General features: G+C 47.1%; 52 protein-coding genes and 1 tRNA gene (1 of these 53 running past the window's edge). 26 read left to right on the plus strand and 27 right to left on the minus strand.

Annotation, left to right across the window (positions count from 1 at the left end):
• Window positions 1-269 precede the first annotated feature (269 nt).
• The 7 genes from VNN20_03940 to VNN20_03970 form a co-directional block, all read right to left on the minus strand.
• Entirely contained in the window at window positions 270-944 is a 675-nt protein-coding gene (locus VNN20_03940) for a hypothetical protein (protein ID HWP91335.1), read from the minus strand.
• A 13-nt stretch (window positions 945-957) separates the two neighbouring features.
• Window positions 958-1,305: a hypothetical protein gene (locus tag VNN20_03945; protein ID HWP91336.1), complete on the minus strand. Its 348-nt coding sequence runs from the start codon at window positions 1,303-1,305 to the stop codon at window positions 958-960.
• A gap of 104 nt (window positions 1,306-1,409) precedes the next feature.
• Window positions 1,410-2,324, minus strand: a complete 915-nt coding sequence (locus VNN20_03950; GenBank protein HWP91337.1) for a restriction endonuclease — start codon at window positions 2,322-2,324, stop codon at window positions 1,410-1,412.
• A gap of 1,385 nt (window positions 2,325-3,709) precedes the next feature.
• Window positions 3,710-4,825 carry a winged helix DNA-binding domain-containing protein gene (locus VNN20_03955; GenBank protein HWP91338.1) on the minus strand — a complete coding sequence of 372 codons (1,116 nt, stop codon included), beginning with the start codon at window positions 4,823-4,825 and terminating at the stop codon, window positions 3,710-3,712.
• Between the two features lie 645 nt (window positions 4,826-5,470).
• Complete coding sequence (locus VNN20_03960; GenBank protein ID HWP91339.1) at window positions 5,471-5,668, minus strand: hypothetical protein; 198 nt, start codon at window positions 5,666-5,668, stop codon at window positions 5,471-5,473.
• Between the two features lie 319 nt (window positions 5,669-5,987).
• Window positions 5,988-6,266 (minus strand): pyridoxamine 5'-phosphate oxidase family protein, encoded by a 279-nt coding sequence (locus tag VNN20_03965; protein HWP91340.1) that lies wholly within the window; start codon window positions 6,264-6,266, stop codon window positions 5,988-5,990.
• A gap of 142 nt (window positions 6,267-6,408) precedes the next feature.
• Window positions 6,409-7,413 (minus strand): glycosyltransferase, encoded by a 1,005-nt coding sequence (locus VNN20_03970; GenBank protein ID HWP91341.1) that lies wholly within the window; start codon window positions 7,411-7,413, stop codon window positions 6,409-6,411.
• A gap of 581 nt (window positions 7,414-7,994) precedes the next feature.
• Here VNN20_03970 and VNN20_03975 point away from each other — a divergent pair.
• Entirely contained in the window at window positions 7,995-8,888 is an 894-nt protein-coding gene (locus VNN20_03975) for a hypothetical protein (GenBank protein HWP91342.1), read from the plus strand.
• 12 nt (window positions 8,889-8,900) lie between these two features.
• Entirely contained in the window at window positions 8,901-9,419 is a 519-nt protein-coding gene (locus tag VNN20_03980; GenBank protein ID HWP91343.1) for a hypothetical protein, read from the plus strand.
• Between the two features lie 12 nt (window positions 9,420-9,431).
• Here the strand turns inward: VNN20_03980 and VNN20_03985 are convergent, their stop codons facing one another.
• Window positions 9,432-9,851 (minus strand): GFA family protein, encoded by a 420-nt coding sequence (locus VNN20_03985; protein ID HWP91344.1) that lies wholly within the window; start codon window positions 9,849-9,851, stop codon window positions 9,432-9,434.
• Window positions 9,852-10,446: 595 nt separating this feature from the next.
• Here VNN20_03985 and VNN20_03990 point away from each other — a divergent pair.
• From VNN20_03990 to VNN20_04010, 5 genes are all read left to right on the plus strand, one after another.
• Entirely contained in the window at window positions 10,447-11,112 is a 666-nt protein-coding gene (locus VNN20_03990) for a glutathione binding-like protein (GenBank protein HWP91345.1), read from the plus strand.
• 292 nt (window positions 11,113-11,404) lie between these two features.
• Window positions 11,405-11,737 (plus strand): arsenosugar biosynthesis-associated peroxidase-like protein, encoded by a 333-nt coding sequence (locus VNN20_03995; GenBank protein ID HWP91346.1) that lies wholly within the window; start codon window positions 11,405-11,407, stop codon window positions 11,735-11,737.
• Window positions 11,738-12,141: 404 nt separating this feature from the next.
• A complete protein-coding gene (locus VNN20_04000) occupies window positions 12,142-12,357 on the plus strand; it encodes a hypothetical protein (GenBank protein HWP91347.1) in 216 nt (71 codons plus the stop codon).
• Window positions 12,354-12,704 (plus strand): isoamylase early set domain-containing protein, encoded by a 351-nt coding sequence (locus VNN20_04005; GenBank protein ID HWP91348.1) that lies wholly within the window; start codon window positions 12,354-12,356, stop codon window positions 12,702-12,704. Before VNN20_04000 ends, VNN20_04005 begins: the two co-directional genes overlap by 4 nt.
• Window positions 12,705-12,841: 137 nt before the next feature.
• Window positions 12,842-13,576 carry a lipid-binding SYLF domain-containing protein gene (locus VNN20_04010; GenBank protein HWP91349.1) on the plus strand — a complete coding sequence of 245 codons (735 nt, stop codon included), beginning with the start codon at window positions 12,842-12,844 and terminating at the stop codon, window positions 13,574-13,576.
• A gap of 172 nt (window positions 13,577-13,748) precedes the next feature.
• On the opposite strand, the gene VNN20_04015 is transcribed toward VNN20_04010, so the two are convergent.
• Entirely contained in the window at window positions 13,749-13,976 is a 228-nt protein-coding gene (locus VNN20_04015; protein ID HWP91350.1) for a hypothetical protein, read from the minus strand.
• An 835-nt stretch (window positions 13,977-14,811) separates the two neighbouring features.
• On the opposite strand from VNN20_04015, the gene VNN20_04020 reads away from it, so the two are divergent.
• Window positions 14,812-16,365: a cobalamin-dependent protein gene (locus VNN20_04020; GenBank protein ID HWP91351.1), complete on the plus strand. Its 1,554-nt coding sequence runs from the start codon at window positions 14,812-14,814 to the stop codon at window positions 16,363-16,365.
• Between the two features lie 470 nt (window positions 16,366-16,835).
• On the opposite strand, the gene VNN20_04025 is transcribed toward VNN20_04020, so the two are convergent.
• The 8 genes from VNN20_04025 to VNN20_04060 all read right to left on the minus strand — a co-directional run bounded on the left by VNN20_04025 (window position 16,836) and on the right by VNN20_04060 (window position 26,188).
• Entirely contained in the window at window positions 16,836-17,873 is a 1,038-nt protein-coding gene (locus VNN20_04025; protein HWP91352.1) for a nitronate monooxygenase, read from the minus strand.
• Window positions 17,874-18,197: 324 nt separating this feature from the next.
• On the minus strand, window positions 18,198-18,974 hold the full coding sequence (locus tag VNN20_04030) for a hypothetical protein (GenBank protein ID HWP91353.1): 777 nt from the start codon (window positions 18,972-18,974) through the stop codon (window positions 18,198-18,200).
• Between the two features lie 295 nt (window positions 18,975-19,269).
• The gene (locus VNN20_04035; protein HWP91354.1) at window positions 19,270-20,124 is read right to left on the minus strand and encodes a hypothetical protein; all 855 of its coding nucleotides are present in this window, start codon (window positions 20,122-20,124) and stop codon (window positions 19,270-19,272) included.
• A gap of 440 nt (window positions 20,125-20,564) precedes the next feature.
• The gene (locus tag VNN20_04040) at window positions 20,565-21,950 is read right to left on the minus strand and encodes a HAMP domain-containing sensor histidine kinase (GenBank protein ID HWP91355.1); all 1,386 of its coding nucleotides are present in this window, start codon (window positions 21,948-21,950) and stop codon (window positions 20,565-20,567) included.
• Window positions 21,931-22,605, minus strand: a complete 675-nt coding sequence (locus tag VNN20_04045; protein HWP91356.1) for a response regulator transcription factor — start codon at window positions 22,603-22,605, stop codon at window positions 21,931-21,933. The genes VNN20_04040 and VNN20_04045 overlap by 20 nt, the downstream gene beginning before the upstream one ends.
• A 575-nt stretch (window positions 22,606-23,180) precedes the next feature.
• The gene (locus VNN20_04050; protein HWP91357.1) at window positions 23,181-23,780 is read right to left on the minus strand and encodes an HNH endonuclease; all 600 of its coding nucleotides are present in this window, start codon (window positions 23,778-23,780) and stop codon (window positions 23,181-23,183) included.
• Window positions 23,752-24,696, minus strand: coding sequence for a DNA adenine methylase (locus VNN20_04055; GenBank protein ID HWP91358.1), 945 nt, complete (start codon window positions 24,694-24,696; stop codon window positions 23,752-23,754). Before VNN20_04055 ends, VNN20_04050 begins: the two co-directional genes overlap by 29 nt.
• A 184-nt stretch (window positions 24,697-24,880) precedes the next feature.
• The gene (locus tag VNN20_04060; protein ID HWP91359.1) at window positions 24,881-26,188 is read right to left on the minus strand and encodes an alginate export family protein; all 1,308 of its coding nucleotides are present in this window, start codon (window positions 26,186-26,188) and stop codon (window positions 24,881-24,883) included.
• Between the two features lie 363 nt (window positions 26,189-26,551).
• On the opposite strand from VNN20_04060, the gene VNN20_04065 reads away from it, so the two are divergent.
• From VNN20_04065 to VNN20_04100, 8 genes are all read left to right on the plus strand, one after another.
• Window positions 26,552-26,992 carry an Rrf2 family transcriptional regulator gene (locus VNN20_04065; protein HWP91360.1) on the plus strand — a complete coding sequence of 147 codons (441 nt, stop codon included), beginning with the start codon at window positions 26,552-26,554 and terminating at the stop codon, window positions 26,990-26,992.
• A gap of 375 nt (window positions 26,993-27,367) precedes the next feature.
• Window positions 27,368-30,772 carry a molybdopterin-dependent oxidoreductase gene (locus tag VNN20_04070; GenBank protein ID HWP91361.1) on the plus strand — a complete coding sequence of 1,135 codons (3,405 nt, stop codon included), beginning with the start codon at window positions 27,368-27,370 and terminating at the stop codon, window positions 30,770-30,772.
• A 17-nt stretch (window positions 30,773-30,789) separates the two neighbouring features.
• Window positions 30,790-31,944, plus strand: coding sequence for a 4Fe-4S dicluster domain-containing protein (locus VNN20_04075; GenBank protein ID HWP91362.1), 1,155 nt, complete (start codon window positions 30,790-30,792; stop codon window positions 31,942-31,944).
• Between the two features lie 14 nt (window positions 31,945-31,958).
• Window positions 31,959-32,858, plus strand: coding sequence for an ethylbenzene dehydrogenase-related protein (locus VNN20_04080; protein HWP91363.1), 900 nt, complete (start codon window positions 31,959-31,961; stop codon window positions 32,856-32,858).
• Between the two features lie 30 nt (window positions 32,859-32,888).
• The gene (locus tag VNN20_04085) at window positions 32,889-33,473 is read left to right on the plus strand and encodes a molecular chaperone TorD family protein (protein HWP91364.1); all 585 of its coding nucleotides are present in this window, start codon (window positions 32,889-32,891) and stop codon (window positions 33,471-33,473) included.
• Between the two features lie 81 nt (window positions 33,474-33,554).
• A complete protein-coding gene (locus VNN20_04090; protein HWP91365.1) occupies window positions 33,555-35,054 on the plus strand; it encodes an alginate export family protein in 1,500 nt (499 codons plus the stop codon).
• A 91-nt stretch (window positions 35,055-35,145) separates the two neighbouring features.
• Window positions 35,146-35,682 carry a cytochrome c nitrite reductase small subunit gene (gene nrfH, locus VNN20_04095; GenBank protein HWP91366.1) on the plus strand — a complete coding sequence of 179 codons (537 nt, stop codon included), beginning with the start codon at window positions 35,146-35,148 and terminating at the stop codon, window positions 35,680-35,682.
• A gap of 13 nt (window positions 35,683-35,695) precedes the next feature.
• Window positions 35,696-37,111: an ammonia-forming cytochrome c nitrite reductase subunit c552 gene (locus VNN20_04100; GenBank protein HWP91367.1), complete on the plus strand. Its 1,416-nt coding sequence runs from the start codon at window positions 35,696-35,698 to the stop codon at window positions 37,109-37,111.
• A 112-nt stretch (window positions 37,112-37,223) separates the two neighbouring features.
• On the opposite strand, the gene VNN20_04105 is transcribed toward VNN20_04100, so the two are convergent.
• From VNN20_04105 to VNN20_04125, 5 genes are all read right to left on the minus strand, one after another.
• The gene (locus VNN20_04105) at window positions 37,224-37,898 is read right to left on the minus strand and encodes a uracil-DNA glycosylase (protein HWP91368.1); all 675 of its coding nucleotides are present in this window, start codon (window positions 37,896-37,898) and stop codon (window positions 37,224-37,226) included.
• A 261-nt stretch (window positions 37,899-38,159) separates the two neighbouring features.
• Window positions 38,160-40,292: a DEAD/DEAH box helicase family protein gene (locus tag VNN20_04110; GenBank protein HWP91369.1), complete on the minus strand. Its 2,133-nt coding sequence runs from the start codon at window positions 40,290-40,292 to the stop codon at window positions 38,160-38,162.
• Window positions 40,293-40,418: 126 nt separating this feature from the next.
• Window positions 40,419-40,492: transfer RNA gene (locus VNN20_04115), tRNA-Arg, on the minus strand.
• Window positions 40,493-40,857: 365 nt separating this feature from the next.
• Window positions 40,858-41,139, minus strand: coding sequence for a PilZ domain-containing protein (locus tag VNN20_04120; protein HWP91370.1), 282 nt, complete (start codon window positions 41,137-41,139; stop codon window positions 40,858-40,860).
• 47 nt (window positions 41,140-41,186) lie between these two features.
• Window positions 41,187-41,630: a GAF domain-containing protein gene (locus tag VNN20_04125; GenBank protein ID HWP91371.1), complete on the minus strand. Its 444-nt coding sequence runs from the start codon at window positions 41,628-41,630 to the stop codon at window positions 41,187-41,189.
• Between the two features lie 183 nt (window positions 41,631-41,813).
• Between VNN20_04125 and VNN20_04130 the strand changes: the two genes are divergently transcribed.
• From VNN20_04130 to alaS, 7 genes are all read left to right on the plus strand, one after another.
• On the plus strand, window positions 41,814-42,302 hold the full coding sequence (locus tag VNN20_04130) for a hypothetical protein (GenBank protein ID HWP91372.1): 489 nt from the start codon (window positions 41,814-41,816) through the stop codon (window positions 42,300-42,302).
• A 169-nt stretch (window positions 42,303-42,471) separates the two neighbouring features.
• Complete coding sequence (locus VNN20_04135) at window positions 42,472-42,906, plus strand: VOC family protein (GenBank protein ID HWP91373.1); 435 nt, start codon at window positions 42,472-42,474, stop codon at window positions 42,904-42,906.
• Window positions 42,907-43,181: 275 nt separating this feature from the next.
• Entirely contained in the window at window positions 43,182-43,496 is a 315-nt protein-coding gene (gene rplU / locus VNN20_04140; GenBank protein HWP91374.1) for a 50S ribosomal protein L21, read from the plus strand.
• Window positions 43,497-43,505: 9 nt separating this feature from the next.
• Entirely contained in the window at window positions 43,506-43,769 is a 264-nt protein-coding gene (gene rpmA / locus VNN20_04145) for a 50S ribosomal protein L27 (GenBank protein ID HWP91375.1), read from the plus strand.
• A 322-nt stretch (window positions 43,770-44,091) separates the two neighbouring features.
• Window positions 44,092-45,324, plus strand: coding sequence for a hypothetical protein (locus tag VNN20_04150; protein ID HWP91376.1), 1,233 nt, complete (start codon window positions 44,092-44,094; stop codon window positions 45,322-45,324).
• 173 nt (window positions 45,325-45,497) lie between these two features.
• Entirely contained in the window at window positions 45,498-46,547 is a 1,050-nt protein-coding gene (gene rlmN, locus VNN20_04155; protein ID HWP91377.1) for a 23S rRNA (adenine(2503)-C(2))-methyltransferase RlmN, read from the plus strand.
• A 175-nt stretch (window positions 46,548-46,722) separates the two neighbouring features.
• Window positions 46,723-49,356, plus strand: a complete 2,634-nt coding sequence (alaS, locus tag VNN20_04160; protein ID HWP91378.1) for an alanine--tRNA ligase — start codon at window positions 46,723-46,725, stop codon at window positions 49,354-49,356.
• Window positions 49,357-49,378: 22 nt separating this feature from the next.
• Here the strand turns inward: alaS and rpoH are convergent, their stop codons facing one another.
• Window positions 49,379-50,269, minus strand: a complete 891-nt coding sequence (gene rpoH, locus VNN20_04165) for an RNA polymerase sigma factor RpoH (protein HWP91379.1) — start codon at window positions 50,267-50,269, stop codon at window positions 49,379-49,381.
• A 241-nt stretch (window positions 50,270-50,510) separates the two neighbouring features.
• On the opposite strand from rpoH, the gene VNN20_04170 reads away from it, so the two are divergent.
• A complete protein-coding gene (locus VNN20_04170; protein ID HWP91380.1) occupies window positions 50,511-50,933 on the plus strand; it encodes a peptidylprolyl isomerase in 423 nt (140 codons plus the stop codon).
• Between the two features lie 95 nt (window positions 50,934-51,028).
• Window positions 51,029-51,637, plus strand: a complete 609-nt coding sequence (locus VNN20_04175) for a DUF4126 domain-containing protein (GenBank protein HWP91381.1) — start codon at window positions 51,029-51,031, stop codon at window positions 51,635-51,637.
• Between the two features lie 350 nt (window positions 51,638-51,987).
• On the opposite strand, the gene hemG is transcribed toward VNN20_04175, so the two are convergent.
• The 4 genes from hemG to hemE form a co-directional block, all read right to left on the minus strand.
• Window positions 51,988-53,397: a protoporphyrinogen oxidase gene (gene hemG, locus VNN20_04180; protein ID HWP91382.1), complete on the minus strand. Its 1,410-nt coding sequence runs from the start codon at window positions 53,395-53,397 to the stop codon at window positions 51,988-51,990.
• 149 nt (window positions 53,398-53,546) lie between these two features.
• Window positions 53,547-54,503 carry a ferrochelatase gene (gene hemH, locus VNN20_04185; protein ID HWP91383.1) on the minus strand — a complete coding sequence of 319 codons (957 nt, stop codon included), beginning with the start codon at window positions 54,501-54,503 and terminating at the stop codon, window positions 53,547-53,549.
• A gap of 128 nt (window positions 54,504-54,631) precedes the next feature.
• Complete coding sequence (locus VNN20_04190) at window positions 54,632-54,856, minus strand: DUF433 domain-containing protein (GenBank protein HWP91384.1); 225 nt, start codon at window positions 54,854-54,856, stop codon at window positions 54,632-54,634.
• Window positions 54,857-54,948: 92 nt separating this feature from the next.
• Window positions 54,949-56,934, minus strand: coding sequence for a uroporphyrinogen decarboxylase (gene hemE, locus VNN20_04195; GenBank protein ID HWP91385.1), 1,986 nt, complete (start codon window positions 56,932-56,934; stop codon window positions 54,949-54,951).
• Window positions 56,935-57,314: 380 nt separating this feature from the next.
• On the opposite strand from hemE, the gene VNN20_04200 reads away from it, so the two are divergent.
• Window positions 57,315-57,671, plus strand: partial view of a PhzF family phenazine biosynthesis protein gene (locus VNN20_04200; GenBank protein HWP91386.1) — the start only. 432 nt of this gene lie beyond the right edge of the window; only the first 357 of its 789 coding nucleotides appear in the window; the start codon lies at window positions 57,315-57,317; its stop codon lies beyond the right edge, outside the window.

A 57,671-nucleotide genomic window follows, 5' to 3' on the forward strand; every position in this document is an offset into this window, starting at 1 on the left:
TATCCTCTCCTGGATACGGTGTCTCTTAAAGAATCTCCTTATAAGCCCCGTGCCCCCGAACCGGGTGAGGTTACTCCCGGTGAACTGCTCATAGACTTCCTTTATTTTTTGATTGCCTGTCCCTCTTTTTTGAGATATATTCTTTTTCACTTGTTCAGTGCCTCCTCTATAGCTCTTAAGGTTTGTGAAACACCCTTATTTTACTATAGTTGGAGGCACTTTTGTCTAGAAAAATATTCCTTTCATGCATAATTTGGGTTTAAGTGTTTTTAATACACGGTATCTTCTAGGGCCTGCACTTCGGGGTCATATCTTTGGTAGTACACTGGGATGCTGAAGCGCTCTCTGAGCCATTTCAAATAAGATTGAGCCTCCGGTGTAACAAGATTGGGTGAGACGATGATTAACTTTTTTGCCTTGTTCTCCCTTGGGAAATATGCATACTCAATCAATTGAGCTAAGGCATCCCGAATGCAGAGCCTAACAGAGTAAGATGTCTTAATTTCGTAGAAAGTATAGCCGCCATCATCCCCTCTCAAAACAACATCAATTTGCGATCCGTAGCCAGTGCTAATTTCTGTACCTACATTGGCTTTGCCGAATTTTCGCGAGAGTTGTTGATATATGGCGGTTTGGATCTTGTTTTGAACAAGATCTATATCAGACGAATGTTCTTCATATGTCGACTTAGTCAAGGCTTTTTTCTTCTTGTGACCAGCAACAAATTTAAACTCTTTGTCTATTTCAAGTAGTCGAGGTGTTTTTTTATGATTCAGAAGTATATAGTAGCTAGCTTTAACAGAAGAATCATCTCTTGAAAACTCCATTGGTGTGTCCAGAAGTTTAAGATCCTTTGGTCGAAATCGTATGACAGCGAAGTCTTCAGGTTTTATTTGACGGAAATCTTTGACTTTTGCACTGACGCTGGCAAGTTGTTCTTCCATTTCTTTTAGCCAGCTATTTTTTTTTGTATATTTCGTATGCCTTCTTAGATTCCTCCGGAGTTGTTACTATGACATTAAAAATGCGCCCAACCCACCAACGGCTTTTTGTTTCTTCATTGATTGAGTAGAGAGATATGTTCAATGTTCTTCCAACGTATTTAAAACGATGTAGCCCGACGGGTTGCAAGTAAGCGTAGTGCCAGCCGTTTATGAGTTTTGTTATATCTAACAGCCACTCCTCGTGACCAAAACCGGCACTGTGCTCGTAAGTTTTCTTGTTTTTGCTCTTGCCGGATTTGCCAGAGGGTTTACGCCAGCCCTCGGTATTCCAGCAGATTCTAGCTATCTTGTCTTCGATCATTGAGTTTGTTCTTTTATATTATTAGTTGACTCTGAAATATCCGTGATCAGCAGTAGTAAATCAATTTTACACTCCTTAGTTGAAAAATGCCCACCTCATCAAATCTACTCGCCTTCAAACCGTTGGCTAAGTGGGAAAAAGATGATCCCCTCTTGTGCTGCCTTTTGAATTTTTAAGTCAAGAGCATCGTTTAGAGACACATGTCCCTCGAGAATAAGTGCGAGGTCTTGGCCGTCCATTAGGACGATATTTGAAGAGACTCCGCGCGTAAACTCAAGTAAAACCTCAGGCCTATAGCCAGGTATTGAAACGAAAAGACCTCGTGTGCTAGTGATCTTCTTGTCTACCTTTGTTTTAAATGCCGCGAGATCGGCCTCAGTTGGAGGCCCCAGTCGCCAGCGGGCTTCAACGAGGTAGTCAAATCCCTTGAATGGAAAGTGGCCATCAATCTGCTCGGTTGCAGTGCGGTAAGGTCTGCGGTAGCTGATTTCATGAAGCTCGAACAGTTCTGCAAGTAGGTCTTCGAGCCCGTAGCCCCGGTTTTGCGGATCATCAGGAACACTAGCCCATCCGTAGAAAGTTCGTCGCAACTCATCCATCTTCTGAGCGCGCGCCGCTAGGGCAACCTGCTTGCGTCGTGCTTCTTGCACTCGATGATCTGTTGCTTTTTGCTCTTCCTCAATAACTATTTTCTGATTAATAGCAAGTTCTTTGAGCCAACGGAGTGCGTTAAGAGCGGCGTCCATATTAGGAACGCTCTCGTCAGGTACACGACGGAGCTTCACAAGTTCGGTAACAATCCGACGCTGGATTTCGAAGCCTTCTTCTCTTAGTGCGTCCAATTCCGCCAGGATATGCCTTGTAATCTTGTATTTTGACTCGTCAGAGTACCGATCGTATATCTCAGCGGGCACTCCACAAGATAGAAGAAAGCTGCGAAATGGATCCTTAAGCCAGAATGCTTTGCCGCATACGGCAACAATTGCTTCCCTGATTTCGAAAGGTAGGCGTGAACCCATTCAGGATGCCTCTTCATTTGCTTTTAAGTATGAAATTTCCTTAGTGCATTACATCTATATGACGTATCAAAAAAAATGAATTCCCTATTGTCAGTCAGTGTATAATAAGCGCTTTCCTATATCAACTGCAAGCTTAGGATATTATATTTGTAACTTGCCTCATTTACTCGTGAGGTGAAAGTGAAGGAAAACTGTCATCTCGCCTGATTTAAACGGGAATCAAATAATAACATTATTAAACAGTAACCACCGTTCAGCAACCCCAATTGGTGGTTCGAACTGTGCGTTTGCAGAGACCCAGTCGGTGACCCACTGGCTAAACTGAGCGGAACCAACCAAAAGTCTTATATGTAGTTCTACAACAAGCAGCGAGCACGCGACCAGAAGCAATAGATCATTTCGTACAACTCCGGATTGTCCGTTTCTTTCAGGTCCGTCCGTGAACATAGCTGAGTCTTCGTAGTTCGTGCGTATCCGAAGGCGGAATAGGTAATCGATAAGCGTATGAGCGCGAAGCCTGCGGTTTACGTCTTCCTTCTCTGCAATTGTTAGGCGAGGCAATCTGAATTTCGGTTCTTTGCGAGACTTCCTACCGCGGGCCAAGCGTTGCTGTTCTTCTTCCTTCCACGCACGACGCTTATTTTTTCGCTTCTCTTCCCTGACTATCCTTTCTCGCTCAGGAAGAGCGTCCTCGCGGGTAGTTCGGAGTGCCTTGTAAGCGAGACTCCACTGGCTGCGAGGGTCACATGTAGTCCAAGAATGGATTTGGTCGTTTACGTTCACGCCTGCTGGGACGTTTTGTGGCCCAGAATGACTGAAAGCCATAGTCCAAGGCTCAAGCCCAGCGCCACGACCTGCAAACATATTATGGAATTGATTCTGAGTCTTTGGGTGAGAGTCTGGGCGCGGGAAGCCCCTAGAGACGGCTAATGCCTGAGTAGCGTGATAAAATACATAATATGCTTGAACAACCGACCAGTTATTTGACAACCGTATGAGTTCTTCAGCATTGATCACTCGTTCACCAACCCCTAACAGTAGCTCAGTGCCCCATGCATTTTGTAAACTTATCTTGGCTTGATTTATATCTGCATTAAGACAGGTTGCATCGGGAAGGAATCCAGAGTTAAGTACTCGATCAAGAGTTGCATGGAGAGCATCGGCGCGAGTCCTAGTGTTAGCTGCAGCTATTGAGGCGAATGCGCGCAAGTAGTTCGCATGAGTCCTGAAAGCATTCTTAGAGTTCGTGGTTGCCATCCTTGCTAATGATCAAGTCGGAATCTTTTCCGTCTTATCATACTATACGTCGTCTCATACGGAAATTCTTTATATATAATACACAAAGCATAAAATTATCTCACGTACTTTGGCAATGTCTATCTATTTTACCTTCTAAATTTAACCTCCCACGAAGCCTCCAAGAATCTTCCAAGGCTTGCGGCTTCTTCTTCAATATAGGTATGAATGGTTTTAGAGAATTTCTGAAATGGCTCTATCTGTAAAGACGATCGCTTTCCCTGGCGGGTGTAAAACCAGATGCCGATTACCCTTCCGTTTAGCAATATCACCGGGGATATCCATCCCTGGTTGCGATAAACCTTTTTGTAGTGGTGAGAGTGCACCAAATGGTTTTTGTCGGCATGGGCAAGCATGTAGGGGTCAAAGTAAGGCAATAGACGGAGAATGTGGCCATCAACATGGCTATTTCTAAGCTCGTCATAATCTTCTTGAAGGATAAATCCATTCTCATCTTCTATATAAACTTCGACTAATTCATCTTGTAGCGACTCCCAAACCGGCCTTGCTTCTTTCGTGGACATGCCGGTCCATTTAGAAAAATCCCGGAGAGTGGCGGTACCGTATGCCTTCATGTATCGACGGTGGAGTATTTGTTTAGCCTCTTCCTCACGGATTTCTTTCTGCTTCGGAAGCCATTTATCCGTCCGGACAAAGGTCGGTTCTTTGCCTCGGTCAGGGCCGTAACAAATTAAACCCTCCACGATAGCCGGCCGGAAAATATTCCAAACATGGCTCATCCACGTCCTCAACCTCTTTCCTACTACCGGTGAAATTTGTTTGGTTAATTCGCGCTTTGTCATAGGCCCGGCATTAAGCGCATCCATTATAGCTATGTTCATCTTATCGGTTTCCCTTAAAGTGATAACAAACTTGGACATGGTTCTTTGCACGGCCTCCATGCGACTCTTTTTAAGGGCGTTTATATAAACGGAAAAATCAGCAGATGGTAACAGGTGGAGCGTTCCTCGCATACAGTATGTCTTGACTAAGTTGCGGCTTTTCCATAATGCCGAATGGATATCGGCACGGGTGAGTTTGTGCATCCTCGCCCATAAGGCCATCTCGGCGGCGGACATCACCTGGGCCTGAATGCCGCAAACATCTTGGCATACAGTGACGAGTTCAGTCCGATTGTGATCCAGGAAATGATGACGGGTTAACCGAAATGCCGAGACCTGGGGCCATTTGAATGTGCGTTTCATTACTTTGTTTTTCTATGTTTTTTAATCAAGAATCCTGTGGCAAGCTGCTGTTTATGTTAATACAATAATACCATCTGAACTGTCATTGGGAGGAGCATAGCGACGAAGCAATCTAAAAAATCTAAAAGACGAGATTGCTTCACTTCGTTCGCAATGACAAGATAATGGCAACCTAGTAAGAAGCTACAGGAAATTATTCAATTAAGCACACACTCTATCATAACAAAACACCACGCAATGAATGAAGTGTTATATAAGGCTAATAGCAAGTACATTTATCAAGTGAATATTCGCATATGCTTGATTGCTCGGTTTAAACAAGAGCGGGCATGCTAAGTAAGTGAAGAGTCATTTCCAGAAGACTGTCCTCCCTTATGCGAGGGGTGGGAGTCCAAAAAGTCTGTGGATACCCGATTAAGGTGTTCGGGTATGACAAAGATGAGGATTCCCGTTTCCACGGGAATGACAACCGGAGGGGATTCCCCATTGATCCTCCGATTTAACCGGGGGACGGAGATGACAAAAAGTGAAGCAAATGCGACCTGAAGCTAGCGACTACTTTTTTCGTAACGACTGCTTGTACAGGGCCTCTGAAGCATACTGAGAACGAGAATTGCTGTTGACCCGACAACCCCGCTTTGCACATCATGATAAGAACTCCATCAAGTCACACTTGACCTTTACAGCATCGACGCCACGGCGCCGGAAGTCGGATAATCCCTTCTCCGCCTCGTCCAGCCACTCAGCGTAACTATCGGGGAGTGTGTCCCTGTCTTCGGAGACCACTAGAAATAGGCTGTACTGCTCCGGCTTGTACCAAAAGAATCCGACTTTTACAGACACTTGGTACCTCCGCAACTTTGATGTCTAGCCTCAAAGCTCAGCCATGTCAAATAAAAGATGTTCTGCAAGTACTAAGTACCATTAAAGTTTACCTATTGTAGATACCGCTTTGAAGTAGGGTTCTCAGCCGAACGCCGCACTCAGGTTCATATATGTAGAGACGCAAAATGTTGCGTCTCTACGTTAAGAGTGATTCTACTGTGAGATTTTGTTTTTCTTCATGACAGGCTTCCCATCTTTAATAGCCGGCTCTTCGATTCCCCAGCTCCACTTCAGCTCGGGTTTGATCCGGATATATTCTCCGGCGCCGGCATATCCTTCACGAGTAACGACCTCGGCGAGTCCATGGCTCTTGATGCCTCGCGGCTTCCAGGGGATTTATGCTCTCAAGGTCATCGATAACTAATGAGACCTTCGGATTCTCAAGAGTATTCTTGTACTTTAAGGTTTTGGCCAGGTTTAATCCACCGATGTAGAAGCATGTACCGTCAAAATCGAAGCCCACTGGGGCGACATCAGGCGGTAATCCCTTTGATACGGTGGCGATTCTGGCTAGCCGTTGGGACCTCAGATAATTAACCTCTCTTTCTGAAAACATGCTCGCCTCCTTTCGGTCTTTAGGGATAATACACTTTAACCAGACGCATCCGCTTTGCATACGACAATTAACTACACGAGCCAAAATCCATTAGTACATTGCAATGTAGCTGAGATCGAAATTCAAAGAGGTGGGCTGGAGATTATGAGCTTTCGGACTGGAGAGCTTGTTTAGCTTTCTTTGACCAGGGGTCTCTTTTGGAAATGAATCTCTCCCGTTGGAGCTCGACAGGGGCTTTACGCTCTGCGGCGTCTCCTCCGCCTAATAAGTATCCGAGCATCTCACCCCAGGCACCGGCCAGAAGCGCAAAGGATATAGGAACGAGAATCTTTGGCAGAAGCTGGCCTTCACGGCCGGTCCGTCTGATATCGGCCAGAATTCGTCGAAGTCTGATAAGAGGTATTAGGGGCGCTGCCCCGGCATACAATATACGTTTCCACCGGGGCCAGTTTCCTACCTTTGCCCGAGTTGAAGCAAAACTTCGTTGTCCAAGGTAGTCCATAGCCATATAGGTTTTGAGGCTGGAGATGTTAGCATGCCAGGAGACGGCGTCTCCAGCTATAAACATTCTTTTTCCTTTCGAACGCAAGTCAAGAAAAAGAGCAGCCTCGTCCTCCAGCATATCACCGAGCAGGTCGCCGTAATCTAGGAGTAGTTCTCGTTTATAAGAAGAATGGTGGCCCGCCAAGAAGTCGCTTTCCCCTGGTTCTACCGGGGCAACTACCGGGCCGAACTGCCCATACAGGTGCGCCCAGCTCACCAGGGTATTGGGATTGGCGTTTTCCATTGCAAACCCCACCGCATCGTATCCGCTTTCGTGGGCGGCAATTAATCTTTCAGCCCAACTCTCGTGAAGATATGAATGTTCTTCGGCGTATGTGACGTAAGGTGCTCTGGCGGCGCGTACTGCGGTCTCCATCGCCTTACCACAGGTCCGTATATCTGGAAGGATAAGCCACTGCCAGGCGCCAAACCCTTCGAAAAGCTCGTCTTCTATGCCGTCACGATTGGGGGCTACGACGATAAGCTCTATTACCTCCCTAGCTCTCTGCCGCCTTAGCTCCTCGATCACCATCCGGCATTCGGATGCTGATTCGTAGCCTATGGTGAATACCGATAGCTTGAGTGAATGTCCGTCAGATTGCATATTTACACAACCATCCTGGTGATTAAATTATCCAAAAACTTTTAGCCGGAAAGTAAAATGGTATTGTCTGTGAAGCCCTCAGCTTATATTTATGGGCGGTCAGTTTATAACAAACGCTCTCGTCTATCAAGTAAGAGGTTTGCTTATGGCACTTAATGGTTTACCGAGTGCTCAGCCACCCGGAGGAAAGCCTTCACTCTTACCGGTTATTCGCCTACTACATTTGCGTGCAAGTTTAAACGGGGTTCCCAGAAGAGTTTTGCCTATGGGGCTTGTTCTTAATCTATGCGGGATGTGGAAATCAACTTTAAAATCTGGATTCCCGTTTCCACGGGAATGACAACCAGAGAGGATTGCCGATTTACAAAATTTAGCGGGATTCCAGTATTAAACATTGTTCCTGCCTTCTACAAATCTAAAATCATGTTTTAAGCGTATATACGGTGGCTATATTAGATACAGTTGAAGGCTGGCAATGTTATTCTGAGTCGTTTGCCATGCTCAGGGTAAGCTCAGAGAGGAATTCTTAGAGTGTTAGATGCTTTGCGGAGTTTGCACTGAGTGTAACGAACGTGACCAGCATGACGGGCGTGAAGGCATTTCATGAGTCGTGCACCAATTATCCTATTTTCAATGGGTCAAGCATGAATCGAGCGGGAATAACTTGTTCAGGACTGCTAATACTTCTTACCGCATGCGGAGGGACGGAATACAGAATCCCCGACCTGGGCGGTCTTTATACCCGGGCGGCGATGTCTTCAGACCTCTACAAAAACCCGGTCATCCTCATTCCGGGCATACTGGGTTCAAAGCTGGTCGACGGAGAATCGGGGCGCATTGTGTGGGGCGCCTTCGACGGGACCTACGCCGACCCGGAGAAGCCCGACGGGGCAAGACTAATAGCGCTTCCCATGAAAAAGGGAGCACCTCTCACTGAGCTGACTGATGATGTATATCCCGACGGCGCACTGGACCGGGTGAAGGTGAGGCTGCTCGGAATTTCCTTTCTACTCGGCACCTATGTGAACATACTAAGCACCCTCGGTGTGGGCGGATATCGCGATGAGTCCCTGGGCAATGCCGGTCAGGTGGACTATGGCGACGAGCATTTTACCTGCTTCCAGTTTGCTTATGACTGGAGGCGCGATAACGCCGAGAATGCCAAACGACTACACCAGTTTATATTGGAGAAGCGTGCGTACGTTCAAGAGGAATTCAAAAAGAGATATGGTGTTGAGAATTATGATGTGAAGTTCGATATCGTGGCGCACTCTATGGGCGGTCTTGTCACCAGGTATTACCTCCGTTACGGTGGCACACAACTGGCCGATGACAGTTCCTTGCCGGAGGTTACGTGGGAGGGAGCCAAATACGTAGACAAAGCTATTCTGGTCGGTACGCCCAACTCTGGTTCTGTCCATGCTATTGAGGATATGATAAACGGGAAAGAGATTGGTCCCTTTCTGCCCAAATAGGAGGCGGCTATTTTGGGCACCATGCCGTCTGTGTATCAACTCTTCACCAGAACCAGGCACAAAACTCTACGCGATGAATCGGGAGCAGTGCTGGATATCATGGACCCGGAGCTGTGGGTAGAGATGGGGTGGGGGCTTGCTGACCCCGGACAGGATAAGGTTCTTAGTTATCTTCTTCCTGATGTGTCAAGCCCGGAAGAGAGACGGGAGATAGCACTCGACCAACTGAGAAAATCCCTAAAACGAGCGGAGCAATTCCACAGGGCAATCGATATTTTTGCCGAGTCTCCGCCGGGATTAAGGATGTATCTAATCGTTGGTGATGCCGTACCGACCGATTCGGTGCTCACGGTGAAGAACGGCACCGGGGAAATAAAAGTAAGCGAGAAGTCTCCAGGAGACGGTACGGTAACCCGCTCAAGCGCTTTGATGGATGAGAGGGTAGGGGGAAGTGAATGGACGCCTAATCTGGTGACGCCGATTATTTGGTCAAATGTAATGTTTCTTGTGGAGAAGAGTTCCACGGTTTGATTTTGTTTTCAACTACTTGAGCGACGTAGTGGGGAAAACTCCAACATCGGATGGATACACCATCCACTTATGGGCTGACCTGGTCCACACGTGCCGGTCAATGCGGATCCAATTAGGGTCGTCAAACGTTCCGCCAGAAATCGCCCGACGGCCGGGCATGAATTCGGCCGTCCAAGTTACGGTTGTGCCGCAAGTTTCACAGAACTCGGTTTGTACCCAGCGGCCGCTCTCGTCCGAGCGGAATTTGTAGGGCTTGAGCGAACCGCTTATGAATTCGATTTGATTATCTTCAAAATAGACAGCAATACCAAAGGCACTTCCAGTTTTAAGTTGACAAAGCCTACAGTGGCAGGCTGCGGCTATAGCCGGGTCACCTTTCACTCGGTACCGAACTGAGCCGCAAAGACAGCCTCCTTCATTTATTTTATCCATAGCACGGACTCCACATTGGGGTTCACACCTATGATTATACAGAAAACTTCCCCATCAAATCAACCGACTTAGAAGTCGTGTTTCCACAATCAACAAGTAATGCGATAAGCCCCCCATTCCCAATGGCGTTAAGTGACATCCCAACGGCGCTATGCCCTTAATTTAATCGCATTACCCCAATTCCCTTGTAATGAAGGGTTTAGTGCATCTTGTTTATAATTTATAAGAAGTATTCATTCATCAGAAGCGGTCTCATGGATCACCAAGTGATTATTAAGGAATGTTAAGGGTAGTCCACCGGTCCCTTCGACACCTCAGAGAGGCTCAGGACATGCTTGCTGACCCAGGTTGTAGGGGACGCATATATGCGTTCCGTACAATTCAAAATCACAAGTCTTTCTCAACAGAAGATGCTAGCAAGACTCGTAGCTTACACAGTTATGAGGTTAATTCTGAGCCAGATGAAGAGTTCGATATGATAAACATATCCACTCTCCGAGCAACAACCGGTCAAGACTCTCCGCTCGTCAAAATGTCGAAGTAACGGATGTGATATAATAAATCCTTTAGTTTTTATATAACTGGAGGGATTGAAATGATTGACTTATATACCGCAGCGACTCCGAATGGTAGAAAAATCTCCATAATGTTGGAAGAAATTGAACTTCCCTATGAGGTACACCATCTCAATCTGAATGAGATGCAGCAAAAAGAAGAATGGTATCTCAAAATTAACCCGAACGGCAGAATCCCGGCTATAGTGGATAGGGATGAGGACAATTTTGCCGTTTTTGAATCCGGTGCAATCCTCATTTATCTGGCTGAGAAAACAGGAAAGCTCCTTCCTTCCGATACGAAAGGACGCTCTACTGTGATTCAGTGGCTTATGTTTCAGATGGCCGGCATAGGCCCGATGCAGGGGCAGGCGAACGTCTTCTATCGCTATGCGCCGGAGAAAATTGATTACGCAATACAGCGTTATCAAAGAGAGACAAAACGACTCTACCAGGTACTTGATACCCGCCTGAAAGATAACGAGTACCTGGCTGGCGACTTCTACTCTATAGCCGACATCGCAACCTTTCCCTGGATTTCAGCTCACCACTGGGCTGGCGTGGGAACCGAAGACCTTCCTAACCTGAGGCGCTGGCATAAGACCGTGAGGCAGCGTCCGGCTGTAAAACGAGGTATGGAGATCCCAAAGGAAAAGGTAAAGGATGAGTCCGAGGCTGTGGAGAGGGGAAGAAAGCTTTTAGTTTAATCTCCAAAATTCATCTTATGCATTAAAACCAAAACCATTTCGACCTAGAGCTCGTCGAAGGGGAGAAATCTTACACTTTGAGAAATGATACCTTTTGTCAAATTGCTTCGTCGTGGAGTTCATCTCTTCGGCAAGCCTGTCCTGAGGAAATCGAAAGGCTCAGGGCAGGCTCTGAGTCAGCCGAAGGACTCCTCGTAATGACGTGTAATACTACCTACGCAGGTATTGATACTCTAAGGTTTGCCGCAGAGGGGTTCATTGTATTTTTTGAATTTTAAGGAGGAGGAATGAGATGGATCAATATTATAAACCGGAACATCTTGCTCATTTCAGTCAGATAAGTGAGGGTAGTCCTAGGCTGGCCGAAAAGTTTTTTGATTACTATAAATCTGTTTTTGAGGACGGAGCTTTGTCTTCTCGGGAGAAGGCATTGATTGCTTTGGCTGTTTCCCATGCCGTTCAGTGTCCTTACTGCATAGATGCATATAGTAAGGAGTCCCTTCAGCAGGGGGCTGACCTGGAGCAGATGACCGAGGCAATTCTCGTGGCCACCGCTATCCCTGGGGGTGCTTCCCTAGTTCATGGCTTGCTGATGCTCGATCATGTGACAAGGTCGGGAATGTAGATTAGTGCTTAGCAATATTCTTCCAGTAAATGGGTATGGAGGAGTTACTCAATGGAGTCTCGTATGAATGTCTAACTTAAATCAGCTCTACGAGCTCGATACTTAGATGACGTTGATTTACACAGCGGGGAATCTGGCCCGAAGTCTACTACCTCACTTCGTTCAAGACGCTCTCCCCCGGCCACTACCAAAAAACAAATTGAGGTCCTGGAAAGAATCGACCTCTCAAAGTTGCCCCAAGAAGGTAACTTTGCCAACCGACTTATTTTAGCACGAACCAATCTCTTATATTGGACAGAACCTTTTTTCACATAGAGCCAAATCTATGATTGCTGATACAGAAAAATCTTTATTCATAAAAATTTTGTTTGATTTATATATATCCTATGTTTTATATTATTAATATGAAACAGAGGAAGGAAGAGAAGAAGAAGGAAGCGATGGAAAAGGCCATTTACGTGAAAGCGCCGAAGGAGTTCGTGGAGATGCTCAGTCACTCCCAATGGTATCTGAAGATGAGACCGGCGCAAATCGTGAGGGAGGCGGTGATTGAGTACCTGGAGAGACATCTGCCCAAAGAGGCTAAAGAAAAAATATTCAAGAAGGGGGTGAAAAAATGACGGGAAGAACCTCGAAGAGACCCTCAAGGGCCTCGGAGAAAGGCGGAATAAAAAAGCAATATCTAAAATCTAAGTCTTTGTGCAAAGTGACTTTTAAGTTGCCGAAAGAGGCTGCGCCCGATGCCCAAACCGTTAACATCGTCGGAGATTTCAATAGATGGAATAAAGAAGAGACTCCGATGAAAAGGCTCAGGAACGGTGACTTTACGGTAACTCTGGAGTTGGAAACCGGAAGGGAATACAAGTTCAAATATCTTATAGACGATGTTCGATGGGAGAATGACTGGCACGCCGACCGCTATGAGCCGAATGTTTATGGAACCGACGATTCGGTGGTGGTTGTCTGAGTTTGAGAATTAATGTGGGAAGGTTGCTGTTATAGCCCAGTGCTAAAGCCATAGAACATATATACTTGAACGAGTTATGTAGTAAAGACCGGGGAAATGTGGTTTAATCAAATAAAGTCGAATTTGGAGGAGACTCAATGCTGAATAAAGCAACGAACAGGAAAAGCGGGGTTCAACAACCGAGAAAATCGGGAAATATTCTCCTGAGATTTGTCCTAGGGTTTGCTCTGTTATCATTAATTGCTACCTTACCAGACCGGGCCTGGTCGGACGACGCCCAAGATGCAAGAGATGTAGTAACGAAGGCGCGGATAACGGCTGAGAGCTTCGAAATAGACCCTTCCTGGTACCAGATGCTCAGAGAGGCAAAAGGTTTGCTTATAGTGCCGCAGATTATAAAGGGAGGGTTCATCTTTGGCGGTTCCGGAGGAACCGGTGTCCTCTTGGCCCGCGATGCCAAGACTGGGAAGTGGAACGGTCCCGCCTTTTACACGATCGGAGGCGTGAGCTTTGGGCTTCTGGCCGGAGCAGAAGTGATAGAAGCCATAATCATAGTAAGGACGGACCGGGGTCTCACCCGTTTGCTAAACACGGGCGTTAAGCTTGGTGCAGATTTGAGCATCGCTGCTGGACCAGTTGGGGCCGGTGTAGGAGCCGGTAATATAATCGCCGACCTGGTCGTGTTAGCCCGTACCAAGGGGCTTTACGGCGGCGTGTCTCTCGAGGGCTCTCTGGTTAACGTAAGGGATTCGTTGAATGGAGCCTATTACGGCAAGCCGGTCAGCACCACCGACATATTGATATTTGGCGATGTCAGGAATCCACAGGCTGATGGGCTTATCTCTGCGGTCAAGAAACTGACCGGAAGGTAGATAGCTCCTTAGAATTAAATCTTGGGTTGGCAGGAGGTCGAAATATGGCTGCTCTTTTGAGCAAAGCCTGATATGAGTGGTGCCTATTTGATTGATCCCGCTTAATAGGATCGAATTCTGCTATAATGAGGGTTGAATTTTGCCCAATCTCCGAAGGGACCGTTCGAGGTTCCTACTCGTCAGACACGTCAAACATATCTTCAATCTGCCCTTTCTTGGTAACTTGCTCATCGATGGTTATTTCATAAGAATCTGCGTCAAGTTCCTCACAGCAAAGAAAGGGAGGAATATCCAGTTCTTCAACCTTCCTAAACTCTTCCTTTGTCCCCTCGAAAGCGACTTTTTTATGGACAATTCCACACTTGGGGCAGACTTTTTTGAAAATTAATTTAAGCACCATGTATCGCTCCTTTTACCAGAATTTAGAGTTATGTACTCAAATCATCATCCTTGACCCTTCACATTCACTGCGCCGAGTCAGAGAGGGCTGTTTTTAAATCCATTTGTATGGTTAAATACATTGAGATAGCCCTTATGTAGATAAACTGCAACCAATATCGTTTCTTCACAGTTGTTATTTCTTAAAAAGCGATACCTTTTTGCCAGCTCTTGCTTTAAATTAGAAGCGGTAAATCGTCTATCCCGTAGAGCCCATGCTATTAGCCGTGTCGATTGTACTCTATATTGCCGACTATATCAAACTTCATTTTTCTTTTACCGGTTATATTCAAATCAACCTATATAGTCTTTAATGGTGTTCCTGCCACTTTTCTGGGAAATGGGAAAACGAACTCGGAAGACTCTAAGTCCGTCGGTTATTAACTAGGGGTAATGAAAGGGAGGCCTTATACCACAAATGCGGTATTAATTTTTGATAATGGCTAGGCTGCCGTATAAAAATTATGATTTATATGGTAGAATGTTCCTCCCAACTAGGTGCTGAATAGTTGTGTATACGTTCTAATCTACGTCCAGGTGGTTTGAGAATACTCTGCTCAGTCTGTGGATGTGAAAATTATTCGGAGTTCAAGTTCTGTGGAGAATGTATTACATCTAGTACAGGAGAGTTTATGTTTTCCAAACCCATCCTGGTAGAGGCCAGAACGCTGCGAATTTCCGGCGATGTGCTGTGTTAGATGGCTGACCGTACTTTTCGCATAGGTCTAAACTGAGTAAATTCGCTGCGCCAGAGTCACTCTTTCTCCCCAAATCGGGACCTCCAAGAAAGGTGAAGAATGAGAAAGCTTCGGATTGGGATCATAGATTTGATCACCAAGGCCCCCATGCGTTCATTGTGGGCGCGGGTGATGCATGCCAACTTGTCCGGCATTATGCCCCAGGTCATCGCTACCTGGTGCGAGCAGGGAGGCCACGACGTAACCTTAGTTCACTTTACCGGTCTTGAGGACCTGGCCGAAGAGGTGCCCAAAAACGTGGACATAGTTTTTATAAGCGCGTTTACACAAGCCGCACAGCAATCTTATGCCCTGAGTAATCGGTATAGAGCAGAGGGTACCATTACCGTACTGGGAGGCCCCCATGCTCGTTGTTACCCACAGGATGCACAAAAGTACTTCGACTACGTGCTGGGGTTGACGGATAAACAGTTGATCGGTGACGTGCTTGAGGACTGTTCACGATACAGGCCGTACGGTCGATATTTGTCTGCTAGCCAACAGCCGACGATGCTTCCAGGAGTACGGGAACGATGGAAGTTTATCGAGCAAGTAATTAAGAAGGCGCCGATTATCAAGGTTGTCCCCATGATCGGCAGTATGGGGTGTCCCTACACCTGTAGTTTTTGTATTGACTCCGTAGTCCCCTATCAACCCCTTGAATTCGATACAATCAAAGATGACCTAAGATTCCTCATGAAGAAGTTTAAGCGGCCGCTGGTAGCTTGGTATGACCCAAACTTTGGAGTCCGGTTTGATGACTATATGGAGGCAATTGAGGAAGCGGCACCGATAAACAGCATCGATTTCATCGCCGAGAGTAGTTTGTCCCTGCTTTCCGAGCCGCATTTAAAGCGCCTGAAACAAAATGGGTTTAAAGCCCTTCTGCCCGGTATCGAATCCTGGTATGACATGGCGGCTAAGTCGAAGACCGGCAAGAAGCAGGGCATGGAGAAGCTTATACATGTTTCAGAGCATGTAAACACAATTTTGAGATACGTACCTTACGTACAAACAAACTTCGTGATCGGGCTGGATACGGACGAGGGTTCCGAGCCATTCGAGCTGACTAAGAAATTCGTGGATATGACCCCGGCTGCCTTTCCTGCCTATCCTCTCCTAACCGCATTTGGCCAGGCCGCCCCCATCAACCTAGAGTACCAGCGTGCGGATCGGGTTCTGCCGTTCCCCTTCCACTTTCTCAACAACAACCACGCCATGAATGTCCGGCCTAAGAACTATTCCTGGACCGAATTTTATGACCACCTGATTAACCTGGCAGAGCACTCCTTTTCCTGGCGCTCGATCTTCAATCGTTTCCGGGCGACCACTTCCCGAATACCGAGGTGGATGAATTTGGTAAGGGCGATATCATCGGAGGGATTTGGGCGACTGAATTTTTATCAGAAGGTGCGTGGCCTACTCGACCAAGACCGGGCATTCCGAGACTTTTTCGAGGGGGAAACGACCAAGGTGCCGCAATTTTATTTGGATATAATCAAAAAAGACCTTGGTTCACTCTGGGAATGGCTGCCGGAGGGAGCGATATACCATGACCCAAACGCCTATCTGAAGGCGGAACTGGAGAGGGAAAAAAGTAGAGTTAGGGCTTGAGAGACTTAGCCCATTTTCTCTAATTCCCTTATTGATGGATATTGATAAAGGGGGGAGGATTTTGGTTGTAGATTTGCCCATTATATCTTGTTATACTTCAAAGGCTTTCGTTTATCCAATTCTGTACTTGAATTTTGAGGTCAAATACTATGCTTTGAGCAGATGATCCTGTAGTGGAAAATGTCCCCACGACTGAACGAGTCCTGGTACAAACTATCTTAGAATCAAGCTGCCAGCGGTTCTCTCCCAATAGTTTTATGCTTCCAATTAGAGAGTAATCGAACCGGCCTCGTCGGGCTGCTTGGCAGGCACTGGTCTTGATTATGCTCTCCAACTCGAATTGTTCATGTTTATATTTTGGGATAAACCGAGATAACAAAGTCAACGATATAATCTTTGTAATCCTCAGTGCTTAGTTTTGCCCTGATAATAAGACGCATCAACATCGATTTGAGTACAACGGCCGGCCATTAGAGTTCTTCTGCTAATTTTTTGGTGAGTTCGGCAGCCGGAGTCTCTTTGCACCCAGTGGTGTTCTGGCCAGCCCAGAGTGGGGAGAAATCGCCGGAGCCCCGGCTTTCCGCCTTGGCGCGTAAAGGAGCGATGGCGGAAGCGGCTAGAGGAAAAGGGGGTACAATTGAGCTGATTGGCCCAAGCTCTCTCATTATACGGTTCACGATTCCCCGCGCCGGTCGTCCGCTGAAAAGGTTTGTGAGTGCCGTGTGCAGAGCGGCCTCACTCTTTAGTGAAGCCCGGTGTACTACGCTTGTGGTGGCTTCCGGGCAGAGTAGATAAGCTGTACCAATCTGCACGCCGGCTGAGCCAAGCATCATAGCAGCCGCAACACCTCTCGCATCGGCGATGCCGCCGGCGGCAATGACCGGGACCTTTACTTTCCGCACGATCTGTGACACCAGAGCAAACGTGCCAACCTGGGTAGTTAAGTCGTCTGACAAGAACATTCCGCGATGTCCGCCTGCTTCGAGGCCTTGTGCAATGATGGCATCGACACCGTTTGCTTCGAGCCAGAGGGCCTCTTCAACGGTGGTCGCCGAAGAGATAACCTTCGAGCCCAGGGCCTTAACTCGTGCCAGCAATTCTGCCGATGGTAAACCGAAATGAAAGCTCACCACAGCGGGCTTGAATTCATCCAGCACGTCGGCGGCTTCTGGGCTGAACGGCGCGCGTCCCGGCCCGACGGGAATGGTTTTCGGGTCGATGCCAAGCTCATTGTAATACGGCAAAAGTGCGGCTCTCCATGCTGCTTCGAGCTCGACGCTAGGCGTAGGTGGCTGGTGGCAAAAGAAATTGACGTTGAAGGGCTTGTCAGTTTGTGCCTTGATCGCTCTTAGTTCATCGCGCGTGACTTCAAGACTTAGCATAGCGCAGGGGAGTGAGCCCAGCCCGCCAGCATTGGACACAGCGACCGCCAGAGCGCTTCCTTGCACACCGGCCATAGGTGCCTGAATTATGGGTAGCTCTATTCCCAGGAGTTGTTGCAGGGTCATCCTTTGAACCCGAATCCGTCTCATGCTCCCGGCACGATCCTTTTAGTACTGCCTTACCATGAGTCTTACCATAGCATTCCTGCGCGTTAAGCAGTTGGCTAGGGTGTAGAAATGCAGTCTAACCCTTTACGGTACTGGAATCAAATGCGGGTCACTTCTAAGGCTAGGGGTAGTCTCGCACATGTACCAATCTGTCTGTCAGATAGTACATCACACGGAACACAAGGTTCTTCTTGAAGTAAGTTAAGACATTTTGCGAATCCGGTGCCTAAAGCCTGAATTTGTCTTAATCCGTATCCGGTTCAAGAGGTAGAGTTTCTTTCGTTATTCAAAGGAGACCAATTCTGCATCCTCGTCGATCGCCAGACCTATTCCCCGCACATATACTTTTAAGTCTCTTGCACCGCCTTCGAGGGGATTGCAGTCCTCGGTCGTTAGCGTATCGTCAAAGTCTCCAGCCGGAACTTCTATAGGCCCGCCTAATGCTAGAACTTCCGCTTGGTCTTCGGCTACGCCGGGTGCGCCCTCCTGCATGAACACGTCACCAACTTGCGGGTCAGCAGGCATAACAATGCCGGGCACGTTTCCATTTTCTCCAGCGCGCCAAGCGCCTTCGTGGCTGGGCTCTTCTCCGTTACAAAGAAACTCATCCCCGACCTCCTCAAGCCCGTCGTTGCATTCATCTACGTCCTCGCCGAAGTAGCAGACAGTGCCGTCCGGTGCCTGGGCGAAAAAGTTCCGTGAAACCTCGACTAGCACACCGTCCTCAAATTCGACCTCCTCCACAACACGCGTTTCTACACCGGCAACCTCTTCCGTCTCGTCCAAAACATTTATTTCTATCCTGATCTCGGTACCTTCGTCGTCCACTCCCTCAAGCACACTCTGACTGCCCACCACCGCCGGGAAGAAGCCGTTGTCAATAATTAACGAGAACGGGCCGCCTGTCTCCGGGTCGCAAACCTCGATACTCAGGGTGGTCGCTGGGCATACTCCGCCACCGCCGTCACCGTCACACCCACCCCCCCAGAGGACAAGGAAAAGAGAAAAACATAGAGCAAATACATAGGTTAATCGTCTCATGGTTATTGTTTTTTTCATTTTCCCCTCCTTATGGCTCTATTTTTTTACTGATATTAACACAGGAGGATTACGGGAACCTTTCCTCAACATTACATCTTGGAAAGGTTTACAGTAACCCTTAACCACGAAGACACGTAGGCACGAAGAAAACAGAAAAGCATTAAAATTTTCTATTTTCTCTGTCCTCCATTACTAGATAATATCGGTTAAATCGGGAAGACGAACCTTGAGGACAAAGCCCGTCCGGTTGTTAGAGGCTTCATCGAACGGGCCAGGCATTGCCCTTTACCAATCTAGTCGGCTTGCTTAATGATCACTCCATCACGAAACAGGTCTCGACGGCTGTCTGATTTCCGCTTTCCTCTCTTACCAATACCTCTAGCTTGAGATCATCTCCCGAAGCAAAAAGTCCCTCAGGAACGACCACCATTGTCACATCAGGTGGGAGGTCGAGGGTAAACTTAAGGAGATTTGGCTCCTCCCGCTCGACGACGACCTGGTAGCCGACAATATTAATCCTTGGTGAAGATTTCGGCGTGCCTATCTCCGGGTGTGATAGTGTGACCGGATCCCACTCTATAACGATGGGCTCGCCAACTGATGGGAGTGGGTCGGCATCGCAGTCGTCGGCCGCCGCTTCTCCGGAAATCAAGATATTGTCAGGAGGGGCAGGAATGATGTGCTTGAGCCGATCCGTGCTCTCCAGCTCCTCTCCCTCGAGAGTGATGCCGGAGATTTCGTATTTTCCCTCCGGGAACCGCTGGAAGAATTTTTCGGGCGGGAGCTCGTCGAAAGGTGGCTCGGCACTCTCGAAGAAAAGTTCGGTAAGGCCTTGCCGTCCCAGACGGCCTTTGTTTTCAACCGAGAGAATCTGGCGTTCGTTCGGGTCTTCGATCTGGAGCATCCTCCAGGGTTCTCCATCGATGAGAGCGTGGATTCCCAAATCTCCATCTGTGTCGTTGAGCTCGAGGAAGATGTTCGACACGTCAAAAGGGATCTCGTCACCCTGCGCCTTGGCGGTGCTGCCAGGCAGCCCGAGCAAGATGAATGTTGCAACTATCGCTAAAAAACATGCTGCAATGTATTCGATCCACGATGCATGATTTATCCTGTATCTTGCATCCTGAATCCTATAAACAAGCGCTTCTAATCCTTTTATGCTTTTCATGTTGCACCTCCTTAACTGGTTTTATGCAGATAATATCAGGAGATAGTTGCCGGAAGATTTCCCCAACATTACATCTTGGAAAGGTTTAGAAAATATTAAGAATGGATCACAATTTTGTCCGATCAGCTGCCTGAGAGCGACTAAGCACTAAGGCAGTAAGTTATACAAATTCAGCTAACGTATACCCACTACTACTTGCTCTCGGTCGGGTTGAATTCTAGCAAAACCCGTTCGTCCTGAGCCTGGTGGTCGAAGGACGCAGTTATGTCGGAGTGAACGCTTATCATCCTTCGATGAACTCAGGATCAGCGGGTACTTATCTAGGAAGATTATTTCACTGGAGAGAATTGTTATTTCTTAGATGATATTACGCTAAGTTAAGAATATAACCCGTTTATTGGGTGATCCCAGTGTCTCAGTGGTGAATAGTTACTCAGAAGTTAGGTGGGGAAATAAACCGTGAAAACAGAGCCAGTGCCCGGCTGGCTGTAAACCTCGACATATCCTCTATGTGCCCCGACGATGGCTTTGACCAAGCTCAAGCCCAGCCCGAGTCCCTTTTGTGACCGGCTTTTATCGCCCCGGTACAGGCGATCCCAGATTTTATCAAGCTCTTCCGGTGAAATTCCGACTCCGGTGTCTTTAACGGTGATAGCAACCTCCTGCTCTCTCCGACAGGCTTCAACTTCCACTCTCCCGCCAGCCGGGGTGTACTTGATTGCGTTATCGACCAGATTTGCCAGTACCTGCCGTATCCAGTTGCGGTCGGCCTTTAAATAGAGCTCACCGGGCAAGCCAATATGCACGGAAACGCCTTTTTCTTCGGCGACATAATTATAGAGTTCGACGACGTCCTCGATAAGAGGGGCAACGTTTATCTCTTCCGGATTAAGCTTCATGGTTCCGGTCTCCGCTTCCGATACATCCATTAGCGTATTTAACATCACGAGAATACGTTCTGACTCCTCCACGCAGTCGCTTAAAGCCTCGCGGAGGACGTCCGGGTTCTGCTCAGTCTGTAATGCTATTTCAGCGGTGCCCCTAAGTCTGGTCATCGGCGTTCGCAGGTCGTGGGCGACGTTATCCAGAACGTTTCGCATTCCATTCATAAGGCCTTCGATTTTTTCGAGCATAGTATTAAACAGCGAGATCAACTCTCCGTGCAATTTATCGGTTTGATCGGGGGGAACTCTCACGTCTATCTTGCCGCTTGAAACGATAGAATTAAGCGTATTGATGAGTTGTTTAATGGGATTGAGGGCACGGTCAGCAATGAATAAGCCGCCTAAATAAGCAAAAAGGACTATGGGGATGATAGCGATCATATATACTTTGCGAATACTGCTTAAAAGATCTTCCCGCTCGACTATGTCTTGACCCATTTGCAAGATCGTGCCGTCGGGCATGCTCATGGAGGTTATTTCGAATTCGTCCTGGTGACCGGCGCCCTTTAGATATTTCCACTCGTTCTTTTGGAGAAGGGTGCCCTCTTCCAGTTGCTCGGCATTCAAGGCGGGCCAGTCTTTCGGAATCCATGAGACAAGCGCCTTGTTTTGCTCTCCGACTAGGCGAACGAGAAAGGTCTCGTCCTCATCTTCGTACACATCCTCTCTTAAAGCTTCCAATCCATCTTTCCGGTAAATCTCTGCAAACTCATCTAAATCCTCCAAGATTTCCTTTCGGCTCTGCTCATAGATGAAAGAAGAAATGACCGTATAAGCGTAGATGTTTATTAACAGTGAGCAAAGAATGAAGAAAAAGGTGTACCAAGTTATGATTCTAAAGCTGCTTGATTTAAGCAAGAGTTTAGGATTCTTTAAGAACATAGCCCACCCCCCTGATAGTGTGAATCAACTTTCTCTCAAAATCCCGGTCAATCTTGTCCCGTAACCTGCAAACCAATACGTCCACTACATTAGTTTGCGGGTCAAAGTTGTAATCATAGACATGCTCCATAATAAGGGTTTTGGAAACCACCCTTCCGGCATTACGCATAAGGTATTCGAGCAGGGCAAATTCACGGGGTTGGAGAATAATCTTTCTATCCCCTCTGGTAACCTCCCGTTTAATAATGTCCATAGAGATATCTCCAAATGTCAGGCGTGTGGACTCGGCAGTTCCGCTGGCTCTCCTTATAAGCGCCTGCACGCGCGCCAAAAGCTCGGAAAAGGCAAAGGGCTTCGTAAGGTAATCGTCTCCCCCGGTCTGAAGCCCTTTAACCCGGTCGTCAACCGAACGCTTGGCGCTCAGTATGATCACCGGGGTGTTTATCTTTTTTCGTCGGAGTTCCTCTATCAGGGTTAAACCATCTAGTTTAGGCAGCATTATGTCTATGATCGCCGCATCGTAGGACTCGTGTAATGCCAGATGAAGGCCGTCCTCACCGTCTGACGCATGGTCAACGGCAAACCCCGCCTGTTTGAATCCTTTAACTATGAAAGAAGCGATCTTTTTATCGTCTTCTACGACTAGCACGCGCATATCTTATGACACCTTTCACGTGGATGTACGTCATTAATACGGTATGTCCGTTCACTTTGTGCCATGTATAGTGGTCCCCCGAAAATGGGGATAGGTTTGTCGGACTATCGAATTGTTGAAGGGCGATGAGGGTCCTTCGACTGGGCCCGGGACGAACGGGTATAAAGACCAACCCCATACGCTCAATGGATAACCTCCCCAATTTTTCATTTAACAGTATTCTCTGACCATTTTATAATAACTTAAATTTTCTTCATAACATACATATCGATTACTAAAAAGTATCCGCTGTCTATTACACGGTCTCCGGCTGAAGAAAGTAGAGTGATGACAAGCTATTCACATAGCACCTACTTCGACTCAATTATTTAACCGTTTATTGTCCTTAATACTTGCGGACATACTGATAAAGACTGTAAACACTGGGGTTGACATCGGACCAGCGACTTTTTAGATGCTTTTCTTTTTTAATGCCCTTTCAATAATTTCTTTTACAAACTCCGGAATTGGCTTACTATAGGCAACTGCATCCTCCTTCAGCCTTTCATATTGTTCAATTTCTGATCCTTGCCAAATTAAATCAAGGCGCCGAACTTGGCGCATAGCAACATGTGTATAATTTTCAGGATATGCCCAGTAACAGGATAAACATATTTCTTTTTTCTTAAGAGTTTTCCAGTTTTCGCAATGTTCACATGACCATGACTTGCGCGATTAGCAGAGCCACAGAGCAGCATAAAGTCATCCGGATTTAAACCGGATATATCACCGGCAACTTCGTATGGGACTCTGTGATCAATTTGAAGTTCACGGACATCCACTTCTTCAAGATAGATAAAACACCTGCGCCCATATTTTTCTATAAGCTTCTCTTTAATCTGTTTCGACAGACCGGTTCGGCCAGCAATACGTCTGAAACGAATCTTCTTGGGATCCGCAAACCTGTAGGCAGCAATCTTGCGCCCATCAGAACCAACTACAGTAAAGCGCTCAATAGGAATGCCGTGCTCTTTAACATCGCGTGCTGCACGAGGAGGGTGGTTGTAACCATAAATATTCTTTAATTCTTCGGTAGAGATGTGGCCGTGCTTAAGAATGTGATCAATCACCGTCCGCGGGCGCTTTGCGGTGACTGACCTACACAACTCAAGGAACTCTTTTGGATACTTTACCATACTTTGTTTTGGTCTCGAGAAGGGTCATCTGCTCGACATTATTTCTCTTGTGAAGATATGGTGTTGCACCAACCTCCTCAGTAAGAGGAGCTGAAAGATAAAGAGATTCAACCGTAATAACTTCCCTGCCTAATAATGTCGCTTGGGATGATCGCCCAGCTTCCAATTCGATTTGAGTTAAGTTCAAGTGTTTAGGTAAAGTCTGGCCAAAAGTCTTAGACCCAGTGCGCCCATCATAGCTAACAGCATAGCGGATTCCGCGTTGATTTAGTTCCTTTAAGGCTGCAACAAATTCTTCGAAAGAAACGCCAGTGAAGTAACGCGAGTCTCTATCTCCGCAGACTCCCTGATAAGGAGGATCCATATAAACGACATCATCTTCATTTACGTTGGCAAGCACATCTCGATAATCATGGGATGAGATTACTGCTTTCCCCCGAAGTAACATAGAAACTCCCAAGATATTTTCACGCATAGTTTCTGGTTTTGTGCCGAGTCGTCGTTTGTCTGGACTCTGGTTGAATAGCCCCTCAGAATTGTACCTAATGGCTCCTTTCACACAGCGAGCTAGCAAATAAAGGAATAGCTTTGGATCGTGAGATCTGTTAAAGTCTTCACGAATACGGTAATAATGCTCAAGAGTGTCTGGTCCCTGAGACATCCAAATTTTTTTGTATGAATCAGCAAGTTCTTCCGGATGGTTGATGATTAAACTCAACAGCTCAGCTAGAGGCTTGTTAAAATCATTTATCCAGTAGGTCTTGGCTCTACCGCGTGCGGCGCAAGCAATTGATATAGCAGCAGAGCCAGCGAACGGTTCAACCAAACGATCCATTTTAACAGGCAAATAGCGAAGTATAGTAAGAGCCAGACCTCGCTTGCTGCCTTGATATTGAATTGGATGGGGTACTTTCATACTCTTAACCTCAAAATCTTGAGTTACCTATAGCACAGAGAATAAAAAAAAAACTAGTTTTAAGTCAAGGAAAGTCACAGGCTTGACTATTCCTGTTTTCTTTCCATGAAATTAGCCGTAAAACATAGGAGAAACAATTTGGGTTAGAATTGTTGAGATAACACCATAAAACAGTCATTCGTTTTCAAAACTCAACCTGTACCACCAACTTTGCCAAAAAGCTGTTTTCGGCCTCGGACGGAAAAGCCTTGCCCGGGATGAAATAACCCAGCACGAAGGCCAGTTCAAAAATACTTTTATTTCCTTCATTCACAAATCCGATAATGAGGTCTATCTCGCTCCCGAGACTTTTGCTCCGGCCGTCCGGCTCGGCGTCGATCCCCACGTCCCGGAGGCTATCGGTGGCTACGTTCTGGAGATAATAATGATAGACCAGGTCGATAGAGCACTTCTCTTCTATCGGGTTTATGCCTGCTCCTACGGTGAAGATGGAGAGGTTGCTAAGCTCCGGGTCGAATAGCTCTCCGTAATAATTGAAATCCGCCACCCCGTTAAAGTCTCCCTCGTTTGCCTGAAATCCTGTCTGTCTGAAGTTCTTGTCTTCACCATCATCCGGGTGGGCGTCACCAGTGCCAAAGGCGTAGCCTAAGGTTATAGACGGCTCCAGGGGCAAGTCGAACGCATAAGTGGAGCCGACATCAAAGCCCAGCCCCCTGATTTTATCGGGCCCGTCTTTTCCCACCACGTACGCCAGCTCAAGCCAGTATCCTAGGTTTTCAGTTATGTCTCCGTCTGAATGAATACCAAAGAAGATTGGACTGTTATCCTCTTCGGAGCGGTCATCGAATATAAGGAGGTAGGCGGCAACGTATGTTTCTTCAGAAATCGCATAGGTCCCGTAGGCAAAGTAGTTATTGACCCGGTCCGATACGTCGTCATTCAACAAATCCCTGTCCACAAGCCCTCCCCGGCTTACCGAAAGATCAAGCAAAAACCGGGAGAGTTCAAAGAACGCCCTGGCCCCGTCCAACTCCGCATCGTATAGCCACTGCCTTTCGTCGTCGAACCGCTGACGGCCGACCTGAAAAGAAAGATGGTCATCTAAAAGATGCTTGAATAAAAGATAAGCCAACTCGAATTCGAGGCTAGTCTTGTCATCTACCTTATCCCCGTCCTCAAACATAAATTCTCCGGATAACTTTGCAGTAAGAAATGCTTGAAAGTACCGGTTCGGGTCGAAGGAGAACGCCACGGATAGCTCCGGAGCTATTGTAGAAAAGTCCTCGTCTCTTTCCCCGTCCAGGTCAATGTTCCTTTCGAGCTCGGATTCAACCTCGATCTGTGCCCCGAAAGTAAGATAAGGGGCAATCTTAATCCTGGTCTCGGGAGGAGCGTCTGGGTCAAAGACTTCTTGGCCATTCGATTCCGTGATACAAAAGATTAATGCAAGGAAAATAGGAGCTAAAGAGAATGCCGTTCTATTTATCTTCATTCACCCTGCACCAGACTGCACGGCTGTTGATATAGGTAAGGGCTTGCTATTAGAATAAGAACATAGCAGATTCTTCGAGCGGTGTGAACCTTCTTTTTCCTAAATTTTGGTCTTATTATTGTAATTCTTTACTTAGACTGACTATCGAGGAATATAAGCAGGTTTTAGAATTAGTGAATCATCCTGAATTATCGAGGAGGGGTGATGGGTCTCCGACGTAGTACACCAAATCTAAAATTTCTACAGGCTTAAGCAGAACTTTGTCACCAAGAACTTGACAATTTCTTCATGTGTTGTAGCATTATTTTATGATAAGACGACCTGATGGTCATCTACTCGTGAATATGATAACAGGAGTAGAAGTTGCTTAGTCAAACAGTTGGATACGCCATAAGGGCCCTTACTTATCTGTCTCGGATGGAGGGTAAGCCCGTTCTGGTGAGGGAGATCTCCGAGGCTACGAATATACCCCAGGCTTTTCTGGCAAAGATCATAAACACGTTGGGAAGGAAGCGGTTTGTTACCACACAACGAGGAATCGGAGGGGGGATTTCACTTGCACTAAAGCCGGAGTCTGTAAGTTTGTACGACCTTTGTGTGGCGTTGGATGATCCTATTCTGAAGAGCCGCTGCATACTGGGAATGCCCGAGTGTCCGAGCGAAGATGGCTGCCCGGTTCACCATTTTTGGGCAAAGCAGTTGGAGCAGGAGATCAAGTTCCTTCATGACACAACGTTAGCCGATGTGGCTATGGCTCAAGACAGACAAGAACGTGCAAGAAAGAGAAGACGTAAAAGGGGTTAGGGATATGTAAGTCCGGTGTTTGGTTTTAGGAGTTAACTTCCATTAAAAAAGGGCACGAAGATCGTCTCGTGCCAGAGAGGTGGAGATGAAATACACAAGGGTTAAAAATAGATGTGCATCTTCCTCCCTCTGTCACATAAACCCAGCTCCTTTAATACCGCTGATATCCCTTTCCATCGATGAAATAGGCTTCCCTACATCTCCAGGAGCCCCCACCGATCTTCTGGCACAAAGTCTCATCCGTGGAGTGTACCTTACTGGTCTTATAGCTCACCGCACAGCACTAGCGATAAATAATTAAGGAGGAGGATTACCATGGACCTAGGTCGAAGGAGTTTCCTCAAGTTAGGGTTGGGGGGTGTAGGAGGAGTTTTAATGGCTTCAAATGGGTTTGCTGAAATGTTTACCTTTTTTGACCCAGTGGACGTAGAAAATCCTTTGGCGTTTTACCCCAATAGGGGCTGGGAAAAGGTGTTCAAGGATTTGTGGAAATACGACAGCGAGTTCTCCTTTCTTTGTGCCCCGAACGACACACACAATTGTTTATTGAGGGCCCATGTTAAAAACAGCGTGGTGGTCAGGCTGGCGCCGTCCTTTGGCTACTCAAAAGCTTCCGACCTAGACGGGAATCAAGCCTCTTGCCGATGGGAGCCAAGATGCTGTCAGAAAGGTCTTGCCCTGGTAAGAAGGGTTTATGGGGATAGAAGGATAAAGTATCCGGTCATAAGAGAGGGGTTCTCAAATTGGGTAAAGGACGGTTTTCCCAGGGATAAAAACGGTAAACCACCCTCGAAATACCTTGAGGGAAGGGGCAAAGAGGCGTTCATAAAGATATCCTGGCAGGAAGCATTTGATATAACCGCAAGGACCCTAGAAAACATAGCCAAAGAGTATAGCGGTGAGGAAGGAAAAAGAAAGCTCCTAGAGCAAGGGTATGACCCTCTCATGGTAGAGGCAACCGGAGGGGCGGGAGTTCAAACCCTTAAATTCAGGGGAGGAATGCCTGCTCTAGGAGCGACTAGGATTTTCGCCCAATATAGATTAGCCAACGCACTGGCCCTTCTCGATTCAAAGATAAGGAACGTGGAACCGGATCAAGCAAAGGGGGCCAGGGGTTGGGACAACTACACCTGGCATACGGACCTGCCTCCAGGCCATCCGATGGTGACCGGGCAGCAGACTGTCGACTGGGACTTGGTATGTGCCGACCATTCCAAAAACATCGTTGTATGGGGAATGAACTGGATAACCACAAAGATGCCCGATTCCCACTGGCTTACCGAATCCCGCCTTAAAGGGGCAAAGGTCACCGTTATTGCATGTGAGTATAGCGCTACCTGCAATAAGGCAGACAACGTTCTTATTGTAAGACCAGGTACAACCCCGGCCTTAGCGCTCGGATTTTCATACGTAATAATCAAAGAAGGGCTATACGATCCTGATTACCTCAAAAGATACACTGACCTGCCATTGCTCGTCCGGATGGATACTCTCAAGCTTCTAAAACCAGAGGATATTAAAGAGGGATATGTACCTCAGGAACTTAAAAACTACATAGGGGTTCTCAAGGAGGGCGAGAAGCCTCCTCCGCCCTTGAAGCAGGCGACTCCGGTCGTTCCTGAAAGCATCAGAAACGAGTGGAGCGATTTTGTGGTATGGGATGAGAAAAGGAAGGAACCGGTCATTATTACGAGGGATGACTACGGAAATCAGATTGACAAGAAAGGGGTTTCGCCTGCCCTCGAAGGCAAATTCCTGGTATCCACAAAAGAGGGGAAGGAGGTCGAGGTAATCCCGGTATTTGACCTCATAAAGCAGTATATCTTGGAGAACTTCGACCCGGAGACGGTGGAGGAAATAACCTGGGCTCCTAAGGAAGGGATAATCGAGATCGCCAGGCAAATCGCCGAACACAGCGGGGATACGCTTTTTGCTCTCGGTATGGGGCCGAATCAATTTTTTAACAACGACCTTAAAGACAGGACCATTTTCTTTCTAGCCGCACTTACGAGAAATATAGGTAAGGTAAGTGCCAATGTAGGGAGCTACGCCGGGAATTATCGAGGCGCCTTCTTCAGCGGCCTTCCCACCTACTTCGCCGAAAACCCGTTTAATATCCAACTGGAAGAAGGAAAGCCGGTAGATGTCAAACTATACTACACTGCGGAATCGGTTCACTACTTTAACGATGGGGACAAGATACTAAGAGTCGGGGATAAGGTTCTTACCGGGAAGACCCACCTACCCACTCCTACAAAGTCAATTTTAGTCTCGAACTCAAACTCGCTCATCGGGAATGCAAAGGGGCACTACGAAAGTGTGATGAACGTATTTCCTAAGGTCGAGTTTATAGGGGTGCTTGACTGGTGGTGGACAGCTTCATGCGAATACGCTGACATCGTATTCCCGGTGGATTCATGGGCCGAGTTCAAGTCGCCCGATGCTACGATATCCGTCACAAACCCGTTCCTCTACATCTTTCCTCGCACGCCACTTAATAGAATATTCAACACAAAGGGGGATATAGAGGTTATAGCGGGAATCGCAAATGCGTTGGGGGACTTAACCGGCGACGAAAGATTCAAAAATTACTTTAAGTTCGTTTCTCAGGGTAAACCGGACGTTTACCTTCAAAGAATATTCGATGGAAGCTCGTCGACAAAGGGATATAACGTCTTAGAACTCGAAGAGAAAGCCAAAAACGGAATTCCGGCCCTTCTCATGTCTAGAACCTATCCTAAATTTGTAGGATATGAGCAGTCGGAGGAAGAAAAGCCCTGGTACACAAAGAGCGGGCGGCTTGAATTCTACCGCGACGAGGAAGAATTTTTAGTTTCCGGTGAAAATATACCGGTTTATAGGGAACCGGTTGATTCCACGTTCTACGAGCCCAATGTAATAGTGGCCAAGCCGAATCCGGCGATAAGACCGGAAAGGCCAGAAAATTGGGGGGCATCACCTGAAGACCTCTCCGCGGACATACGTCAGGGAAGAAATGTGGTGAAGCCCTGGGACGAAGTCACAAAGACCACCCATCCCCTGGCCGCGAAAGATAAAAATTACAGGTTCATATTCCACACCCCCAAATACCGGCACGGTGCACACACCACCCCGGTTGATACAGATGTTGTAGCGATATGGTTTGGGCCGTTTGGCGATATCTACAGGCACGACAAAAGGATGCCCTATATCACCGAGATGTACGTAGATATAAACCCTATTGATGCCAAGGAATTGGGACTCGAAGACGGTGACTACGCCTACATCGATGCTGATCCCCACGATAGGCCTTTCAAAGGTTGGGAGAAAAGGAAAAAAGATTACAGGGTCGCCCGTCTTATGTGCCGGATAAGATACTATCCGGGAACCCCAAGAGGGGTCATAAGGATGTGGCATAACGTCTATGCTGCCACTTTTGGAACAGTTCGCGATGCGGAAGAGAACCCGACCGGGCTTGCCAAAAACCTCCAAACCGGATACCAGTCCCTATTCAGGTTCGGTTCACACCAGAGTTGTACAAGGGGATGGCTAAAGCCCACCCTGATGACCGATTCCCTGACCAGAAAAGAGCTTTTTGGGCAGGTTATAAAGAAAGGATTCGCCCCCGACGTTCACTGTCCCACCGGTGCTCCCAGGGAGTCGTTTGTGAAGATCGAGTTTGCCGAGGTAGGAGGGATCGAGGGCAAGAGGGTTTGGAGGCCGGCTGAGCTTAAAATCAGGCCAACCTACGAAGACGAGGATTTTAAAAACTACCTGAAGGGCGGTTTTGTGAAAGTTTAATAAGGAGGTGAGCCGTTATGTCGGTAACGAGCTGGCTTACGTCGAAGGTAAAGAACTGGCAGATCAAGAGGGAAATGGGATATTTCTACCCGGAGAGCAGGCCGGAAAAGCAGATCGCTTATGTTTTCGATATAAATAAATGTATCGCCTGCCAGACCTGCACCGCCGCCTGTAAAACCACATGGACATCGGGAAAAGGACAGGAAGTAATGTTCTGGAACAACGTGGAAACAAAGCCCTACGGCGGTTATCCGATCAAGTGGGACCTGAATGTCTTAAAAAAACTCCATGGACAGTCCTGGGATGAAAAGGAAGGTATATACAACGGTAAGACCGTATTTGAAGCGGCTCCGCAGGGGGAGAGGGTTTTGGGGTGGTTACCCGGGGAAGAGGACTATTCATATCCAAACATCGGCGAGGACGAGTGTTCGGATATAGTCGAGAAAGGGGCTTTTTTTACCGGTATTCATAAGGCATGGATGTTTTATCTGGCCAGGATATGCAATCACTGCACATACCCAGCCTGTCTAGCTGCCTGTCCGAGGAAGGCCATATACAAGAGGAAAGAAGACGGAATCGTTCTTATAGACCAATCCAGATGCCGGGGGTATCGTGAATGTGTGAGGGCTTGCCCTTATAAAAAAACCTTCTTTAACCTAGTCACCAGAATCTCGGAAAAGTGTATAGGATGCTATCCACTCATAGAAAAGGGAGAGCAGCCCAGGTGTGTTCAGACGTGCATAGGGAAAATAAGGCTCCAGGGATTCTTGAGTAAGCCCGACTCTCCTAAGAATGACAATCCCATGGACTTTCTCGTTTACGTTAAAAAAGTCGCCCTTCCCCTATATCCCCAGTTCGGGCTCGAACCGAATGTTTATTACGTGCCGCCAGTGCATGTTCCCAAGGAGTTTTTGCACCAGATGTTTGGCCCCGGTGTGGACCAGGCAATAGAAACATATAAGAATGCAAAAAATGATAAGGAATTGCTCTCGGCGTTTTTGCTCTTCGGAAGCACGGATAAAATAATCCGCTCCTTTAGAGCAGAGGGCGATTATGCTCTGGGTTTTGACGATAAAGGAGAGATGATAGCAAAGGTCCCGCTCAAAGAACCGGTTCGCGTCAGGCCGTACTTTGACAAAAAAGGGGAGACCTACAGGCATAACATTCCTTAAGGAGGTGAGAAAAGATGATAAAAGGGTTTAGCCTACTCTTATTCTTGATTTTTATTTCCTTCATGAAAACGGGTTTCGCCTACCCGGAGCAAGAAAAGAGTGTAATAAAGTCGATTAATGTGAAAGAAGTACCCCTTAAGGATGTAAACAGCGGCGTATGGAAGAGGGCGCCAGTTGCCCGAATTAATGTTATTCCTCAGAATATGACCACCCCATTTCTTGACGCCCCCACAATTCCGTACATCAATGTGAGGTCCGTACACAACGGAAATTGGATTGCATTCCTTCTGGAGTGGGAAGACGAGACCAGGGATGCGCTGGTTGACGTGGCGAAATTCACCGATCAGGTGGCGATTCAAATACCGCTTGACCCCAAAAATCTCCCTGCCTTCATGATGGGGAATAAAGGAGGACGGGTTCATATAATACACTGGAAAGCTATATGGCAGGACGATATCGAAAAGGGTTATAGAGACGTTCAGACGCTTCATCCAAACTACTGGGTTGACCTTTACTTTTTCTCCGAGCCGATGATATATGCAGAAGGAGAATTCCCCCTACAGCCTACTACGGTGGATTATTTCATTACCCCGGAGGCGTTAAATTACATACCCGGTGCGTATGCCAGGAATCCCCTCTCCATATTCCATAGAACCCAGCCGGTAGAAGAGGCAATAGCAGAGGGCTTTGGAACCTTCACCACTCAACCCAAACAGAACGCGGTAGGCTGGGGGCGTTGGGAAAAGGGGGTATGGAGGGTTATAATCGCAAGACCGATCGTAACAGATGACCCAAACGATGCCTCGATAACAGAAAAGACCTTCGCTGCTTTTGCTGTGTGGAACGGCTCGGCCAAGAATGTCGGTGCCAGAAAGCACTATGCACCTTGGATAGAAATTGAAGTCGAAAAATAACATTGTTATTGGTGCCAGTGCGGAGGACAAATGACATTATCAAAAGAACAGATAGAGGGCTTCATAAAGGCGGATATTTATAGGGTATTAAGCAAGGGATTCTCCTATCCCGATAAAACGAATATGAGTGACATGAGGTCTATTATAGAGGAACTGGCCACTTTTCCTCACCTGGATGAAAGCATATATCCCTATTTTGAAGTAATCCTATCTAATATTGAAATAGGCGAAATTCAGAAAGAGTATTCGCGTCTTTTTTTAAAGGGCACGATTCCTATCTGTGAAAGTTCATATAATCTAAGGATGGATGTGATCACTGATGTTTCCGCTTTTTATACAGCATTTGGCCTCACCCCCAAAAGCGGAGAGTCCCCGGACTCGCTTCCATCCGAGCTTGAATTTGCATCCATACTCTCACTAAAGATAGCTATAGCGCCGATTGAAGACGACGCGGATATCACGAAGGATGCATATAAAAAGTTCCTGAAAGAGCACATGTTCGAGTTCGTCAAGAGGTTTTCTAAAAGGGTAGACGAAGCGAACCCCATTCCATTCTACAAAGCCGTCACGGAGTTGTTAAGGAGCTTAGTAGAAAAAGAGATGGAATGTTTTTGAGCACGGCCTCTTATTTCTATAGTTTTCCTGTTTTTGGAATAGATAAAAACAAGAGATGTCCTCGTAAAGGAGGGAAACGATATGCCCGAGAGCACACTCTCCGGTTCTAAGCCGTCATGTAAAGAAATACTCGTGTTCCTCCTAACCTTACTAATCCTCTGCACCGTTTCCGCATTTCCGACCAGGGCTTCAGACCGGGATGGGGTGGCAGAGAAAATCAAGGAGCATGTCAGCGGCGGGGTAATAATTCTATTCAGGAATGAACTATGGAGCACCTTTGAAAAAGAAGGGGTTTCAACCGAGCGTACGTATGACTTTTTTTTCAACAGGACAAGGGGATTCATCGATTTTACCTGGGAAGAATTTACCATTCACCTGATGGGTCAGGGGGTTAAAGCGTTTAACCTTCCAAAAAACGCTGCGTTCGGGCTCGGCCCGTTGTACTTCAGCGCCAGCGACGACGAAACCGACCCGGGCCATCTCCAGATCGTAGAGGCCTACCTACACATTAAGGATATTCGAGGGTTTTACCTAAAGGGAGGACGTATTGGGTTTAACGACGGTGCGCAAGTGCTGTATAAAGACGATCCTAAGTTGAGCTGGCTGATTCAAGCAAGGCTCTCAGAAAGGCTAATAGGCAACTGGGATTGGCCCATTGTTGGAAGAAGATATGACGGAGGAACTGTCGGTTATACCAATAATGTATTTGACCTCAATCTCTTTGGAGCGAATGTTACCTTTGGGGGATTCGATGTTGACGACGGGCTATGGAAGGACCTGGATACGGTAGTGGTTACGGGAGGAGCCTTTACTTTGAAGAAAGATATCCTTATTCCCGACACACAGTTTCAGATTTTTAACTACTTCTATTTCGACGACCGTAGACCGGCGAAGGATCTTGCCGGCGGTAACCTTGAGATCAACACCACCGGCTTGAGCGTAGCCGGTGCCTATGATGCGGGCCCTGGGCAGGTGGACTTAATGCTTTGGTTTGCTTTTCAGCTAGGGAACTTTGGAGACTTTGACCAAGGAGCGTTCGCTTTTATTGCCGAGTTGGGGTATCAGCTTCTGGAGCTACCCTGGAAACCCTGGCTTAGGGCAGGGATCGCTTATGCCTCTGGAGACGGGGACCCGGATGATTCTGATAACGGGACATTCTTTAATATGGTGCCTACAAATCATAAATGGTATGGGTATACGGACTCCTTCGCTTTTATGAACCTGATCAATCCCACTTTTCAACTTCTCCTAACCCCTCATGAAAAAGTGAGGCTTCTGATAGAGGGAAACGCATTCTTCTTGGCCTCGGATGAGGAAGAGTGGGTCACTGGCTCCGGGCCGTTTAATAATGAAGCATTCGGATACGTGTTTCGTGCCCCTGTTCCAGGCGAAGACATAGAAAGGAACATGGGTGCGGAGGTTGGTTTTACTCTGAGCATTCGGCCGGTTGATTTCCTATCTCTGGATATAGGTTATTACCACCTCTTTGGAGGAAAAGGGGTTGAGGTGGTGTTCGATAAAGAAGACCAGCTAGATTGGTTCTATGCGCAAGCTACTGTCCAGTTTAATCTGGGGAAATAAATTCGGATGATTTTGGTTGGATTTATAGGAATGGTATGTTCTTACTCATACTTTCACTCTCGGCTTCCTATATCATATAGAGAAAGATGGAATGAAACCGGATAATTCTACACAATTCAAGAGGCAGTCCGATAACAGGTACTCTTACCCCATAGCGGCTATCGTTGTCGGAATGCTCGTAGGCGTCACCATCGGTATCGGAGCCTTCACCTTTGTCTATGCACGAGGCGGGTCGTATCTTACCAACGACCCGCTTGCCTGCGCCAACTGCCATGTCATGAACGAGCAATACGATGGCTGGGTTAAGTCAAGCCACAGACAGGTTGCCGTGTGCAATGATTGCCACACCCCCCATAATGTATTGGGCAAGTACACTACCAAGGCTCTAAACGGCTTCCTGCATTCTTACGCTTTTACCACTGGTGACTTTGCCGAGCCTATCCGTATCACCGAGCGGAACCGTCGCATCACCGAAGATGCCTGCCGCCACTGCCACCACGACCTGGTTTTGCAAATAGACCATCATAAATCAGCATCACCCCTGCTCTGCATTAAGTGCCACTCCGGTGTAGGGCACATGGAGTTAGCCAGCGTCGGGAGCGTTCCTCAGAAGGATAAAAATCGGTGAAAGGAGGAAAAGAATGGTCGAGACAAAAACCCCTGGGTCAAAGAAGCGCTCTTTCACGCGTTCACTGGTGCTTGTTATAATCGTGACTGCTATTACCGCTGTGGGTGTAACCGCTCTCCTGGTAAATATCATGGAGCGTAAGCGCGAGGCCCAGAACCCTTTCTTTCGTGTAGTGGAGATAACCGATGATAGCGTAGACCCGGTGGCTTGGGGAAAGAACTTCCCCCTTCAATACGACGGTTATAAGCGGACAGTGGACCAGGAGCGCACCCGCTTTGGCGGCTCGGAAGCCGTGCCCAAAACGCCGACTGATGCTGACCCTCGTTCGGTCGTCTCCCAGTCACGGCTTGAGGAGGACCCCAGGCTCAAGATTATGTGGTCGGGCTATGCATTTGCCGTAGACTTCCGTGAAGAGAGGGGACATGCCTATATGCTCGAGGACCAGACTTTCACCGAGCGGCAAAAGGTCACCAAACAGCCCGGCACCTGTCTCAACTGTCATGCCTCGACCTATGTCGCCTACAAGAAGGCCGGCGACGGTGATATCTTTAAGGGCTTTGAAAAGATAAACGCAATGCCCTACACCGAGGCCCGGGAGCTGGTAGACCACCCGGTTGCCTGTATTGACTGCCATGACCCAAAGACCATGGCCCTACGTATCACCAGGCCGGCATTCATCGAGGGGATGACTGCACTCAAGGCTTCACAAGGGATTGCCGACTACGATGTGAACCGGGACGCAACCCGGCAGGAGATGCGCGCCTTTGTTTGCGGCCAGTGCCATGTTGAGTACTACTTCAAGGGAACCGAGAAGCGTTTGGTTTATCCCTGGCATAAGGGACTAAAGGTGGAGGATATACTTACCTACTACGATGAGGTAGGGCATAAAGACTGGGTTCATGCCGAGACCGGAGCACCCGTCCTCAAAGCTCAGCATCCGGAGTTCGAGATGTGGAACCAAGGAATACACGCCAGAAACGGAGTGGCCTGCGCCGATTGTCACATGCCCTACATGCGCGTGGGCGCCCTCAAAATCAGCGACCATCACGTGCGTAGCCCTCTTCTCAACATTAACAATGCCTGCCAGACCTGTCACAGGGCAAGCGAAGAGGAACTTAAGGACAGGGTAGAAACCATCCAGGCCCGTACATTTGAGATGCGAAACACGGCCATGGATGCCCTAATAGACCTGGTCAACGACATAAAGATAGCCAAGGGAGGCGGAGCCTCGGACGCAGACCTGGAAGAGGCAAGGGACTACCAGCGGAGGGCGCAGTTCCTTCTCGACTTCGTCGAGGCGGAGAACTCCATGGGTTTTCACGCCGACCAGGAAGCGGTTAGAATGCTGGGGCAGAGCATTAACTTCTCCCGTTTGGGCCAGGTGAGCCTACGTGATGAGGCCGGTACAAACCGGGCATCGGGGGAATGATTTCGCTAGCCTATTAAGAATCTGCTTCCACACTCCACCGGAGCCATTTAATGTAGATACCCAATTTTATGCGTTTCTGGATTGTGGCTGCTCGGCTAAGCTTGGTTGGATGTTATAAGTTCCGTTCATTCAATAACCTTTTTGCCATGAGAAATATATCTAAAAACATGTTTCTTGTAAGTTTACCGGTTTGGGTATTTTGTCTGCTTGGATGATATGATGGGATTAAGATTTTACCGTTGTCGAATTTAATTATTGTCCCATGTTGAAACCGCGGTTGCGGTTTTGGAATTCTTATTTTTTGACGTTTTAGATTCCCTATGAATGCATCAAAGGCAATTTTCCCAAGGGCAACGACCACTTTTATCTTCTCAAGAAAACCGATTTCTACGTCGAGAAAGTACGAACAGTTTCCCAGTTCCCCTTTCGTCGGTTTATTTCCCGGCGGTACACACCTGGCCGCGGCGGTTATATAACAGTTTTTGAGTCTTAAGCCATCATATCTGTTTTCCGAGTCCGGCTTGCTGGAAAATCCTGCTTGGTAAAGGGTGCTATAGAGAAAATTACCGGAATGATCCCCTGTAAACATGCGGCCGGTTCGATTGGAGCCGTGGGCACCTGGAGCAAGCCCGATTATTAAGAGTTCTGCATTATAATCTCCAAAACCGGGTACGGGTTTCCCCCAGTATTCCTGGTTTATATATGAGTTGCGCTTTTCTTGTGCAACCTTTTGTCGAAATTCAACCAGCCGTGGACACCTGGAACATAGCACCAGACATGAGTTCATTTCATCGATACTCTTCCACATTGTCATTTTTATTTTGAAGTCCCCGGTAAAGTATAAAAGATTTCTACGATTTCTATGAATATTAAAGAGTTAACGGAGAACCCTTAGCATGATTTAGAGCGATTCCTGTGTTCTTTGGGATTATCCGTATCAAAATCAATCCACCTTTTACCGCTTCCATTCTTAATGCGCTCAGAAAAATGTTTACCCAGTTCAATACTCCAGAAGAATTTCGGGGTAAACTCATTATTTTGGAAGCAACTACATTTCGTGCATGGGGGGAGAAACACCCGGGAGCGGGTAAGCATATTTCAATATTTTATTATAATACCTCTGCCTTTTTTTAAACAACTTTTCTAAAAAATCAATATGCTTATCCCGGTAGTCGTAAATTATTTTTATCTTCCCATCACCATGTTGTATTCTTCCCAAATACTGAATGAGTTTGCCCTCGAACGCAAACGGGTAAACCAAGAATAGACAATCAAGGGTATGAAAATCGGAGCCTTCCCCTACGAGCTGGCCGGTTGCAAGGAGAATTTGAAAATTGCCCGAATTAATTTGTTTTATACTATCCCGTCTTTTCCGGTTCGGTAAGTCTCCGGTTAAAGCAATTACCTCAAAATCACGCCTCAAATAATGATTCAAAACTTCTACATGTTCTCTTCTCTCGGTTAATACAAGACATTTGTAGCCGTCTTTGACCCTCTGGGCAACGTCGTTGCGGATGAGAAGGTTTCTCGATGAGTCGAATATTAACATTTTAGCAAGCAAAGGGAAATCGTTGTTTTTGATCGTGAACGGAAGGTTAAAATTAGTATCCCGAATTGATACCTCAAGTTTGGCGGATGGTTCTCCGCCGATTTGGTTGTAGTCTCTCGGTACTTCATAAATAATATTTCCTAGATAAATAAAAATTAACTTTTCGTCATTGTGCTTCCTCTTAGGGGTGGCGGTGAGTCCATATAAATAATAAGGGTTAAACTTAACAATCACTTGGCGGAACATTTGTGCGGGAATATGATGGCATTCGTCAACCAATATGAGACCGAATTGTGAAGAAAGATCTTCGAGGTTTTTCATTTTATTCAAGGTTTGTATCATGGCGATGGTTATTGGGAACTTCGGTGATTTCTTGTTAGAAGCAAACTGGCCGATATCTTTTTTCGGTATTTGTAAAAAATTACTTATGCGTTCGGCCCATTGATTAAAAATCTCTCTCCGGTGAACGAGAATCAAAGTTGGCTGAGCCTTACGTGCGATTAACTCTAGCCCCATAACCGTCTTTCCAGAGCCGGGGGGTGAAACAAGGACCCCTTGATGCTTGTCGTCAAAAGCGTCTACGGCCAATTTTTGATAATCGAAAAGGCGAAATGAGGTCTTATAGTTCACTTGTTCAAATTTTTGTCGTTTATCCTCTATCTCATAATGAATATTGTACCTTCCAAGGTATTCAAGGAGTTCCTCAAGAAAACCACGTGGAATAATCACATTTCGATCATCGTGGGAAATCATCTTAAAATATTTTTCGGTTCCAAATGTGGACAATCCCATCTTTTGTTTGATAAGGAACTCTGAATTCAAAAAGTTAAGATTCTCTGCAAGAAAATGGCACAAGTCCTTTGTAATCTTGGCTTTAGGGATAAAAATCTGCTCGGCTATGACGATCGGTATTTCTTTGACATCATGCTTTGGGCCGATTGTTTGTTTCCTTTGGGTAAAATGGTGGAACAGGGTATCAAGTTTAGTTATCGATATCTTTTTCACAGAATGTAGAAACTTCCACTGGTCCTGGTAGGGTTTAAAACTATTTTCTGGGTCAAGAAAAACTGTATTTCCTAATTTTCTTGCCTGTCCCTGGAGAGGCAGCGCAATTAGATTCCCAAATCCTTTCTTACTCAGGTAATCTTGGTTTGGAAAGAGCCTGTCAAAGCTATCTTCTCTCTCAAATTCACCTATAATTCCCGTCTCTTTCAACAGGTGAAGGAACACTTTTCGGCTTTTATAAGCAGGATAGTTCACCTCGAAGAACCACCATATGTGGCCGCCTATTCCCGATCGAGACCGTTCTACATAGCTAGGGATGTCATACTCTTTACATTTTTTAAGTAATCTCTCAACTGGCTGAAGCCAAAGATCTCCATCAAAATCTGCGGCAACAAGGTATGAAGAATTATCTATCAGTAAAGGATAGATGCCGATAGTTCTTCTTCCTATCAAATGCTCTTCGATAATGGAATCAGTAAGCTTCAGGTATCCGCGCTCCTGGCAGTATGTGCATTTAAACCTTATTGATCGATCGCAAAGGCATTTGTCACCGTATTTCTTGGGTAAAGCAATAGGTGAGTATCCACTAATCGAGCCATCCCACTTCACCCATCTTTGAGCAAACACATCTTGTCTTCCTTTAAATAAAGAAGTGAAAATTTTGATTTTCTCTTCCTTAGATAAGGCGAACATAATAGGAAAGCCTATCCGAATCAAAATTCTTGCTCAAGACCAATTTCCTAAGGGATGATGCGTCCCCGGCGGGATTTGAACCCACGACCCCAGGATTAGGAATCCTGTGCTCTGTCCTGCTGAGCTACGGGGACTTTTGAGCGTGTTTGGATAGTTAAATTAATGTCTAATTGGACTGATAATTGCCCGAATACTTTCTGGCTCTTTGAGGGTTGATTCTACCCAAACCGTACCAGCCCTGCAAGTTAATGAACTGTTCTGCCTACCGGACGTCGAGTCTCGGTTGCCTGTAAAAGGAGCATATTAGGGGTGGTGCAATAATAATCAGAATTTGAAATTTCAGGCAATGTTGCATAAATTCTATCTAGAAGTAACTTTAAACGCTGTCATTCTGAGCTGAAGGCGAAGTAAGATGCTTCACTTCGTTCAGCATGACACGATCTATTAGTTACAACTGGCTAAGGTGGTGTCTATTTAATTAAATCCTAGTTATTATATGTTAATGGACGGGGTATCTTTCGCACTCGTGAATAGTTTTTGTCAACTTTATGCCCATCATATTGCTAAGTGACCAGACCACCATTCCATCGAGTATTATAATTTCGGTCCCGGTATATGACTGCAGTGATACTCTGCTTTTGGGGGGAAATACGTTTTCGGACTTGATGGCGATCCCGTTTTCAGAGACATTTAGTGTTTGCGCAAAGAAATAAGAATCGGACACCCCCAGCATAACCCTCTTCCTGACCGGTATCCTTTCCGAGCGTCTTCTATTTTTCATGTTGACTTCTATCTGATAACTCATCGGATGATGTGACCCATGTCTATCTAAGCTGACTCGGCAAGGACGAACGGGAGTGCATTCTCTATAATTCTCTTTACCTTGTCCAAGTCTTCTTCATGAAAGTTTTTTGCCTGCGAAAGTGTCTCTCCCTTCCTTATTAACTGGATTACTCCAATCATAGTATCGGCACACGATATAGGGTGGGTCAGCATTTTTTGAATTTTATAAGTACCGTTAAGCCTGGTCAGACAATTCAAGAAAGTAGCATCCCTTTCTGCGTGAGCATGGTTTGATAAAAACGGTCGCCTGTTGATTATCGACCTTCCGGCGATGCTCTGAGCGTTAACCGGGATGAAGTTTCCTTTTAATCTAGTCGGATAATCGAATTCCAGCAAGTTGCCGTGTTTGTTTAGTTTAAGGATAAAAACACTTCCCCTCTCCAGGTGTACTTTCTGCATAAGCTGATGTTCAAGCTCGCTGTAGTTCATATTGTTTCTTGTACTAAAATAAACTCCGTAGTGCTGACAATGGCAATTGGACTATTGTTTAGTTTTCGACGAAAAAAGGGCTTAAGCTGTTGAGGACTCTATTACTTTTGATAGGTCATTGATTTATTTTATTCCTTATTCTATAATCGCATCCCTGATAATTTGATATAATGGGTGAAAGTTATGCAAAGAAAATCCTCCTTTGTACATCTGCTTAATCTTCTCATTATCGGGGGTTTAGCTTTTACCGGTGCTTATTTATTGAGGAATTCTTCTGATAGTGACGGGATATTTAAACCAAAATCCGCCGGAACAACGGTTGATTCCGGGTCTAAAATAGTAGAGGAGTCTGGCCTAACCTCTACGGATAATAATGATGTCGTCAAAGGTAAAATTGTCAATGTCACCATGGTAGAGGGGGAACCGGATGGCCAAGGCACCCGTGGTTATGTCACTGTCAGCGTCTTTGACTCGGAGGGCGTCTTGATTTCGATCGCCATCATGGCTGAGACCCCTATATTCAAAAAGACAGGAGAGCTTTTACAAACTGCCTCTTTCGATGATCTTAGTAGCGGTCAAACCGTGGGTGTAAAGCTCGACCGTCCGGTGCTTCAAACTTCCCCAATCAAGGCAAGGGCGGAAAGGGTGTTGATTCTCGACACCTCGGAATAGTTTTGATGGGTACTTTTAGCGGGAGGGAATCGGTGGAATTTTCCCTCGAATGATTTTAACCTAATTGTGAGTAAAAGCTTGACGATTTAGTCGGGTTGACAAGGCTTATCCACTATAAAAGAAAACCATAGATTGATCAGGAATTGCCGGAAAGAGGAGGGTGCATAGCATGGGATTGTTTTCTATATTTTTCGGCGAAGGTACGATGATTAAAGGAATAGACCACGTAGCTATCATAGTAAGCAACATGGATAAATCAATAGAGTTTTATGGAAAGGTACTTGAGCTAAAGCTACACCATGACGGACGGGCGGAGGGTGGAAGTAAAAAATCGTTTCTGGGTACTAAATCAAGGACTTTAATAGCCCTGCTCGAGGATCAAGACCGGGGCAAGGAAGCGCCCGGGTTGGTACAGGCTGTTGCCCATGTGGCCTTCCGGGTCGACGATGTGGAAAGGGCGAGGGAGGTTCTTAAGGAGAAGGGAGTGGAATTCACCGAAGAAAAATCGGATGACGGGGGAAAGAAAAAGTCCTATCATTTTCTTGACCCGGATGGGCTGGAGTTGGAGATATATGGCGAAGTCGGACAAAAGGCGGTGTATTAATGTAATCCTAATTCGGCGGGGCTAGCGCTTTTTATTACTGTAGAGACGACTCGATGGGTCGTCTTCCCCAGGGTTGATTTTGGTGTAAAAACCAAGATGTGATCAAGCAGGCACTGTCTTGTTGAGTCACAACCAACGCAGGAATGCTTCTCACTTTTTTGTCAGAATGACAATTCTAGAAGGCTCATATTGTTGCAACCCTTAAACCTCAAAATTTGACAATCGGCCGGAAATTAGGCAAAAATTAAACTGTTTTTAATTTGGGAGGCATAATCATGCAGGCAGTTATAAGAACCGGAGGAAAGCAGTATAGAGTAAAACCGGGCGATGTGATCAATGTGGAAAAAATCAGCGGAAACCGGGGGGACACCGTTGAATTCAGCGAAGTGCTCATGGTTTCTGATGATGAGGGTGCAGTCAAGATGGGCTCTCCATTGGTCGATAATGCAGCGGTTAAGGGCAGAATTGTCCGTGATGAGAAGGGTAAAAAGGTAATTGTGTTCAAGTTTAAGCGGAGAAAAGGGTACAGAAGAAAGAAAGGACATCGTCAAGTTTATACTCGCATCGAGATAACCGACATTGTAAGCTAGGAGGGCAACATGGCTCACAAGAAAGGCGGAGGAAGCACTAGTAACGGAAGAGATAGTATCGGCAGAAGGTTGGGTGTGAAGAAATTTGGGGGGGAAACCGTAAAATCGGGCAATATACTGGTCAGGCAGAGAGGAACTAAATATCATCCGGGCAGAAATGTAGGCTTAGGAAGGGATTTTACATTGTTTGCGCTGGTTGACGGTACCGTCAAGTTTGAAAGGCTTGGCAAGGATAGAACCAGAGTCACGGTTGAGCCCGGCTCGTCCGGCTAAGATTTATTTTAATCATATTTGCCGAATCAATTATTTTTCTGTCGTTTTTATCTTTTGCTTGATAAAACCCTTACGCGGCTTATTAAAGGTTAAACCTTCCTCAATACTACTAAGGAGTTAACTGTTCTTCTCGAATTTGATGCTCTCAGATTTTTTGGAAACCTGTTCTTTTTTCTTTACTACTCAGATTTTACTTAGTATTATGAATAGGCCTGAATTCTCTCTTAGTTCAATGTGGATGCTAAAGAGAATCGTTTTGTTCGACGGACCTGTGCCGGATATTCTAATCGCTTTTTCAAACCGATAAGGGAGGCACTGAAGCATGGATTGGAACAGGGCAAGGGATTTTGGAGCCAAGGGCGGGATAATTTTAATCCTGGTTGTAGCCTTTATTTCCGCCTGCGTTTCAATCCTCAGCTCTTTTTTGTATTCCTCTCAGTTTCAAGACTATCAAGCCAGAGAAATCGAAAAGCTCTTTGACCAGGGAAGGGAATTTTCCCAGGTGGCAAAGGATATACTCAATGTCAGGTCGGATGTGGCCTACTTAAAGCTCCTGGATGAGAACGGAATCCTCAAAGAGAGCTTCGGTGGTGAAAGTGGGAAGGGGGTGAAGGAATTCGAGCTCCGCACCACCGCTGGGAACACGGTGATGCTGGGGCTTCGGGAGTCCGCGGATAAAAACGTAATCTTCTACTCTGCCCTCTGGAGCTTGCTCATAGGCGGAGCGCTTGCCGGAATTTGTTTTTTCCTTCTGGCCTTTCTTTCTTCGGACCAGAGCGTTTATCTGGAGAGACTGATTGCCGCCATGAAACGGGTCTCTCGCGGTGATTTTTCCACTAAGCTCGATGTCGATGAGTCCATGCTCGGCGATGTTACTATGACCAGGTTGTTCGAGGGCTTTAACCAGATGGTTGACTATCTGAAAAAGAAGGAAGACTCGATTAAAGAGGCCAGGGAGGCTCCGGTATTCCAGCCAACCGTGGTCGTTTCCGAGAGTCGGGAGAAAACAAAGCTCAGAAGGGTGGTTGCCTTAGTGGCGAAGATATCGGACTTTAAAAACCTCTCCAGCAAGCTGGACTCGGCAGAGTTTACCTCTTTTCTGACCGATTACCGAAGAACTGCCTCTACCATAATATCTGATTACGGTGGTGTAGTAGAAGCGCTACTCCAGGATGAAATCGTCGCTCTCTTCAACGTGCCCGATGAGCAGGAGAGGCCGGAGTTGAGGGCAATATGCGCGGCGGTAGAAGTGCTGCAACTACTTGCTGGTATGAGCAGGCAGAGAAAGATGGAGGGCAAGGATGCCATAAGCGGTAAGATCGGCATAGATGAGAAATCCATACCGTTTTACACCGAGTCCATTATTCCCCAGAATGTGAGAGAGGTAATTTCGTTAGCCCGGACAATTTCAGAAGGTGCCCCCCTATGGAAAGTCATAGTATCGCCCGATGTATATGAGAACGTCAGCAAGTACGTAGAGGTGAATAAGCTCACAGCCCCAAATGGGACCCTATTCTCCATCCTCGCCGTCGAGGAGGGGGCTGTCCAGTTGTAATTACGCACAATAGACCTTCCTATTTTATTCGGTAAGACATCTTTTTTCGTTCCATTATGTCGAGTTGGGGTTTTTGAACCTTTTCTTTTTGAGTGTTAAAATCTATTGTTTATGTCAGTGCCGGTATTATGACATAAAATATATCGACCTGCGCTTTTAGGATGAGTTCAACCATGGAGAGTATAAATCTTAAGGACCTAAGTCCCGATGAACTGGAGGGTTTTGTAGCCAATCTGGGAGAGAAGTCATATCGTGCCCGGCAGTTGGGAAAGTGGATGTATCAAAAAAGGACGACTTCATTCGACGATATGACCGACCTGCCCAAGGACTTCAGGCAAACCCTCGCCCAAGCGGCCTTTATATCTTCTCTCCGCCTGATCGAAGAGCGGGTTTCCCGGGACGGCACCAAAAAGTATCTCTTTGAGCTTTCCGATGGGAACCGGGTAGAAAGCGTATTAATTCCGGATGGAAAGAGGTCTACGCTTTGTATCTCTTCTCAGGTTGGGTGCGCTCTTGGTTGCACTTTTTGCCTTACCGGAAGAGTGGGGAGGATAAGGAATCTCAAGCCCTCCGAGATATTAGACCAGTTTCTCCAGGTGAGCGGTCTCAACCACGAACCGGTTACCAACATAGTTTTCATGGGTATGGGCGAGCCTCTAGACAACCTGGAAAGTACGGTAAGAGCATTGCAAACATTCACCCATCCCGATTACATCGGATTTTCTTCAAAGAAGATTACGGTATCTACTTCCGGCTTGGTTCCCAAGATCAGGGAGCTAGGAGAAAGAATCTCGGTAAACCTATCCGTCTCGCTAAACGCACCCAAGGATGAGTTGAGGGATAAGATCATGCCCATAAACAGAAAATACCCCATAAATAAGCTTCTCGAAGAGGTAAAGAGGTTTCCCGTGCCCAATAGGAAGCTTTTGACCTTCGAGTACGTTCTGCTCAAGGGCATAAACGACTCGGACCGGGATGCCAGAGAGCTAGGCGAATTGCTGAAGGGGATTAGGTGCAAGGTAAATTTGATCCCGTTTAATGAAGCCCCTCCGCTTTCCTATGAATCTCCCTCGGAGGAGAGGGTATTTCAGTTTCAGCGAATTTTAATAGCATATGGGCTCGACGTAAGGATAAGGAAGAACCGCGGCCGGGATATACTCGGTGCTTGCGGGCAGCTTGCGGCGACTTATCCAGTCGAGAAGGTGGCTAAACACTCAAGGTAGGGCGAGTTAATATGAATGGAGGTAAGTAATATATAAAGGACGCAAGATGCATGATGCACGAATAAATAACATGAGTCACGCATCATACATCGTTTGAATGAGCTCACGACGAAGTCTTGAATCGCCCGTTCGTGTGAATATGTTGATTAATGGGTAAAAATTCGACGAGACTAAAATGAAAGGTTCGGAAGTAAGGCAAAAATTTCTTGATTACTTTGAGGAAAGGGGACACACCGTCGTCAAAAGCTCCTCCTTAATACCCAAGAATGACCCGACTCTGCTATTCACGAACGCCGGGATGGTGCAGTTTAAGGATGTGTTCCTGGGGTTTGACATCCGCCCGTATAAAAGGGCTACATCGTGCCAAAAGTGCGTCCGAGCCGGGGGCAAGCACAACGACCTGGAGAACGTCGGATACACTGCCCGGCACCATACCTTCTTCGAGATGCTGGGCAATTTCTCTTTCGGAGATTATTTTAAGAGGGAAGCGATCAAGTTCGGGTGGGAGCTGATTACTAAGATGTATAAACTCCCCGAGGACAGGCTCTACGTCACCGTCTTCAGGGACGATGATGAAGCATTCGATTTATGGAGTGATGAAATCGGACTCTCCCAGGACCGCATTTTTCGTATGGGAGAGAAAGACAATTTCTGGGCGATGGGCGATACCGGTCCCTGTGGACCGTGCTCCGAGATCATAATCGACCAGGGTGAATCCTTCGGCTGCGGGAAACCAACCTGTACCGTCGGCTGTGACTGCGACCGTTATCTTGAACTCTGGAACCTGGTTTTCATGCAGTTTGAGAGGGATTCATCGGGTAAGCTGTCGCCGCTTCCCAATCCGAGCATAGACACCGGAATGGGGCTGGAAAGGGTTACGGCAGTTCTTCAGGGAGTCAGGAGCAATTATGAGACCGACCTCCTTCGCCCGATCATAGCCCGGGTTGAAGAGATATCGGATAAAGCTTATGGCAAGGATGCTTCATCCGACGTATCTATGAGGGTAATGGCAGACCACGCCCGCGCTGTAACCTTCTTGATCTCGGACGGAGTAATCCCTTCAAACGAGGGCCGGGGGTACGTGCTCAGAAGGATATTAAGACGCGCAGTACGCCATGCCCGGATGCTTGGTATCAAAGAGCCCTGCCTGTTTAATCTGGCCTACAGGGTAAAGGAATTGATGGAAGATGCCTACCCGGAGATTAGAGAGAGGCTTAGTTTTGTCGTGGATGTGGTCAAGAATGAAGAAGAGAGGTTTTTTGAGACGATTGACCGGGGATTGGAGCTCTTAAATGTGGAGATTGAAAAGCATAAGGGGGAGAGAATCCTACCCGGCGACGTGGTCTTTAGGCTTTATGATACCTTTGGTTTTCCGGTGGACTTAACCCAGGATATAACCAGGGAAAGCGGGCTTGAGCTCGACTATGCCGGGTTTGAGAAGGAGATGGAGAGACAGAGGGAACGGTCAAGATTGGCTTGGAAGGGTTCGGGTGACGAGGAGTTACTGCCGTTATACAAGGAGTTCATCTCCGGAGGGCTTGTGGTGAGCTTCACCGGCTACGATAAAACCAGCGATAGGGGCAGGGTTACTGCAATCATAAGCCAAGGAAGGCTTGTCGATAGCGCCAGTGAGGGCGACAGTGTAGAGCTTATAACCGATAAAACCCCATTTTACGGGGAGTCCGGAGGCCAGGTGGGGGATAAGGGAATCATAGAAGGCGAGTCCGGTGTGGTCGAGGTTGTCGATACCAAGAAGCCTTTTCCCAACTTTATAGTTCATCATGGGGTTATCAAAAAGGGAACGCTCTGGGTTGGAGACATGGTAGAGCTTCGAGTAGATGAAGGGCAAAGATACGGTGCTAAAACCCATCATACCACCACCCACATACTCCATGCCGTGTTGAGGGAGGTTCTTGGAACCCATGTTAGACAGGCCGGGTCCTTGGTAGCGCCGGAGAGGCTGAGGTTCGATTTTACTCACTTCTCGTCAGTCGACAACAAGACCATTCGCAAGATGGAGGAAATCATAAACGAGAGGGTCAGGTGGGATGACCAAGTGATCATCCAGACGGATGTTCCTTATGACCAGGCAATAAAGAGCGGGGCGATGGCCATCTTTGAGGAGAAATATGGAGACAGAGTCAGGGTGGTGAATATCGGCGATTACAGCAAGGAGTTGTGTGGCGGGACCCATTTGCATACGACTGGAGAAGCGGGTCTTTTCAAAATCGTGACCGAGACAGCTTCATCCGCCGGGGTCAGAAGAATAGAGGCTCTAGCCGGGGAATCCGCCTGGAGATTCCTGAAAAAGCAGGAAGAAACACTTATCGAGGCTTCTAACCTTTTACGGGTACCTCAGTCCGAGTTGGTCTCCAGGTTGAAGAAGATGGTTGAAGAAAATGAGAGGCTCAAGAGAGAACTCGAATCATTCAAAAGCAGGGCCATGACCGAGAAGGCAAAAGAACTCATCGACAGCGTGAGGGAGGTAAACGGCATAAGGGTTCTTTCCGTCGATGTCGGAGAGGCCGGCCCGGATGAACTCAGAAAGGTCTGGGATGACATAAAGACTGAACTCAGCTCTGGTCTTGCTGTTCTCGGAGGCAAGAGCGACGGAAAGGCCTTCCTTCTGGTCGGTGTCACGAAGGATTTGAGCAAAAGATTTCACGCCGGGAAAATGGTCAAGGAGCTGGCATCATACATTGGCGGAGGAGGCGGGGGAAAGCCGGATATGGCACAGGCTGGCGGAAATAAACCGGAGAATCTAGATAAAGCGCTTAAGAAGGCCTATGAAATCGTTAGCAGCACTTAGCTTTTCTACGAAAAGGAAAAGCTTATCTGCTGATTCCCTTCTTCTCCAATACATGCTTTATCTTCTTCAAAGCGGCATTCTCGATCTGTCTAACCCGTTCTCGGGAGAGGTTCAGTTTTGTGCCCAGTTCCTCGAGAGTTAGAGGATTATCTCGGAGAATTCTATTCTCTATTATGAAGCGTTCTCTGTCTTTGAGGGATTTCAAGGCGGTCTCAAGCTCGCTTTTAACCTTTTCTTCCTCTTCCGCTTTGGTAATTATCTCTTCCTGGTTTGATACTTCATCTACCAGGAAATCAAGGTGAGTTGTATCCACGCTATTGTTGAGTTCGGTATTAAGAGAAAGGTCCTTGCCTCCCATTCTCTGCTCCATTTCTACCACGGCCTCGTCGGAGACGCCGAGTTCCTCGGCCAGATTTTTATAATCCTCGGGGGTTAGATTTTCATCGGTAATATCCATCTTCTGTTTTGTGGAACGAAGCTTATAAAACAGTTTTCTCTGCGCCTGTGTTGTTCCAATCTTAACCAGGCTCCAAGTCCTGATTATGTAGTTATGGATGTAAGCCCTTATCCACCAGACGGCGTAGGAAATAAGGCGGTAGCCCTTAGTGGGGTCAAACCTCTTCACTGCCTGCATCAATCCTACATTCCCTTCCTGAATCAAGTCCATGGGGTTAAGCCCGTAGTTTTTATACTCATTGGCAATCTTCACCACAAACCTTAGATTTGAGGTTATGAGCTTACGAGCGGCCTTTAAATCCCCATTCTTTTTATACCGCATGGCCAGCTTATATTCCTCTTCCCGGCTGAGAATGGGATAATTGCTTATCTCGGCCAGATAGCGCTCCATGGATGTAGTCGGAGCAGGAAGTGCTTTATTAAAATATTCTTTTTCCTTTTTATCCTCGTCTGTCATTTTCAACCCTAAATTCCAAGCCTGGTCTATTACGCTTAGCGTTAATAATTAATTATACTATCCAACTAAGCCCCCCTATTCAACATTGATGAAGGGTGAGGGCTAAGGATTCAGGACCAAACTCACTTTTCCCCGTTTTTATTCGATTTTTCTCATATATGATGTTAAGCTGTTAAAATAAGGGTTTTAGTATGTCGATCAAGGCAAGCTTTTGTGAATAAAAGTTTAAGGGAGGTAGTAGATGACGGATAAAGTGGTAGAAGCAGGAGATACCGTAAAATTTAGCTTTGTGGGAAAGTTTGAAGACGGTTCCGTCTTTGATACATCGGATAAGCCGATATCGGTGGAGATTGGGACCGGTAAGCTCATAAAAGGGCTTGATAAGGAGATCATGGGAATGAAGGAAGGCCAGGAGAAAAAAGTGATGGTATCTCCTGAGGAGGGTTATGGCGAGGAAAATCCCAAGCTCGTAGGGGTGATTCCTTCTGAGGTTTTCAGGAAAAACAACATCGAGCCGGAAGTAGGAATGGTGCTCAAAACCCCGCAGGGCAACTGTCACGTGACCGCGGTCTCCGGTGATGACATAGAGGTCAACTTCAATCACCCACTGGCCGGGAGAAATTTAATATTTGATATCAAGATTGAGGAGATAATAAAGAAATAAAACTTTTCTCTGGACAAAGAGGGGATGGGCCAAAGAGCAAAAATTTGTTGATATCAGGCGGCTAGCTTTTATAATTTAAAGGGGTGCACGGATAGATGGATACTTTGCTAAGTATATGCATTGGAGTTGGGTTAAGCGCCGCATGCGGGTTTCGGATCTTTATGCCGCTTTTGATAATGAGCATCGCCTCTCTCTCTGGCCATCTTACTCTGGCTCCAGGCTTTGAGTGGATTGGGACATATGAAGCGCTGGGAGCTTTTGCCGTAGCTTCATTCCTGGAGATTTCCGCCTATTATATTCCATGGGTTGACAACCTGCTGGATTCGGTTGCCGTGCCGGCGGCAACAATTGCCGGGACGGTGGTGATGGCTTCTTCGGTCTCGGAGATGAGTCCGTTGCTACAGTGGGCACTTGCCGTAATCGTGGGCGGAGGGGTTGCCGGGACTATTCAGGGATTCACCACTATAACCAGGGTGGCTTCTACTGCTACGACCGGTGGTTTGGGAAATTTCGTGGTCTCCACCGCTGAGGCGGGCAGCTCAATTTTCCTCTCTATTCTGGCGATCTTTTTGCCCGCTATTGCAGCGCTAGCAGTTCTGGGGGTTCTCTATTTTGCGCTAAAAAAGATAGTAGGCTGGTTCATCGGAAGGAAGAGTCTTAAGTCATATCAGCGTAGTGAAACTACCTCTCCATCTCTTAATTAATAACCTTCCTCACCCTTCGTCGTAGTCTATCCTGAGAAAAGCCGAAGGACTCAGGGTGAAGGGATTTTAATGTGAGCTTTTCCCCCTTCATGGTGAGCCTTTCGGCTACTCTCAAGATAAACGGAGTTGAACCATGAGCGCATCGTCAGGACCAGGACAGGCTTCCCCTGTAAGGGGCGAAGGGATAATTGTCGTCATTGCCGCTTTGTTTTGGCGGCGAAGCAATCTCCTATTTCGGACAAGTTTGCATTCTTTCGTAGATTCAGAAGGGGTATCCGCCGAATTGATTTGTGGAAGAGCTAGAATGGTAAACCACAAGTAATCAACCGGATTTATATTAGCTATATGAGCTAGCCTATTTGTTTTATCAGTTTTTCTGCGGCCATTTCGCCGGAATGAACACAATCAGGGAGGCCAACCCCATAGTAGGCACCTCCGGCCAGGGCCAGACCTGGATATTTATCCACGCGGTTAAAGATTCGAGATACAAGCTCAAGATGACCTACATGGTATTGAGGCATTGAATTAGGATAACGTCGTAAAGATTCAAATACTGGGTCACCCTTAATTTGGAGTAATCGAGATAGCTCCTCATGCACTATCTCGGTCAGCAGGGCATCATCCCGCTCATATATCTCCGGCTGAATAGCGCCGCCGAGAAAGCATCTCAGTAGAGCAAACCCTTCCGGGGCACGTCCGGGAAATTTCACGCTGCTGAACGAGCAGGCTATTATGGAGCGCCCTTCCACTGCCGGCACCACAAATCCAAAACCATTTAATGGATGCAATATGTCTTTTCGCCTGTAGGCCATGTTGATTACGACGGAGGAGGCAAATTGAATCCCGGAGAGGTCCTCGGAGAGGGATCGATCAAAGCCCTTTACTAATTTTGATGCAAGGTTTGATGCTGCTGCGATGATAACCGCATCTGCGGAAAAGCCTTCTCCTTGGTCGGTTGTTACATGCCAATTACCATCCTTAAACTCCAAGTCTTTTACCTGCTTGGCTAGTTTTATCACCCCTTCGGGCAGATGCGAGGTGATGCTGTTGACCAGGGTTTCCATGCCGTCTCTTAAAGACATAAACAAGCTGTAACGGGCGCCGCTATCAGCTCTTTTTAGTTTTTTTGCCTTTTGTTGTTCATGGAGCATCGCCCTGATTATACTTCCGTGCTCTACTTCCATCTCCAAAAAGCGGGGCATTGTAGCGCGCATACTGAGCTTCTCCGGGTCGGCGGTGTAGATCCCACCAATCATCGGTTGAGCAAGGCGCTCTAGGGCCTCCCGTCCCAACCTGCGGATGACAAACGAAGCGAGGCTTTCATCGTCTTTATGCGTTTTGGCCGGGATAACCAGGTCCATAAGCATGCGCAGCTTCCCATGCCAAGAGAAGAGGGGTGATGTTAGGAACGGTTTGAATTGGGTGGGTGCTATCATAAAAAGGCCGTCCGGTATGGGAATTAACTCCCCGCTCCTAACGACGAAAGTGCGACGGTTTTTATCGTCGGTATTAATCAGTTGTGATTCCAGACCGAGCCGCCTGCACAAATCAAACGCCCAGGGTTTGGTGGTTATGAAAGAGTCGGGACCTTCTTCTATCAGGAACCCGTCTTTATTTTTTGTGGCTATGACACCGCCAACTCGTTCTCTAGCCTCGAGGAGAACTACGTCAAGAGATAGTTTTTTCTCGGAACCCAACTCAACTAGGCGATGTGCCGCGCTTAAACCGGCTATACCCCCGCCGATGACTATGATGCGCATGTATTTATATATTTAGCCATAAATTTATACCGGGAGATAGTCTTAAGCCGTCTCATGAGGTAAACGTGAACTATGGAATGAGATGATGCATGATACACGATCCATGACCCATTATGCATGATTCAAGATGCACGATATTTTTGTGTGTTTTATCCTGCATCCTGCATCCTGTATACTGCATCTTGTTTTAGATATCTTTCCACGACGTCTGCTAATGCCTCAATGAACTTGGGATCGTCGTTTACGGTGTTGGCCCGAAGTAAGGTGATTCCGACTTCCTCCGCAACTTCAGCGGCTTCGATGCCGATATCGTAGAGCACCTCTACATGGTCGCAGAGGAAACCGATCGGCTGAACCACTGCGTAGCTCACACCTTCTTTTGCCAGCTTGCGAAGCAGGTCGCCTATATCCGGCTCCAGCCACGGGTCGGTCGGTCGGCCGCTTCTGCTCTGGTAGCAAAGCGTCCATTGCACATGATTTATCTGCTCGGCAACGAGTCGACAAGAGGTTAATAGTTGCTGAACATACGGAGATTCATTTGCCATTGGTACGGGGATGCTGTGGGCTGTAAAGATGAGGGCGGAATCTACACGTTTATCCGCCGGGATTTGGGAGAGACATTCGGCAACACGGTCTGCCGAAGCCTCGATAAAAAGCGGATGGTCAAACAGCGGAGGGCTGTATTCGACATGCAGGCTCACGCCTGTTTTTGCCATCGCTTCCTCCACGTCGCGCTGATACCTTTCCCAACTGGCGTCGCATTGATGTGCGGCCATAATCATTCCGAGCACGTGCCTTACACCACTCTCGTACATTTTTTTTATCGTGTCCGAAAGGAAGGGATGCCAGTTTCTCATCCCTACATAAACCGGAATGGTGTGGCCACGCCTTCTTAGATAATCTTGAAGACCTTTCGCCTGCCTGAAGGTTAGTTCGTTAATCGGCGATTTGCCGCCTATGATCTCGTAGTGATGTGCCACCTCTTCCAATCTTTCCGGCGGAATCGGGCGACCGCTGGCGACGTAAGCCAAGAATGGTCTTATGTCTTCAGGCTTCTCCGGCCCTCCATAGGCGATCATGAGTATGGCATCGTATTTTTGGGACATTAAAGAAACTCCTCTAAACTCTGACTGAGATTATACCATTGAGTAGCTTTGTATTTTATATTAACTGACTCCGATGTGGGAAAGACCAAAAAGTTGTCATTCCCACATGTATTAGTGGGAATCCGGTATTATAGATTCCCGATTACTACATTCGGGAATGACAACTGTAACCAGGCTTGAATGTCTTCCTGTAAGAGACCCTTATATTCTTGAAGAATCTCCGCCAATGTTGCTCCATGAGCAAGCAGGTTCAGAATGTACTCGACAGTTAGGTGGGTTCCTCTTATTACCGGCTTTCCAGCCATGACTTTTGGATTTAAGGTAATTCGCTCAAGTAATTGCTGGTCATTCATAAGGGAAACCTAATAATTCGGGGTCGTTGATGGTGAATATACAATAATAAACAATCTTTTAAAGCAACGGGATTGGGCCGTATAAGAATTTGTTATCTTAACTTACTCGAATACTCGTGCACGGCGTCTACTAATGCCAGCACATTATCTACGGGCGTATTTGGCAAGATGCCGTGGCCCAGGTTGAATATATGCCCCGGACGCCCTTCTGCCTTTTCTAGGATATTTGTGGCTAGGCGCTTGATCACTGAGGGTTGAGCAAAAAGGGCAACCGGGTCGAGATTGCCCTGTACCGCCACGTCGTATCCTAATCTTGCCCAAGCCTCCTTGAGGTCTACTCGCCAGTCAAGCCCGATCACAAATCCGCTTCTACCTCCGCTCAGTACAGGTCGAGTCGAACTACCGGCCTCCTTCATCATGTCGAGCAAGGCTGAGGTGCCGGTTCCAAAGTGTATGACCGGTACCCCCGGCTCTATATTTTGCATGAGCCGATGCATGTGCGGAAGGACGAATTCCCTGTAGTCATCGGGTGAAAGACAGCCAACCCAGCTATCAAAAATCTGCACCGCATCCGCACCGGAGGATATTTGGCCGTTGACATAAGCGACTGTTGCCGAAGTCAGTTGCTCCATAAGAGCGTGCCACATGCCTGAATCGGAGTACATTAGTTTTTTAGTGTTTTCGTAGTTTCTGGAGCCTCCGCCCTCGATTACATAGGAGGCGACGGTGAAGGGTGCTCCGGCAAAACCGATGAGGGCGAGGTTAGGGTCGAGCGCCCGGCGGGTGATTTTCACCGCATCATAAACAAATTGCATGGCATCAGGGTTAAACTCGGCCAAACTGTCAACGGCTTTACCCGAACGCACCGGCTTTTTAATCCTGGGACCGTCACCCTTTGAAAATTCGAGCTCTATCCCAAGTGGTTCGAGAATTAGAAGAATATCGGCAAATATAATGGCGGCGTCTACTGCCAGCCTTTCTGCCGCACTAAGCGTCACTTCGGCTGCCAGTTCCGGGGTCTTACACAGTTCTAAAAACGGCACCTTGGAGCGGAGTTCGCGATATTCGCGGAGAAATCGGCCGGCTTGACGCATCAGCCAGATCGGGGTGTAATTCGTGGATTCGAGACGGCAGGCTTTCATGAATACGGAATCGCGGGTGATTGCGGCCGTATCTTGACCTGGAGCTGCCCAAATCATGTCCACCCGACGCCAGCGATTGGTGTCTACCCCATTTTCGTGGGCTATTCTTTTCTTGTGCACTAGCGCCTCTCCGCGACGGGCCATCTCTCTCACCAGATTACCCATTTTCGGGCTATTAGGCTCGTAATCAGCGGAGAGCCCCACCTCGCGAAGAGCCTGTGTAGTGGTCGGGCCTATTGAACCAATAGCCACCCGCATAAATCCATTACGAAGCGTTTCTTCTAATCCTTCCATATTTGCAACCTGTATAACGTGGTGAACCTGCTGGGAGCTGGTAAAGAGTGAAATGTCAATCTGCCCTTCAACAATGGAGCATATGGCATTACGGAGCGGAGTCAGGTCTTCGGGTAGAGCCCAGCGGTAAACCGGAACAGGGGTAACCACCGCCCCGCGTTCTCTTAACCCGTCTAGTAATTCTCTATTCGAGATGCCGTATTCTTGTACCGCAATGCGCTTTCCCTCTATTGAAAGCTCGCTGTCGATGATGGCTAGAATGTCCCGCCAGGTGTTTGGCTCGGGAACGAGCACCTGGGGCTTGAGTCCCATCTCTCGAAGCGCGGCCACCGGTTTGGGCCCACGTGCTACTATAGTTGTGTTACCTAGTGCTTCGATGAATCTTTCATGCGAGTATTTCGTGGAGATGACGTCTGCCAGGGTGCGAGTACCCACTCCGGTAAGAAGAATGACTATATCCAGTTTCTCCTCAAATAAGTCCTCTGCAAATGCCAGCGCTTCGGTCGATTCCGAAAGCGGGACTTCGCGCATGGACGGCGCCACCAATGGGATTCCGCCATGATAGGATATTAACTTCTCAATCTCCTTGGCCCGGCGGCTTTCAAACGCCACAACCCGGAGTCCGTTAAAGTCGTTGGCCATTTTTTATGCTTGTGTTGAAGATATATGGAATTCTGTTTTTTAATTTGATCGAAAACGCTGAACCGCACTAACCTGTTTTTGAGTTTAGCACATGGGTAGGGGCGGTCAAGTTGACCGAGTACTCTAGATAGAGGCTAGAAGGGAAATATCGTAGAGACACAAAATTTTGTGTCTCTACAGAATAGGTGTCGAATTGGAGCGCTGAGATGTCGAGAGCTGGAATTTGATTTCTGTTGCGTTATGCTCTCACATAAATATCTTGTCAAAATTAGACTAAGGGTGATATAAACCAAGGTGCGTATTTAAAAGCAAGGTTTGATTCTTACCTTTATATTCTTTGGCACGCTGATGCAACCTTTTTATGATAAGAGGGAGAAAATATGGGAACAAAAATATTTCAGGTAGATGCATTCACTGACAAGCCTTTTGGCGGTAATCCCGCCGCCGTCTGCATATTATCCGAGCGGCGTGACGAGGAATGGATGCGGAATGTGGCCGGAGAGATGAATTTATCGGAGACAGCTTTTTTATACAGGCAGGCAGGCGGTTTTAATTTGCGCTGGTTTACTCCTACCGTTGAGGTCGACCTGTGTGGCCATGCCACGTTGGCAAGCGCCCATGTATTGTGGGAATCGGGGTATTTAAGAACTGACGAACGGGCACATTTCTTCACCCGAAGCGGTCTCCTCACGGCTGAAAAAAAGGGCGATTGGGTCGGGATGGATTTCCCATCAGAG

Source organism: Thermodesulfobacteriota bacterium (assembly GCA_035559815.1).
Taxonomy (GTDB): domain Bacteria; phylum Desulfobacterota_D; class UBA1144; order Nemesobacterales; family CSP1-2; genus DATMAT01.

Coding starts and splice junctions, on each gene's coding strand:
- VNN20_04125 (HWP91371.1), bottom strand. CDS start 41,630: ATGAACTACAGCGAGCTTGAACATCAGCTTATGCAGAAAGTACACCTG.
- VNN20_04035 (HWP91354.1), bottom strand. CDS start 20,124: ATGAAAAGCATAAAAGGATTAGAAGCGCTTGTTTATAGGATTCAGGAT.
- hemG (HWP91382.1), bottom strand. CDS start 53,397: ATGCGCATCATAGTCATCGGCGGGGGTATAGCCGGTTTAAGCGCGGCA.
- VNN20_04005 (HWP91348.1), top strand. CDS start 12,354: ATGACGGGAAGAACCTCGAAGAGACCCTCAAGGGCCTCGGAGAAAGGC.
- VNN20_04045 (HWP91356.1), bottom strand. CDS start 22,605: ATGCGCGTGCTAGTCGTAGAAGACGATAAAAAGATCGCTTCTTTCATA.
- VNN20_04150 (HWP91376.1), top strand. CDS start 44,092: ATGGATTGGAACAGGGCAAGGGATTTTGGAGCCAAGGGCGGGATAATT.
- VNN20_04100 (HWP91367.1), top strand. CDS start 35,696: ATGGTCGAGACAAAAACCCCTGGGTCAAAGAAGCGCTCTTTCACGCGT.
- VNN20_04000 (HWP91347.1), top strand. CDS start 12,142: ATGAAACAGAGGAAGGAAGAGAAGAAGAAGGAAGCGATGGAAAAGGCC.
- VNN20_04085 (HWP91364.1), top strand. CDS start 32,889: ATGACATTATCAAAAGAACAGATAGAGGGCTTCATAAAGGCGGATATT.
- VNN20_04010 (HWP91349.1), top strand. CDS start 12,842: ATGCTGAATAAAGCAACGAACAGGAAAAGCGGGGTTCAACAACCGAGA.
- VNN20_04015 (HWP91350.1), bottom strand. CDS start 13,976: ATGGTGCTTAAATTAATTTTCAAAAAAGTCTGCCCCAAGTGTGGAATT.
- VNN20_04025 (HWP91352.1), bottom strand. CDS start 17,873: ATGACCCTGCAACAACTCCTGGGAATAGAGCTACCCATAATTCAGGCA.
- rlmN (HWP91377.1), top strand. CDS start 45,498: ATGGAGAGTATAAATCTTAAGGACCTAAGTCCCGATGAACTGGAGGGT.
- VNN20_03975 (HWP91342.1), top strand. CDS start 7,995: ATGACGGGCGTGAAGGCATTTCATGAGTCGTGCACCAATTATCCTATT.
- VNN20_03940 (HWP91335.1), bottom strand. CDS start 944: ATGGAAGAACAACTTGCCAGCGTCAGTGCAAAAGTCAAAGATTTCCGT.
- VNN20_04175 (HWP91381.1), top strand. CDS start 51,029: ATGGATACTTTGCTAAGTATATGCATTGGAGTTGGGTTAAGCGCCGCA.
- VNN20_04130 (HWP91372.1), top strand. CDS start 41,814: ATGCAAAGAAAATCCTCCTTTGTACATCTGCTTAATCTTCTCATTATC.
- rplU (HWP91374.1), top strand. CDS start 43,182: ATGCAGGCAGTTATAAGAACCGGAGGAAAGCAGTATAGAGTAAAACCG.
- VNN20_04105 (HWP91368.1), bottom strand. CDS start 37,898: ATGAACTCATGTCTGGTGCTATGTTCCAGGTGTCCACGGCTGGTTGAA.
- VNN20_04135 (HWP91373.1), top strand. CDS start 42,472: ATGGGATTGTTTTCTATATTTTTCGGCGAAGGTACGATGATTAAAGGA.
- nrfH (HWP91366.1), top strand. CDS start 35,146: ATGAAACCGGATAATTCTACACAATTCAAGAGGCAGTCCGATAACAGG.
- VNN20_04075 (HWP91362.1), top strand. CDS start 30,790: ATGTCGGTAACGAGCTGGCTTACGTCGAAGGTAAAGAACTGGCAGATC.
- VNN20_04080 (HWP91363.1), top strand. CDS start 31,959: ATGATAAAAGGGTTTAGCCTACTCTTATTCTTGATTTTTATTTCCTTC.
- VNN20_03995 (HWP91346.1), top strand. CDS start 11,405: ATGGATCAATATTATAAACCGGAACATCTTGCTCATTTCAGTCAGATA.
- VNN20_04090 (HWP91365.1), top strand. CDS start 33,555: ATGCCCGAGAGCACACTCTCCGGTTCTAAGCCGTCATGTAAAGAAATA.
- VNN20_04040 (HWP91355.1), bottom strand. CDS start 21,950: ATGTTCTTAAAGAATCCTAAACTCTTGCTTAAATCAAGCAGCTTTAGA.
- VNN20_04120 (HWP91370.1), bottom strand. CDS start 41,139: ATGAAAAATAGAAGACGCTCGGAAAGGATACCGGTCAGGAAGAGGGTT.
- hemH (HWP91383.1), bottom strand. CDS start 54,503: ATGTCCCAAAAATACGATGCCATACTCATGATCGCCTATGGAGGGCCG.
- VNN20_04030 (HWP91353.1), bottom strand. CDS start 18,974: ATGAAAAAAACAATAACCATGAGACGATTAACCTATGTATTTGCTCTA.
- VNN20_03985 (HWP91344.1), bottom strand. CDS start 9,851: ATGGATAAAATAAATGAAGGAGGCTGTCTTTGCGGCTCAGTTCGGTAC.
- VNN20_04190 (HWP91384.1), bottom strand. CDS start 54,856: ATGAATGACCAGCAATTACTTGAGCGAATTACCTTAAATCCAAAAGTC.
- VNN20_04060 (HWP91359.1), bottom strand. CDS start 26,188: ATGAAGATAAATAGAACGGCATTCTCTTTAGCTCCTATTTTCCTTGCA.
- rpoH (HWP91379.1), bottom strand. CDS start 50,269: ATGACAGACGAGGATAAAAAGGAAAAAGAATATTTTAATAAAGCACTT.
- alaS (HWP91378.1), top strand. CDS start 46,723: ATGAAAGGTTCGGAAGTAAGGCAAAAATTTCTTGATTACTTTGAGGAA.
- rpmA (HWP91375.1), top strand. CDS start 43,506: ATGGCTCACAAGAAAGGCGGAGGAAGCACTAGTAACGGAAGAGATAGT.
- VNN20_04055 (HWP91358.1), bottom strand. CDS start 24,696: ATGAAAGTACCCCATCCAATTCAATATCAAGGCAGCAAGCGAGGTCTG.
- VNN20_04070 (HWP91361.1), top strand. CDS start 27,368: ATGGCTTCAAATGGGTTTGCTGAAATGTTTACCTTTTTTGACCCAGTG.
- VNN20_03990 (HWP91345.1), top strand. CDS start 10,447: ATGATTGACTTATATACCGCAGCGACTCCGAATGGTAGAAAAATCTCC.
- hemE (HWP91385.1), bottom strand. CDS start 56,934: ATGGCCAACGACTTTAACGGACTCCGGGTTGTGGCGTTTGAAAGCCGC.
- VNN20_04020 (HWP91351.1), top strand. CDS start 14,812: ATGAGAAAGCTTCGGATTGGGATCATAGATTTGATCACCAAGGCCCCC.
- VNN20_03965 (HWP91340.1), bottom strand. CDS start 6,266: ATGTTTTCAGAAAGAGAGGTTAATTATCTGAGGTCCCAACGGCTAGCC.
- VNN20_03945 (HWP91336.1), bottom strand. CDS start 1,305: ATGATCGAAGACAAGATAGCTAGAATCTGCTGGAATACCGAGGGCTGG.
- VNN20_03970 (HWP91341.1), bottom strand. CDS start 7,413: ATGCAATCTGACGGACATTCACTCAAGCTATCGGTATTCACCATAGGC.
- VNN20_04170 (HWP91380.1), top strand. CDS start 50,511: ATGACGGATAAAGTGGTAGAAGCAGGAGATACCGTAAAATTTAGCTTT.
- VNN20_03950 (HWP91337.1), bottom strand. CDS start 2,324: ATGGGTTCACGCCTACCTTTCGAAATCAGGGAAGCAATTGTTGCCGTA.
- VNN20_04050 (HWP91357.1), bottom strand. CDS start 23,780: ATGGTAAAGTATCCAAAAGAGTTCCTTGAGTTGTGTAGGTCAGTCACC.
- VNN20_03955 (HWP91338.1), bottom strand. CDS start 4,825: ATGAAACGCACATTCAAATGGCCCCAGGTCTCGGCATTTCGGTTAACC.